The sequence below is a fragment of the Cylindrospermopsis curvispora GIHE-G1 genome (assembly GCF_014489415.1).
Classification (GTDB): Bacteria; Cyanobacteriota; Cyanobacteriia; order Cyanobacteriales; family Nostocaceae; genus Raphidiopsis; species Raphidiopsis curvispora_A.
Genome location: NZ_CP060822.1, coordinates 3,232,940 through 3,290,610 on the forward strand (window position 1 = coordinate 3,232,940; position 57,671 = coordinate 3,290,610).

Below are 57,671 nucleotides of genomic sequence, written 5' to 3' on the forward strand. Positions count from 1 at the left end.
TGGGCGTGTTTTTCAATCACATGGAGAAAATCATCAGCGGTAAAATTTTCCATTTTACCGTGGACACTTTCCAGAGCTTGATAGACTGGCACAGTGCCAATGGGAACCGAAGAAGCATTAATAATAGCAGTGCGAATTTGATCCAAATTACCACCACCGGTGGATAAATCCATCACCGTGTCAGCACCATACTTAATAGATAATCTCAGCTTATCTAATTCTTCCTCCACATTAGAGGAGGTAGGAGAAGCTCCAATATTAGCATTAACCTTGCAACGGGAAGCGATACCAATGGCCATTGGCTCAAGATTAGTGTGGTTAATATTGGCAGGGATAATCATTCTTCCCCGCGCCACTTCCTCTTTAATTAGTTCCGGTGGTAGATTTTCCCGTTTGGCAACATGGTGCATTTCCTCAGTGATGACACCTTGGCGAGCGTAATACATTTGTGTAACATTAGGTTGTCCAAGTCGCTTAGCTACCCATTGACTTCGCATATTATTATCCTCAATATAATCAGCTTCCGCTCTATAGGATTTACCCAAAGCTACCCAGATCTGTAAAGATATGGACTTTAGAACCTACTTCCTGTTTCATCGTAGTCTCAAGATGATTCTTGAAAGGTTTGTCTACTCCACAAGCTATCTCGGTAGAGCTTACCTTCTGGTTTGAAACCTTTCCCAGGATAATTTTAATTCTTCTGGTGGTGGATTTTTACCATCATAAACCAAAATCACATTGGTCAGTTTTCTTGTTGGTGGGACCAAAATTACATTATCTGATGCTAAGGCTCTAGATGATCCACCGTCTAAATTCATTGCTTCATAGCAACCCATGGCTTTCATCGCCTCCGCTTCTTCATCTAAATATAACTTCTCATCAAAACTAGCCAAAAACAGTCTTTTGCCATCTTGAGAGAAACCAATTGCGGTTCTGAGACTAGCACCTAAAACAGTAGGGTCTTTAAAACCTTCAAGACGGGGATTAAGCGAAACTTCACCATTACGCAATAATCTTGGTCCAGAGGTAATAGAAAACCAGTGTTTATTCCATACTGGTCTACCGTCAACCCTTGCTGTTATCATTTCTGGTCGATTACCAACACCCAATCCCAAAGTGGTGCCAAAGTTTTCCCATGGACTATATTTTAAAAATCTTCCACCTGCGACCAGATTACCCATAACCGTTTTTTGGGGATTTGTGGAAGCAAAAGTACCATTTACCACTACCGCAGCGCCAGAGCGAGCAACCAATTGGTCAAAATTCTCATCGCCATTGGTTCTACTAATTGTATTGGCAAAATTGGCATCGTTCGGTAAACCAATGGTCACAAAAATATTAGGGTCTTTCAAATCAATGATTGTTTGATAAAATGGAATACCGTTAATTTGACTTCTATATGCTCGCACAGTCGGTATGATAGTTGGTGTCACACTCGGTTGACTAGGTGTAGTGGGTCTAACGGGCAAATCCAATCTCCAAATCTGGGTTAAAAAGGCACCTCCAAAAAGTAAAAAGGAGCGTCTAGGAACTTTAAATTTGGTCATAATAGAACCTTGTCAAGTGTTGAAAGCTAAGAAATGATGGCTCACAACTTCAAGTATATTATTTTTCATAAGCCCTATGGAGTTCTGAGCCAATTTACCCGGGAACTCCCCGAACATGTTACCCTCAAAGACTATATTGATGTCCCGGATGTTTATCCTGTGGGGCGTTTAGATTGGGATAGCGAGGGTTTATTGTTACTAACCAATGATGGTAAATTACAACACCATATTGCCAATCCCCGTTTTGGTCACCAACGTACCTATTGGGTACAGGTGGAACGCATTCCTGACCCAGCAGCTATTGCCAAATTGTGCCAGGGAGTGGAAATTCAAAATTATCGCACTCTTCCTGCTCAGGTTAAACTGTTATTGGAAGAGCCAACTGTTGGTGAGCGTTACCCTCCCATTAGGTCTAGGAAAAACGTTCCCACAGCTTGGTTGGAAATGACCCTCAAGGAGGGAAAAAACCGTCAAGTTAGACGTATGACCGCTGCTGTGGGTTTTCCTACCTTACGGTTAATTAGAGTCCGTATAGCTCAACTACAATTAGATGATTTACCGGTGGGTACCTGGCGCTATCTTAGCCCTGTTGAGGTCAAATTAATTGTTTAATGGAGAAATCGCTGGAATTTTTAGTATGCTGATTTGTCCCACTTGTCAATTTGAAAATCCCCATGACCATAAATTTTGTCAAAGCTGTGGTACTCCTCTGAATTTAGGGTCTGTTAATTCCCAGTCTAGTTTGGGCGAATCACCTACTTTGTTACAGGATGATGGAGAACAAAATCAGTTATTCTCACATGCTACACCAACATTTTTACTGTCTAAGCATTTAAAAACTGTGGAATATGTAGCGGGTACTAATGTTGGTCGTCAACGGCAAAAAAATGAGGATTACTTTGGTATTACTAGTGAGCAACAAAAGGTAGAATTACCTCATGGTCAGTACTTGCAGGTAAGAGGTCTATACATTGTCTGTGATGGCATGGGTGGACATGCTGGAGGGGAAGTGGCCAGCGAGTTGGCTGTTAATACTATTAAACAATACTTTGATCAGCATTGGGTTGAGGGAGAATTACCAACCCTGGAAATGATTCGCCAATCTGTACTAGTGACTAATCAAGCTATTTATGATATTAACCAGGAAGCTTCGCGTTCTGGTGTTGGTCGCATGGGTACTACCCTGGTTATGTTAATTATGTCCAATAATAAATTGGCAGTTAGCCATGTGGGAGATAGTCGAATTTACTCTGTGACCATAACTAAAGGATTGGAGCAAATCACTGTAGACCATGAAGTTGCCCAGCGAGAGATTTCTAAGGGTGTAGATGCTAAAATAGCTTATTCTCGCCCTGATGCTTATCAATTAACTCAAGCATTAGGTCCTAGAGATGGGGTCTATCCCGATATCAGTTTCTTGGAGGTATGTGAAGATACGCTATTTTTGCTGGTTTCCGATGGTCTATCAGATAATGACTTGTTAGAAAATCATTGGCAAACCCACCTCTTACCTCTACTCGCTTCTAATGGCAATTTGGAATCAGGTCTTAGTAATTTAATTGATTTAGCCAATGAGTATAATGGTCATGATAATATTACGGTTATTCTAATTAGAGTGAGAGTATTTCCTAGGTAAACTATTGCTGAACAGCATAAATAATGTATCCTGTAAACCGAAAAAATTTTTAAAAACTATTATGGTTAACCACAGTATTTCCTTTTAAAGGGAAATACTCGGGTTCATTAAAAAGGTGAAAGTGTTATGAAAACAGTAGAAGGAGTTGACACTACAAACAACTCCCCAATCACTCAGCCTCAAAACATCCAACAGGCAATTCTAGCTGCTCTTACCCAAGCACGACAAGTTTGCGATCAACAAGGGAATAATTCTCCTGAGTGCTCGGTAGCATGGGATAGGATTGAGGAATTGCAAGCACAAAATGCTCATCAACAACAACTAAAACACTATCTCACGTCTCTAGAAAGCTACTGTGAAAGGTATCCAGATGCTCTGGAATGCTTGATTTATGATCTGTAAGTTAGGCAGATTTTAACTCCCAAAAAAAACGGCTTTTGGAGTCCTTAAAAAGCGATCGCCCCAGACGATCGCTTTTTGTGTGTCTGTGGAAAGTTCCTAACCGACCAAATGCAAACTGTGGAGGATTGTACTCACCAAATAACGGGTAAAGGGTAAACTATCAATTACCATTCCTAAACATAATAGCATCATGTAAGAAATGGAGTACAAAAACAACTCTTTGGCCATAGTTTTATCTTCTGGATTTTGCAATAATCGCCAAGATTTGTGAAGAAATATTCCACCCAAGGTCATGGCTATCACCACATAAACAATCCCACTAGCATGTAAGGGATAAAACAACAATACCGTAGAAGTCACGGTAATTACCGTATAAAACCAAATCTGTCGGACGGTGGCTTGATTACCAGCCACCACGGGTAACATAGGAATCCCAACTTTTGCGTAGTCGTCCCGAATCATCATGGCCAAAGCCCAAAAGTGGGGTGGCGTCCATAAAAACACAATGGCAAAAATTAACCAAGCTGCCCAACTCAACGTATCCGTAACTGCTGCCCAACCCACTAAAGCGGGAATAGCACCAGCTGCACCCCCAATAACAATGTTTTGAGTGCTATGGCGTTTTAGCCAGTGGGTGTAGACTAAAACATAAAAAACAATACCAGAAAATGCTAAAAGTGCAGCCAGTAGATTGGCAAAAACAGTTAATAGGGTAAAGGAAGCTATAGCTAGGGCGATCGCAAAAATTAAAGCATCCCTAGATTGCACCTTACCAGAGGGCATAGGACGGTGACGCGTCCTTTCCATTTCATAATCTATATCCCGGTCATAGATACAGTTAATGGTTTGGGCGCTAGCTGCTGCCAGGGTTCCACCCAAAAGAGTCACTAATAATAGCCAAGGGTCAACTTGTCCTTTAGCAGCGATCCACATACTACCAGAAGTAGTAATCAAAAGCAGCGGAATAATCCGAGGCTTAGTTAACTGATAGTAACTTTGAATCACTTGCAAAAATGAATCATGGTGACGAGAGACATTAGTCTCAATCATGTTGGTTATACTTCCTTTATCAATTACTAATTATTTAGGTAACTAGGGTTACTAATATTTCTGTCTCGTAAAGCCAGAACCGTAAAAACTACTAGAGTTCCTAACAGAGTAGCTCCGACTGCTTGGTGAGTTACAGTGAGAGGTTCAACTTGTAAATGTAATCGGAAGGTAGCCAAACCTAACAGCAATTGCAAAATTAACAACCCACCTGCTAGATTAGCCAATTTTCGCAAAGCGGGATGTAATGCTGGGGTACGCCAGGAAATAAAGACTATGGCCAAAGTTGCTACTGTGGGAGGTAATAAACCAAAAATATGGCTATACATAACACCACACAACTCCTCTCCTGCTAGACATTGATGTAATGCCCAACGGGAACCTACCAAAGCACCTAAAAGACTTTGTAGATAGACCAAAACTGCAGCTGTTAAACCCACCCAAGGAAGTTTGCCCACAGTACCTGTTCCTTTATAAGGACTAAGGACTGTACCAATGACTAATAAAGTAGTGAAAAATAAGAGTGCGGTTGCTAAATGGGCAGTTACAATATCAAACCGCAACAATTCAGTCACAGTCAGTCCGCCCAAAACTCCTTGAAATACGATTAATAACAGAGCAAAAGTAGCAGCTCCTGGTAACCATGGAGGTAAAACACGACGATGCCACCAACATAAACCTGTCAAGGCGATCGCGCTTAACCCAATTAAAGCAGCATCTAATCTATGGAACCACTCCAAGAAGACTTGAAGATTCATTTGTTTAGTCGGCACTAATTCACCATAACACAAAGGCCAGTCTGGACAAGCCAAACCAGCATTCATTACGCGAGTAGCACTACCTATAGCCATCAAAATCAAAGTGGCTATACAAATTTTCCAAACCAGGCGCCGAATGAGTTCCTGGGGATGATTCGCCTCCTGATTTTGTTGTTCTAGGACAAATTCACTCATGAACGATACCCGATCCACTCTAGAGACTGAAAAAGACACATACCTACACCTTAACCTATCGGTCAAGATTGCCAGATGGGCTTTCCTTTATAATTTGAATCCTCCAGGGCTATCTTGACTGTAAGATTTAGTCATTTTTTAAGATACCAATAATTAGTTGTTGACAAATTTGCCAACTTTTGGCTCGATTTTTGCAGATTAGATACCAGGTGGGGATAAATTGGCCAATTTGCTGAAAAAATAGCACCTAATGTTGCCATAATGCTCCTAGAAGCAATATGAGAAAAACTTAACAAAAATTTTAGACATCATAACCCAATCTTCTCACAGCTGCACTACCTTGGTATATGGGTTACTAAATAAATTCAATCAAGTAAAACCTCAAATAAGCCGTGAAAATTCCAAATTCCATCTGGACATTACTCATTGGCATCGCTCTCACCTTAACTAGTCTTTGGTACGGTCACAATCATGGGCTGTTACCCATAGCAGCAGCAGATGAAGCTGTATTAATAGACGGTCTGTTTGATGCGATGTTAACTGTCTCTATAGGGATATTTCTCTTGGTCGAAGGTATTTTAATTTACTCAGTATTTAAATACCGTCGGCGTGCGGGTGATAACGAAGACGGTCCAGCTATTGAAGGTAACATTCCCCTGGAAATACTTTGGACAGCAATTCCAGCAGTGATAGTCCTGGGCATTTCTGTATACAGTTTTGATGTATACAATCAAATTGGGGGATTAGATCCTCATGGAGGGCATGATGCTCCCATCATAGAGGAAGCTAGGGTTATGCCGGGTACTGCTATTGCGGCTACTCTCAGTGACAAGCCAGTAAATACCCCGGACCATCACCAAGATTCCGCTGCTTCTATGGAAATTGCCCAGGCGGAAAACACATCTAATGAAGCGGAACCACTAGTGGTTGAAGTCTCAGCTCTGCAATACGCTTGGATATTCACCTATCCAGATGCGGGGATAAGCACAGGGGAAATTCACGTTCCTGTGGGTCAACAAGTACAGATGAAGATGACAGCTAATGATGTGATTCACGCCTTTTGGGTTCCAGAATTTCGTCTGAAACAAGATGTGATCCCCGGTAGAGAAACTCGAGTCCGCTTCACTCCCAGAAAAGAGGGAACCTATACTGTGGTTTGTGCAGAACTCTGTGGCCCCTACCATGGGGCTATGCAAACTCAAATCATAGTAGAGTCAAAACAAGCCTTTGATGCCTGGGTTCAGGAACAGTTACTGGCGGAAAAAGAAACTATTAATCAGGCGATCGCCCTGAATCCCTCCGCTATGTCAGCTGATGAATTTCTGGCCCCCTATATGCAAAAGATGCATATTCACCCAGAAACCTTAGGAATAGGAAAGGTACTTTTAGAATCTTTCTCAAAGTCATAGCTGGTAAAGATATGGCTTAAATATATCGGGAGAAAACACCTTTTGAACTTCCTAAATGGAAAGCTCCTATAACTATGACACAAGCACAATTACAAGACACTTCTCACCTGGCCATACCCCATGAGGAATTGGGGGGAAGAAAGTGGTGGGAATTTTTTACTTTTAATACCGACCACAAGGTAATCGGGATTCAATATCTAGTGACATCGTTTATTTTTTACTGTATTGGCGGTGTCATGGCAGATTTAGTACGGACAGAATTACGGACTCCAGAAGTAGATTTTGTCACACCAGAAGTTTATAACAGTCTGTTTACCCTCCATGCCACGATCATGATTTTCCTCTGGATAGTTCCAGCGGGAGCGGGTTTTGCCAATTATCTGATTCCTCTGATGATTGGAGCTAGGGATATGGCTTTTCCCCGGTTGAATGCGGTAGCTTTTTGGATGATTCCCCCTTCTGGTATACTATTAGTTGCCAGCTTGGTGGTGGGTGATGCTCCAGATGCTGGTTGGACTTCCTATCCTCCCCTGAGTTTAATGACCGGTGAGGTGGGTGAGGCTATTTGGATTATGAGCATTCTGTTACTAGGTACATCCTCAATTTTAGGAGCAATTAATTTTTTGGTTACCATACTGAAAATGCGTGTTCCTAGCATGGGGATTCATAAAATGCCCCTGTTTTGCTGGGCTATGTTGGCAACTTCCGCCCTGGTTTTATTATCCACACCTGTTTTGGCAGGAGCATTGATTCTACTGGCTTTTGATTTGTTAGCAGGAACCACATTTTTTAATCCCACTGGTGGTGGTGACCCGGTAGTTTACCAACACATGTTTTGGTTCTACTCCCACCCAGCGGTGTATATTATGATTTTGCCCTTCTTTGGTGCAATTTCAGAAATTATACCAGTTCATGCTCGCAAACCCATCTTTGGTTATAAGGCGATCGCCTATTCTTCCCTAGCGATTAGTTTTTTGGGTTTAATTGTTTGGGCCCACCACATGTTTACTAGCGGTATTCCCGGTTGGTTACGGATGTTTTTTATGATCACGACTATGATCATTGCCGTACCTACGGGGATCAAAATCTTTAGTTGGTTAGCAACCATCTGGGGGGGCAAAGTGGAATTAAATACTCCCATGTTATTTGCTATTGGTTTTGTGGGTACTTTCGTCATTGGTGGTGTCAGTGGTGTAATGCTAGCCTCTGTACCTTTTGACATTCACGTTCATGACACCTACTTTGTAGTTGCCCATTTGCACTATGTACTATTTGGTGGTAGTGTGCTGGGGATTTTTGCCGCTATCTATCATTGGTTTCCCAAAATGACAGGGAGAATGATGAATGAATTTTGGGGTAAGGTTCACTTTGCCTTGACTATTGTTGGTTTAAATATGTCCTTTTTGCCCATGCACAAACTAGGACTAATGGGTATGAACCGTCGTATTGCCCAATATGACCCAAAATTCACCACCTTAAATGAAATATGTACATACGGGGCTTATATTCTAGCTATTTCCACTTTACCGTTTATTATCAATGCTGTATGGAGTTGGTTATACGGGCCCAAAGCTAGTAATAACCCTTGGCGTGGTCTAACTTTAGAGTGGATGACCACCTCCCCACCAGAAGTTGAAAACTTTGAAAAACTGCCCGTTTTGACCACAGGTCCCTATGACTACGGCGTGAAATACAACGAAACCTAAATTTTGCAGCAATTGCAGGGGAAAGGGGGAACTAACTAGCAATTACCAATTTAGTACCGTCAAAATTTATGCAAAGTCAAATTGTGGACACTGCTCAACTTACACCAAATCATCAGCTTCATGTGGATGGTCATCATGAAGCACACCCGGATTATCGTTTGTTTGGTCTGGTTGTCTTTCTCATTGCTGAGGGGATGATTTTTATGGGTATGTTTGGAGCTTATCTAGCTTTCCGCTCTACCTTATCTGTATGGCCACCAGAAGGTACACCTGAATTAGAACTATTATTACCGGGTGTAAACACCATAAATTTGATTGCTAGCAGTTTTGTTATGCACAATGCTGATACAGCAATTAAAAAAAATGACGAAAAAGGGATGCGTATATGGTTAGCTATTACTGCTGCCATGGGAATAGTTTTTCTGTTTGGTCAAGTTTATGAGTATACCCATCTGGAATTTGGTTTAACCACCAATCTTTTTGCCAGTGCATTCTACGTCTTGACTGGTTTCCACGGTTTGCATGTTACCTTGGGAGTTTTGCTAATTTTGTCCGTTTTGTGGCGATCTCGTCATTCTGGACACTATAATAGTCAAAGCCATTTTGGTATAGAAGCTGCGGAATTGTATTGGCACTTTGTAGACGTGATCTGGATTGTTTTATTTGGATTACTTTATTTACTGTAAGTTACATTTTATAGCCCTAGTCACCGCTGTAGCGCTTTGGCTAGGGTTATAGACTAGTAACAGTAGCTAATAAACTTAAACCAATTTAGCATGTCCAAGTTTTCACAAGGAGTGGCTTTATACTCCCAATTACAATCTTCTGTGTTCCCAGAGTGAGTCAATTTCCTCCAGTAAGACCTAATTTGACAATTACCGGAAAATGATCCGATGGCCATATACCCTCCCATTGCTGATCGTCAATAATGACCTGATTAACTTGCCAACGGCGATCGCAATATATTGTATCTCTAGGATCCCAAGCTTGACCCGTAAAGTCGTGGAAGGTTTTTTGTGATTCTAAAGGAAGATTGCCCAGAGCATCTTTAATTCTATAATTATCAGCGAGAATAATTCTTTCCAAACTCCTAGGACCAGCGTTAAAATCCCCCGTTAACAATAAATAGTCTTCCCTGGGAAAATTCATTAAGCGCAAACTCACTAAACCCGCACCCAACTCCCTAGCTCTACTAACCTCATGATCTAAATGAGTATTCATGATGGTCAAAGAAAAACCCAAATCCTCCACAATAAAATTGGCCCAAGTGACCATTCTGGGTAAACGAGTTCCCCAAGTAATACTACCGGGAATTTCTGGGGTGTCACTCAGGTAAAAATCCTGGGTTTCCCTCAGCTGCAACTTTCCCCTCTTATAGAAGATCGCGCAATGTTCACCTTTTCCCGTTCCAGTGCGATCGCCTCCCACAAATTCATAGTCTGGTAAAAGTACCTGTAAATCCCTAAGTTGATGAGGTTGACCCTCCTGGGTCCCCCATAACTCAGGTTGATAATGTTGGATCATACGGGCGATCGCTCCTATACGCTTTTGCCAACACCTCTCGCCCGGATCTGGTTTGTCGCAGCGGAGGTTGAAAGTCATAACTGTGATTTGCATTACATTATTTAGGTAAATCCTTGAGGAATAATATTTAAATATTATTCCTCAAGTTCAAACCCTATTATGTTCAGGAGATTCAAACTTATAGCCATAACCGCGCACAGTTTTAATAAATTCTGGAGTGCTAGAGTCAACCTCCATTTTTTTACGCAGTTGACCAATATGAACATCAACAACCCTTCCATCACCCACATAGTCACACCCCCAAATTTTTTGAATTAGTTGGGGACGACTCCACGCTTGTCCGGGATGACAAGCCAAAAAATGTAAAATATTAAACTCCAAAGCTGTTAAAGCCAAAGGTTTATCATTCAGGGTCACCTCTCGACCTTCTGGGTTGATTGCTAACTGTTTAAAAACAAGACGTTGTGATTGAGTGGGTTGAATATAACGTATGCGTCTCAAAAGAGCTTCCACTCTAACTTCCACCTCCGCTAGACTAAATGGTTTGGTCATAAAATCATCCGCACCACCAGCTAAAACCTTAATTTTATCAGTTTCATCATTACGACTGGTGAGCATGAGAACTAAAACATTGGTTCGAGTTTGCATATCCTGACAAAGTTTGTAACCATTTACATCTGGTAAGTTCCAGTCTAAAATCACCAGGGAAGGGTTAAACTGCTCAAACAGTGTCATGGCACTTTTACCATCAGCAGCAGCTTCTGTTTTATATTTTCGACTTAAAAAGCGATGAACAAGATTTCTGACACTGAAATCGTCATCTACAACCATAATCTTGGGAATATTTGTAGCGAGGTTATCCATAGTCTAATGCAGTTTATTGATTGGGTGTTTTTGTAGTGACAGATGGTTTTCCTGTTTTTTATACCCAAAAATACTAGCTTCCCTCTGATGCGGTGGGAACAATATTTTATTATTGGTATAATTGGTATGACTGGTTTGCCGTAAAATTAACGTCTTCCCTGAACTTTAACCAGCCACCATTATAATCGCCAAAAACTGTATCGTGAATGTATGATTTTGGGATTTTTTTGGTTTTTTTTTGTATAAAATATTATTACCGGTCACATTGCTGGGGGGTTGATAATTTTGGTAACTTCCCGTGCAAACGTTATTTATCTCGGCAGTTTTGATAACGAATGGGGTGCATCCGTACTCAGTTTCCCATAGTGCGATCGCTCTTCTTTAACAAATCACCCCCGAATCACCGTAATCATTCTGCCATCTGGACTCTGGGCAATTTCTGTAAAGGTGCGATCGCTTATTGGTGGCAAATCCGGACGGCGATCAAAAATTACCAACCAGCCCGTATCCAGATTTAATCCTGATAGGTACTTATCCAATTGCTTCAAACCTTCTACTAATAGATCAGGTCTTCCCTCGCGCCATACCTTTAACTCCATTCCCAATGTAATTTCACCATAGCGCAAACAAATATCCATTCTTCCCGAACCGATCGCATATTCTCTTTCCAATGTACCGCCACCATTGACCACACGGTGCAAAAATGCCATTAGTACAATATGGGGCGCAATCTCTGGATAGGGTGTACTTTTAAACAATGGTTCCCCGTGTTGCCGCCAAAAATCCAAGAAAGAATCTAATAAAGCCTGTGGGCTTAAATTACCATTGGAGTCTAGCCATGTGGGATAAACAGAGGTTAAAGAAGCGATCGTGATGGAGGCTAGTACCTTAGGAATTACTTCCCGATAGATTGGATTAGCAATTTGAATTCCGCCCCTAGCATCGCGGTTGCATAAGCCTAAGTCTAGAACATAACGTAGGTCATCTTCCACAATATTAGGTAATGCTTGTCCTGATAGAATGGGCTGTATAATTGCCCTGACGCGATCCTCTCTTAATCTTTCAGCAAGACTATCTAAATGGGTATCTTGTCTCTGAATTAGGATTTCTTTGGCTTGATTAATTAATTCAATGGTAATCGGAATTTCAGGATCGGGGGCCATATATTCGGTGATTTCCTTGGCGATCGCATTGACTAGCCAAGGCTGACCCTGTGTTAGATGGAAGGCTAAATTAACTGCTTCTTCGGTAAATATTTGTCCTGTGGCTTCGGTATGTTGATGATAGAGTCTTCTCACTTCATCTTGATTGAAATTCCGTAAGGTAAAGGATTGCACTTTGATATTAAAGGGACTGGATGTATTAAGTCTGTCACTGCCACCTGAAGCATATTTGTAATCTCTGACATCACGCATTCCCACTAAACCGACCGATTGCGGAAAGCCTTGGGGACGGCGGGGAAAACCATCCCGTAATTGCCTTAGTACACTAATCAGGGTTTGATTTTGCAGCGAATCGATTTCATCAATAAACAAGACTACGGGGCGAGGAGAATGCTCTACCCAAGTTTTTAGAAATGAACCAATTCTTTGAATTGACGCAACGTGAGCAGGTAGTTTCAGTTCGTCAGGCAACCAAAAATCAGCAGCATCTAACCATGCTCCCAAGATTGCTTTTTCAGCAATTTCGGGTTGATCGGGGAAGGCGGAACCCACTTCGGCGGAGACCATAAGAGCGGTGTATTCGCCACTGTTGGTTAGATCTTGGGCGAGGGTAAGCATGGCGGTGGTTTTCCCCACTTGTCGGGGGGCATGGATCACAAAGTAGTTTTCCTGAGCGATGAGGTTTTTGATCTGGGGGATGCGCTCTACAGACGAGAGCATATAGTGAAGGTTGGGCTTACAGGGACCTGCGGTGTTAAAGTGTTTTCTCATTTCCAGTTTTAGCAATTTCTAACAGTCTATGACTAGTGTTCAAATAGTTCTTTAAACTGCAAAAGATCCAAAGAAACTAAAGTAGGTAAAAAACTAAAACACTCCTGTGCCAATTGCCAACGTTCTTCTCTTTGCAACATGTGAGAAAGTTTTTGTTGCAAACTGATCAGATAGCGCACATCATTAGCAGCATAGCTTAGTTGAGCATCAGATAAACCCAGCGGATTCCCCCAGTCCGAACTCTGAGAACTTTTATCCAATTCTACTTGCTCTAGCTCTTGTACAAGCTCTTTCAATCCATGACGGTTTGTGTAAGTACGAGCCAGCTTACTGGCAATTTTCGTACAAAAAACAGGTTGGACATGAATTTTCAGGTTGTGACGCAAAGTGGCCAGATCAAACCTGGCAAAGTGAAAAACCTTGACAACATCGGTTGATTCTAGAAGTTGTTGTAGGTTAGGAGCGTGGGTTTGTCCCTTAGCAATGCGGACAGCAGTCACCTTACCTTCAGGGTTACATAGTTGAACCAGACAGAGACGATCTCGCTGTGGTAGCAAACCCATAGTTTCTGTATCCACAGCTAAAGCATCTGACCTTAAATATTCCGAGAGGGTAGGGTAGTCTAGATCCCCATCAACTACCTGAAAATCATCTAGTTTCATGATTTTTCACCAAAACATTTACAAAACAATTACCTTATGTAATAATCTTATCAGAAAATTGCTTAAAAAGCTGGGGATCTGGAGGAAATTTTTCGGGAGTACCTGTGGGGTGTATTGATAAATATTTGAGTCAGATAAACTTCACCTTTATCATTTTTAGCTACTCCCACCCCTGTCAGTTCAAACTTCCCTCGAATATTTCGCAAATGTCCCGGACTATTAAGCCAACCAATTATTGCTTGTTTTGCTGGTTCATTATACCCTATGTTAAATGCCACATTTTCCGCAGCATTATTATATTGCAAATGGATGGATTTAACCCGTTGCTCAAAACCATGATGGCTAAATTTTACCGTACCATTAGCCATATTTTGACTATGAATTCTTGCCTGTTTAGTGATGTTTAAATTCAAGGTTAATTTTGATAATCCTTGAGCAACACGATACTGATTAATTTCTTCAAAAACCAATTTTTCCAACTTGTTATTCTGGTGGGAAGCAACAGCTCGGGTAGAACCATTAAATGAGGGAGCAGATGAGATTTTTTTAGTAACATTACTAGCGGAAATAGCATCAGTTACCAATCCACTGGTAAGGACAAGTGTAGTTAAACCAATTCCGAAAGCAGTTTGTCGGAACATAGAGAAATCCCCAGATAGTGTATGAGTTTGTTGGACATATACTCTATCTTTCAATGCTCAAAAGAACTACCAGGAAGGATACTTCCAGTATATGTCTATGGTGGATGGTACTTTTGGTGCTATCCTCAATACATTCTCAACTACAAAATATATAAAAAACAGTATCTTGTGACAGATACCTGAATAGTTTATGGGGAAAATTAGGTTAGAAATTGATTAACAGATTAAGGTCTCATGATGATAACATAGGTACTTCCATCACCAACAGCTCGGATTGTTGAAAGACTTGAATGTGCAGATCTTCCTCCAGTCCCAGTCCATCCCGAGGAAATAGCTCTTTGCCATTGACGTTTGCAAATCCTGATATTACGAACACATACACACCTTGACCTTTTCCGTGCAACTTATATTCCACACTAGTTTCTTCTAGATCTGCCAAAGAAAACCAAGCATCTTGATTGATCCCTAGTCCTTCACCATCAGAAGAAACCACTGTTTGCAACTTTTGCCTGCGATCGATAGGATTGAAGGCTTTTTGTTCATATCTAGGCTGAACACCTATCTTCTTGGGTAAGACCCAGATTTGAAGGAGTTTGAGATCCTCATCACCATGGTTGAATTCTGAATGGAGGACACCTGTTCCTGCACTCATGGACTGAATCTCCCCCTTTTGCAGCACTTGAGAGTTTCCCATACTATCTTCGTGTCTAAGAGAACCTTGAAGAGGTATGGTCACAATTTCCATATTCCTGTGGGGGTGGGTAGCAAATCCCCCACGAGCAGCTATATGGTCATCGTTGATGACGCGAAGAGCCCCAAATCCCATACGAGAAGGATCATGATAGTTGGCGAAGCTAAATGTGTGTTTCGCTTTAAGCCACCCGTGGTCTGCCATACCCCTGGTGTTTGCTCCATGGTAAATCATTGGAAACCTGGCCAAAATTTATCTTGATTGTAAGAAAATCTGGGTGAAAAAAATTTCCCCCTTATTATTGACCGCAACACCAATACCAGTTAGGTTATAATCACCTCGAATGTTTTTTAAATGTCCCGGACTTTTTAACCAACCTCGAACCGCAGTAGTAGCAGAATCTTGGACTCCTTGATTATAAGCCACATTTTCCGCTACACCACGGTAGCTAATGTTAACTGCTTTAACTCGTTTATCAAAGTCTTGATGACTAAAGGGAACTTTGCCACTAGCCATGTTTTGACTGTGAATCCTAGCTTGTTTATCAATGCTAGGGTTACGGGTTAGGGTAAGTAACTTCTGATTAACACGATACTGATTGATTTGTTGGAAAACTTGAGTTTCTAAGTTGGCACTATTCAAATTGTTCTGAGCTAATTTATAGCTGTTATTAGGTAGAAAGGATGGAATTAAGTTAGTTACTCCACCATTAGTAGATGCAATTAAAAGCCCTGCACCAATAGCCGAAATACTTATTTTTAACATAATCCTTTAAATCAACTTTAGTTGTGTGCTACTATAATAGGGTGAATCCTAACCATATTACCAATTTTGACAACTTATGGCTAGAACTATTCTCTCTTTACACCTATCCTTATTTGCTTTATTGATTGGTAACTCAATCGCTTTTGGACAAACTGGCGTAGTTGTTCCCACCGTACCCTCAGACTCAACCACTCCATCTAATCCCCCATCCAGCACACCCACCCAAATACCCACTCCCAACAACCCTAGCACCAATAGGTTCAGTTGTCAGTATTATGATGGTAAATATACTGTTATGTATCAACCCCAAAGTCAACCAGGGCGATTTTTTACCTGGGCTATACCCCAGTCCTTGGGTGGTGGTTGGAACCCGCAAAACCGCTGTCAGGCGATCGCCAGTCGTCTAGAATTATATCGTCCTGATGGTTTGCAAGAGTTGCAAATTGCCAGACAAAATAATGAGAATATTATCTGTGTTACCACTGAAGCTGTTTCTACCTGTCGCATAGTTTTAACAGTACCACGAAGCAAGGATCCCTATGCTGTCCGCAGCAGCATTTTTAGTAACCTAACTGCTGCAGACCAGGGACAGCAGACTATTGGTGTGAACACTTATACCAACTCTCCTAGAAGATCGGGTAATAATCCCCATTTCCGGGGGGGAATTAACTTAAAACCCTTTTTGTCCATGGAAGATGGTGGAACAGGTACTAATCTCAATAATGGATTATTAATTCCCAGTCGGACTCCAGGAAAAACCATTTTAAATCCACGCCTATTTCGATAACCACTAGATTGTGATTAACTGTCCCACACCAAAATTTCCCGCACTTGTTTCCAAATGATTATGGGATTAAAGGGTTTACTGATTACCCCCGCCACACCCATATTGCTAAAACGTTTCTTGTCCAAAGATGATGTTTTAGCAGTTAGTAAAATTACTGGTATGGATTTAGTCAATGGGTCAGACTGTAACTGATCCCACACTTGAAAACCATCCGTATCAGGCATTGTTATGTCCAATAATATAGCATCTGGCAATTGGGATCTAGCCTTTTCTAAGGCCTCCTGCGCGGTAGCAGCTAAACTAGTCCGCCAACCGGCAAATTTTTCTAAAGAAATACGGACAACTGCACGAATGTCTTGCTCATCATCCACAATCAAAATATGTTTAGCCATGATCCGACTAGTTGCTACACAAAAGGTTCTCTTATGTCTTGGGTTTATCCATGGTAGCCTAAAAAAACTACTATAGTGGCAGTGTGAAATAAAAAGTGCTACCACTACCCAATATGCTCTCAACCCAAATTCTCCCCTGGTGTTTTTGCACAATATTTTTACAAATAGCTAATCCTAAACCTGTACCACCCTTTTGACGAGAATCAGAAACATCCACCTGTTCAAATCGCTCAAAAATAGTCTCTAACTTATCTGGAGGAATACCTTTACCGTAATCTTTTACCGCAACAATAATCTCTTTATCACCCATTGTGGCATATATCTCTACTTTAGTACCAGCATGGGAAAACTTTACGCTATTGCTCAATAGGTTAGTCAGGACTTGAATAATTGTTTCCTCGTCAGCTAGAATTTCTGTGTTGGGTACATCGAGTGCGCTGTAGGATATTTTTATGCTTTTTTGTTGCGCTATTAGTCGCACTGTTTCCATTGCTTGTTTTACCATGATATTAATATCACAAAGCTCCAGGTTTAGTCTCATTTTCCCCGAATCCAACATTTCTAAATTCAAAATATTATTGACAAGACATAACAGTCTTTCACTATTACTAACAGCGATTTTTAGCATCTGTTCTGCTTCCTGTGGTTCATCAACTAAAATTCCTGTTGCCAAAATCTCCAAAGCACCTTTAATAGCTGTTAAAGGCGTGCGTACTTCATGGCTAACTACAGAGACAAATTCATTTTTTAATTGCTCAACTTCGTGTCGTTCACTAATATCCTGAATTTGCCAAATAAAATGCAGGGGGTTTCTGTTAATATCAAATAATAATGAAACATTCAGCAACACCCAAATAATTTTTCCTGATTTATGTAAACAGGATTTTTCCACTTGATAGTTACTTATTTGACCAGAGAGAAATTGGTGTGCCAAATCAAAATCTTTTGGTAACTCCTCACCTGTAATAAGTTCTGTCACATTTTTAGTGAGTAAATCTCGAGAATCATAACCCAACATTTGACATAAGGCTCTATTCACACTGATGAAATATCCATTTAGTGAGACTAAAGCCATACCACTGCCAACATTTTCAAAAGCAGTGCGAAATCTTTCTTCACTTTGTCTTAAATTTTCCTCAGCTTTTTTGCGATCAGTAATATCTTTAATGATAGAAATCACACAGTTCTTGGTATCTATTACAATACTTTCACAAGATACTAAAGACGTTTTTACTTCCCCAGATTTTGTCAGCCAATCAAATTCTAAATTCCGGACATATCCTTGATTTTTCAGTTGCTCCTTGAGTAATAATCCCTGTTCAGGATTAGATATCAAGGATAAATTATCAAAACTGTAGCCAATCAATTCTACTTCCGAATAACCAGTGAAATTTAAGAAACTAGCATTCACATCTAACAATACACATCCCTGTATATTTTGGTTTATAATTTGATGAATTAAAATTGGGTCAGGAGAGCTATGAAATATCTTCTCAAACTTATCCTGGGATTCCTTTAAAGCAGTTTTAATTCGTGTAAATGATAGTGCCAAATCTTCAGCCATAGATTGAAAAGAGTCACCTAGCTGACCTATTTCATCACGCCGGTTGAGGATTGATTTTAACTTTAAATCCCAGTCTAAATCTAAACTATCAAACCTATGTTCACTTAGTTTTTTAGCCGCAGTATGCAAATCCCTAATCGGTTGTATTATCCAATGATCTAAAACCATACTCAATCCCACAAATATGAGTAGTGTAATTGCTGAAAAAATTAAGGTTATATTTAAATTAGTATGAATCTTATCCAGAAAATCAGATTCTGGCAAAACAGCTACAATTAACCAATCCAACCCATATTGATCCTGATAGGGGTAAATATGAGAAAAATACCTTTGGTTACTACTACCATTAAACTCAAAACTAGTCGCTTCCCGAATTTTATGCAAGTTTCCCCATCGCTGAAATAATACTTTTGCTGTTTTGGAAATTATTGGGTTACTACTTTTTGTGACAGATAACCGTATTAATTTTTTGTTTTTACCAGTTTTTTTATCTTTAACAATTTCTATAAAAGGTTTTTCATTGGTGGAAGTGGCGATTATATCTCCCGACCTCTCTATAATGAACAACTTTCCTGATGGTGAGAACTGCAATTTTTGCAAGTATAAACCAATATGGTCTAAAATTAAATCACAACCAACAACGCCAATAAATTTATTATGGCGATAAACAGGACTAACAGCAGAAATCTTTGCCGTAGGAATATAAAGATAGGTATCTACCGAAGTCCATGTTTGTCGTTTTTGATTTTGAGCGGTTTTAAACCACAAAAGGTTTATATATGACGAAGTTTTAGTTTGTTCAGGGATAATTTTGACATATTTTCCCTGTTGATCTAAAATGTAGAAGCGTCGTTGACCACCATAGGATGGGTGTAAACCACCCCCCAAGTAAGAATTGGCTGGTGAAATTATGCCCATTTTGTCTAATGATGCAAACATATATGTACCATTAACACCACCGAAGTAAATGGCAGTTGGCTCTTTATTTACTTTAAGTTGATTAAAAAAGTATAATCTCAATGCTTCCCAATTATCGGGGTTAAGATAGGAGTTTTTAATCCCATCACGATTTATTCCTACTATTATTTGTGGTGTTTCTAAATGTGTCCTGAGATGATCCTCAATCCGCTTTGTTGTGGACATCATTAATTTATTGGTCAAGTCATTTACTGATTTTTCCCCAGTATGATAGAATATATAAGTAACTATTCCCGCACAAGTGATAGTTGGTATTAAGTAAAGTATACTAAGTAATGTTTTGAGGGGGATTTTTCCGAAAATATGGTTTAATGTTGTTGTGTACTTATTCATATAATGAGTCCGACAAATTACCTGCAAAATAAACAGTTCTGTTATATCTTGAGTTCCTCCATGGTAGTCCAAAAAACTATTACAGTGGTAGTGTGAAATAAAAAGTGCTACCACTACCCAATATGCTCTCAACCCAAATTTTCCCCTGGTGTTTTTGCACAATATTTTTACAAATAGCTAATCCTAAACCTGTACCACCCTTTTGACGAGAATCAGAAACATCCACCTGTTCAAATCGCTCAAAAATAGTCTCTAACTTATCTGGAGGAATACCTTTACCGTAATCTTTTACCGCAACAATAATCTCTTTATCGCCCATTGTGGCGTATATCTCTACTTTAGTACCAGCATGGGAAAACTTTACGCTATTGCCCAATAGGTTGGTCAGGACTTGAATAATTGTTTCCTCGTCAGCTAGAATTTCTGTATTGAGTACATCGAGTGCGCTGTAGGAAATTTCCATGCTTTTTTGTTGCGCTATTGGTCGCACTGTTTCCATTGCTTGTTTTACCATGATATTAATATCACAAACCTTCAGGTTTAGTCTCATTTTCCCTGAATCCAGCATTTCTAAATTCAAAATATTATTGACAAGACGTAACAGTCTTTCACTATTACTAACAGCGATTTTTAACATCTGTTCTGCTTCCTGCGGTTCATCAACTAAAATTCCTGCTGCCAAAATCTCCAAAGCACCTTTAATAGCTGTTAAAGGTGTGCGTACTTCATGGCTAACTACAGAGACAAATTCATTTTTTAATTGCTCAACTTCGTGTCGTTCACTAATATCCTGAATCTGCCAAATAAAATGCAGGGGGTTCCCATCGACATCACATAATAATGAAACATTGAGCAATACCCAAATAATTTTTCCTGATTTATGTAAACAGGATTTTTCCACTTGATAACTTATTTGACCAGAGAGAAACTGGTGTGCCAAATCAAAATCTTTTGGTAAATCCTCACCTGTAATAATGTCTGTCAACTTTTTAGTGAGTAAATCTTGAGAATCATAACCCAACATTTGACATAAGGCTCTATTCACCCTGATGAAATATCCATTTAGTGAGACTAAAGCCATACCACTGCCAGCATTTTCAAAAGCAGTGCGAAATCTTTCTTCACTTTGTCTTAAATTTTCCTCAGCTTTTTTGCGATCAGTAATATCTTTACAAACGGAAATCACGCAATCTCTACCACTGATTAAAATCCTTTCGGAAGATACCAAAGAGGTTTTTACTTTCCCAGATTTTGTCACCCAATCAAATTCTAAATTGTGGATGTATCCTTGATTTTCTAGTTTTTGTCTGACCAACGACACCTTCTCTGAATCACATGGTAGACATAGACCTTCAACAGGATGATTAATTACTTCCATTTCTGAATAACCCGTTAAATGTAAGAAGCTCGGATTGACATCCAAGAATATATTCTGCACCCTATCGGTAATAACAATTGGGTCAGGGGAGCTGCGAAATATTTTAGTGAACTTATCTTCGGATTCCTGTAAAGCATTTTGAATTCGTGTGAATGATAGTGCCAACTCCCCAGCCATAGCTTGGAAATATTCACCTAGCTGACCTACTTCATCACGACGGTTTAGGATTGATTTTAACTTTAAATCCAAGTCTAAATCTAAACTATGAAATCTATCTCTACTTAGTTTTTTAGCAGCAGTATTCAAATCTTTAATCGGTTGTATTATCCAATGGGCTAAAACTATACTCAATCCTGCAAATATAAATAGTGTAATTGCTGAAAAAATAGAGGTTCTATGGAAATTAGTATGAATCTTATCCAGAAAATCAGATTCTGGCAAAACAGCTACAATTAACCAATCCAACCCATATTCATCCTGATAGGGGTAAATATAAGAAAAATACCTTTGGTTATTACTATCATTAAACTCAAAACTAGTCGCTTCCCGAATTTTATGCAGGTCTCCCCAACGCTGAAATAATACTTTTGCTGTTTTAGAGATTATTGGGTTACTACTTTTTATAGCAGATAAACGTATTAATTTTATGTTTTTACCAGTTTTGTTATCTTTAAAAATTCCTACAAAAGGTTTTTCATTGGTGGAAGTAGCGATTATATCTCCTGATCTCTCTATAATAAACAACTTTCCTGATGGTGAGAACTGGAATTTTTGCAAGTATAAACCAATATGGTCTAAAATTAAATCACAACCAATAACCCCAATAAATTTTTTATTAAGATAAACAGGACTAACAGCGGAAATGCTAGCTGTGGGAATATAGAGATAGGGGTATACTGATGTCCATGTTTGTTTATTTTGATCTTGAGCAGTTTTGAACCATGGGAGGTTAATAGGTGTATAGGGTTTACTTTGCTCAGGGATAATTTTGACATATTTTCCCTGTTCATCCACAATATAAAGCCGTCGTTGACCAGGATGGGATGGGTGCGTACCACCGCTCACGTAAGAGTTTTTGGGTGAAATTATTCCCATTTTGTCTTGTGCTACAACTATATATGTACCATTAATACCACCAAAATCAATGGTTACTGGAGTCTTATATATTTTAAGTTGACTGAAAAAGTATAATCTCAATGATTCCCAGTTTTCCGGGTCAAGATAGGAGTTTTCTATTCCCTGACGATTTATAGCTACTATTCTTTGTGGTATCCGTAAATATGTATTGAGATGATCTTTAACCCCTTCTGTTGTGGACATCATTAATTTATTGGTCAACTCATTTATTGATTTTTCTCCAGTATGATAGGATATATAACTAATTATTCCCACACAAGTGATAATTGGTATTAAGTAAAGTATACTAAGTAATGTTTTGAGGGGGATTTTTCCGAAAATATGGTTTAATGTTGTTGTGTACTTATTCATATAATGAGTCCGACAAGTTACCTGCAAACAGTTCCGTTATATCTTTAGTTCCTCCATGGTAGTCCAAAAAACTATTACAGTGGTAGTGTGAAATAAAAAGTGCTACCACTACCCAATATGCTCTCAACCCAAATTTTTCCCTGGTGTTTTTGCACAATATTTTTACAAATAGCTAATCCTAAACCTGTACCACCCTTTTGACGGGAATCAGAAACATCCACCTGTTCAAATCGCTCAAAAATAGTCTCTAACTTATCTGGAGGAATACCTTTACCGTAATCTTTTACCGCAACAATAATCTCTTTATCGCCCATTGTGGCATATATCTCTACTTTAGTACCAGCATGGGAAAACTTTACGCTATTGCTCAATAGGTTAGTCAGGACTTGAATAATTGTTTCCTCGTCAGCTAGAATTTCTGTGTTGGGTACATCGAGTGCGCTGTAGGATATTTCTATGCTTTTTTGTTGCGCTATTGGTCGCACTGTTTCCATTGCTTGTTTTACCATGACATTAATGTCACAAACCTTCAGGTTTAGTCTCATTTTCCCCGAATCCAACATTTCTAAATTCAAAATATTATTGACAAGACATAACAGTCTTTCACTATTACTAACAGCGATTTTTAGCATCTGTTCTGCTTCCTGTGGTTCATCAACTAAAATTCCTGTTGCCAAAATCTCCAAAGCACCTTTAATAGCTGTTAAAGGCGTGCGTACTTCATGGCTAACTACAGAGACAAATTCATTTTTTAATTGTTCAACTTCGTGTCGTTCACTAATATCCTGAATCTGCCAAATAAAATGCAGGGGGTTCCCATCGACATCACATAATAATGAAACATTGAGCAATACCCAAATAATTTTTCCTGATTTATGTAAACAGGATTTTTCCACTTGATAGTTACTTATTTGACCAGAGAGAAATTGGTGTGCCAAATCAAAATCTTTTGGTAACTCCTCACCTGTAATAAGTTCTGTCACATTTTTAGTGAGTAAATCTTGAGAATCATAACCCAACATTTGACATAAGGCTCTATTCACCCTGATGAAATATCCATTTAGTGAGACTAAAGCCATACCACTGCCAGCATTTTCAAAAGCAGTGCGAAATCTTTCTTCACTTTGTCTTAAATTTTCCTCAGCTTTTTTGCGATCAGTAATATCTTTAATGATAGAAATCACACAGTTCTTGGTATCTATTACAATACTTTCACAAGATACTAAAGACGTTTTTACTTCCCCAGATTTTGTCAGCCAATCAAATTCTAAATTCCGGACATATCCTTGATTTTTCAGTTGCTCCTTGAGTAATAATCCCTGTTCAGGATTAGATACCAAGGATAAATTATCAAAACTGTAGCCAATCAATTCTACTTCCGAATAACCAGTGAAATTTAAGAAACTAGCATTCACATCTAACAATACATATTCCTGTATATTTTGGTTTATAATTTGATGAATTAAAATTGGGTCAGGAGAGCTATGAAATATCTTCGCAAACTTATCCTGGGATTCCTTTAAAGCAGTTTTAATTCGTGCAAATGATAGTGCCAAATCTTCAGACATAGATTGAAAAGACTCACCTAGCTGACCTATTTCATCACGCCGGTTGAGGATTGATTTTAACTTTAAATCCCAGTCTAAATCTAAACTATCAAACCTATCTTTACTTAGTTTTTTAGCAGCAGTATTCAAATCTTTAATCGGTTGTATTATCCAATGGGCTAAAACTATACTCAATCCCGCAAATATAAATAGTGTAATTGCTAAAAAAATAGAGGTTCTATGGAAATTAGCATGAATCTTATCCAGAAAATCAGATTCTGGCAAAACAGCTACGATTAACCAATCCAACCCATATTCATCCTTATAGGGGTAAATATAAGAAAAATATCTTTGGTTATTACTATCATTAAACTCAAAACTAGTCGCTTCCCGAATTTTATGCAAGTCTCCCCAACGCTGAAATAATACTTTTGCTGTTTTGGAGATTATTGGGTTACTACTTTTTGTAGCAGCTAACCGTGTTAATTGTATATTTCTGGCTGTTTTGTTATTCTTAATAATTCTTGTAAAAGGTTTTTCATTAGTAGAAGTAGCGATTATATCTCCCGATCTTTCTATAATGAATAGCTTTCCTGATGGTGAAAACTGCAATTTTTGCAAGTGTAAACTAATGTGAGTGAGAGCTAAATCACAACCTACAACGCCAATAAATTTATTATTACGATAAACAGGACTAACAGCGGAAATGCTAGCTGTGGGAATATAAAGATAGGGGTATACTGATGTCCATGTTTGTTTATTTTGATTTTGAGCAGTTTTAAACCACGGAAGATTAATGGGTGTATAGGGTTTAGTTTGTTCAGGGATAATTTTGACATATTTTCCCTGTTCATCCACAATATAAAGCCGTCGTTGACCAATATGGGATGGGTGCGTACCACCACCCAAGTAGGAATATTTGGGTGAAATTATTCCCATTTGGTCTTTACCTGTAACTATATATGTACCATTAATCCCACCGAAATAAATAGCTGCTGGAGTTTTATATACTTTAAGTTGACTGAAAAAGTATAATCTCAATGCTTCCCAGTTTTCCGAGTCAAGATAGGAGTTTTCTATTCCCTGACGATTTATAGCTACTATTCTTTGTGGTATTTGTAGATACTTATTGAGATGATCTTTAACCCGTTCTGTTGTCGATATCATTAACTGATTAGTCAACTCGTTTACTGATTCTTCCCCAGCACGATAGGATACATAGCTAACCACTCCCACATTAGTGATAATTGGTATTAAGTAAAATATACTCAGTAATATTTTTAGAGGAATTTTTCCGAAAATCTTGCTTATTGTTATTGTATCTTGGTATCTTGCATTCATAGAGATAATCCGAAAAATTAGTCACGGAATGAACCAGCTTTTTTGTGTCTTGGATTCCTCTATGGTAGCCTGAAAGACTACTATAGGATTAGTGTTTAATCAAACCTACTGCAAAAGCGGGCGAAATTGCAACACTTCCAGTGACCCGATCTAAAATAATATCTGCATTAAATTGATGCAAATTTAGGATACTTTGGGGATCAACTGGTGACCTTGACTAACCATTACTAAAAACGGGAGCCCTCCTGTAAAGTAAAATCACCATAGGGAATTAAAACCCAATAACAAACAGGTGACTCTATTCCGCAATATTACATAATCTTGATTATGAAAATCCTGGTCGTAGATGATGATACATCCTTATGTCAACTTGTTAAAACCTCACTGGTTTCCCATCGCTATGTGGTGGATGTGGCTACTGATGGTGAAATGGGTCTAGAAATGGGATATCAGTTCAATTATGACCTGATTCTAATGGATATACTTATGCCTAAATTAGATGGGCTAAATTTGTGTCACACACTGCGTAATAAGGGTTATCAAGGTCAAATTATTATGGTAACCGCAAAAACTACACAAGAAGATATTATTATCGGACTAGATGCTGGAGCGGATGACTATTTGATTAAACCATACTGTATCCATGAATTGCTGGCACGAATTAGGGCTTGCTCCAGAAGAATAGGTATTCAATTAAATTTCGGTACATTGGTATATGATAAGCTTTCACTTAATCCTGAATTAATAGAAGTAAGGTATGATAGAGCAAATATTAACCTTAGTCGTAGAGAATTTCAGCTTTTAGAATTATTTTTGCGCCACCCACAAAAAATCTTTACCCGGAGTCAGATCATAGACAAATTATGGTCAATAGATGATTCTCCTACGGATGGTGCAGTGACTAATTTAGTTAAGGATCTGCGAGGGAAACTTAGAAAAGCTGGGATGCAAGAGGAAGTGATTGAAACTGTTCATGGACTGGGCTATCGTCTTACAAGCAAAAGGCAATTAGAACGGGAAGTGATAGAAACTATACCAACCCAAGCAAGTTCACCAATAACAGATTCTAGTATAGGTGAAGGACTAGACTTAATTGAACAAATTAAAGCAGAATTTGAAATATCCTTACCCAAGAAAATTGCGGACATAAGAGCGGAACTTGTTAAATTGGAAACAGAAATAACTAATGGTCAACAACAGCAATATCTGATGAGAATGACCCACAGTTTATCGGGTAGCTTAGGTACTTTCGGCTATCCCCAATGTTCCCAATTAGCGGCCGAAATGGAGAATATTCTGGTGAAGGAATATTTGACTAATGTAGACATTCAGGCAATTGATTCCCTCATCCATGCTTTAGAGTGGGAAGTTACCCAAGAAAGAGAAAAAACAGATCACAATTTCAGCATTTTTTCTGATATTCCCTATATGCTTCAACCCCAGGATTTCCTTGCTGCTCTTAATTGGGAATGGCAAATGCTAAGTTCTGATGGTCTGCCATTAAGTTTGATTTTTTGTGCTATTGATAACTTTGATGCAAATCAATGGACAACAAAAAATACCTCTAACCTCCGTCAAATTGCTCTAGTTATACGCAAATACCTTTACCCGCCTAGTTGCTTTACTTACTATCAACAGGGTGGTTTTGGTGTTCTATTGCCGAATGTGTCTTTGGATGCTACCGTGCGTCTTGCCCATGATCTTCATCAAACTGTGGTTAGCACGGTAGAAATCTCACTTAGCCTTGGTATTACCGGTACATTGCCCAGGTCTAGCTCTACGGTTCAAAAACTATTAAATACTGCTAATCAGGCACTTATGGGGGCTAAAAGATCTGGTGGTAATACCTTTTGTCTTTATCCCGGTTAAACCAACAACGAAGTTATTTTAAGATTAGCCCCAGCATTTTCTGCCAAAATGCCAAATCCAGCTGACAATTTCCCTAAGTTGTGATAGGTTGATGAAGTGATTTATAAACACTAGTGTGTCTGTTACTTAAAATTGACAGACTATATGGTCTGGTCCGTTAAACGTACCTGGCTGCACATAATTTGGAGAGTAAAATCATGCAATAAACTGACAATAAACTTAACACTTAGATAAATTTGCGGTAAGAAGTTTGGGCTGATTTTTGAGACCATAAGTAAATCTGCTGATATTAATGATATGAATCCAGTTCTGCAATTTGGCAACGTCTCTGGACAGGAAAGTTATCATACACTAACCGCCCCAGAAGTACTAAAATTATTGAATAAGTACCAATTAATACCACCACTGCTTAAAGAGGTGATTATAGAACAGGCGATCGCCCAGATTTCTTCTACACCGGAGGAGGAGCAATTGGCCTATGAAAAGTTAAATCAACAATATCAGGGACAAAAAGAACAGGGAATAAGTCAAGAACAGTTACAAAGTATGGCGACTCGTCAACTAAAACTCGAAAAGTTTAAGGAGGTGACTTGGGCAAAAGAGATAGACTCGTACTTTTACCAACGTAAACCCCAATTAGATAGGGTTATATACTCCCTAATTACCACTGCTGATATTGGTATTGCCCAAGAAATATATTTTCGTATTCAAGAAGGGGAGCAGTCGTTTAACCAACTTGCCCAGGAATACTCTCAAGGACCGGAAGCTCAAACTGGCGGATTAGTAGGTCCAGTGGAATTACAGTCTCTTCATCCACTATTGGTGAGAATTTTATCCACAAGTCAACCCCAGCAGCTATCACTACCAACCCCCATAGGAGACTGGATAGTTATAGTGCGGCTAGAAAAATTATTGCCCGCCCAGTTAGATAATGGGATGCGCCAAAGGTTGCTCAATGAGCGGTTTCAGTCCTGGTTGCAAGCACAAGTTTCACCCCAAAACTGGCAAGTTAAAGAGTCAGAAAATTAAATGACTAACCCTGCACTTAATTACACTTAATCAATATGAACTACAGCAGTCAGGAGTTTTCGGAATTTCTGCAAAAAATTCCGGGGTTTGAAAAATTATCCCCAACGGAAATTAATTATTTATTGTCAAAACAACAGGCCCTGCGTTATCGGTTGGGTCAGAAAATTATCGGTAAGGAACAACTACCAGAACGGATAGTAATTGTTTACCAAGGTAAGGTGAGACTCTTAGGATATCATCCCCAAAGCCAATTGCCAATTACCCTCAAAATGTTGGAACTAGGAGCAGTAATTGGCGAAATTAGTTACCTGCGACAGATAGCATGTGAAACGGCGATCGCCTCAACGGAGGTAATATGTTTAACCTGGAACCCCATAGATTATCTGTCGGTATTTTCTCAAAACTCTGATTTTGCCAAGGAGCGTCAAGAAGAAAATCACATCATAGAGGTTTTTGATGTGATTAGCCATCATGTAGCTCAAAAAGCCTATGGAAATCTGAATTTGAAGGATATAACCCGAGACATTTTACCAGAGTCTAAAATCCAATATCTACCACCAGGAAAAACTCCATTAGAGCAACTAGAAAGTGATAGAACCTGGTTTGTGAGTAGTGGTCAGATTACAAATTTCCCTGTGAATTCTCAGATACTATCAAGCAACAATAGGGAGGTTTTACAAGTTACAGGAAAAAGTCCAGCCCGGTTATTAGGTATTAATCCTCAAGTGTTATTGTTGTTAGAACAACAAGAGAATAGGGAACTAGAGAAGATAGAAGATCCATGGGAAACCAAAGATGTTATAGATATTCCCTTTGCCACAACTGCAGAATTTTCCCCCCAGGAAAATAAAAAAGCAAAATCCAGAAAAAAACAGCCGAAATATCCTTTTTTTGGGGGGCGGGATGAACTAGATTCTACCTTGGCTTGCTTTCAGATGCTGGCGAAACATTTCCAGGTTCCCCTGCGTAAGGAGGTGGTTCGTAGGATTTTAAGTGATAACCTCAAACGCCAAGGTAATGTATCTTTTCAACTTTGCGCCTATGTGGGAGAAGTAATTGGGTTAAAATCCCAGTTAGTAGATATTTATGCCACTAAAATTACGGAGATTCAGACACCAGCTATTATCCAACACCAGGATGGTTACGCTGTGGTTTATGAAGCGGATGAAAGTAGAATAGTTGTAGCTATTCCATCCCAGGGAATAATCAACTATAAACCCAGCAAACTCCTACAGCAAATACCAACGGATGATACTAATCTACAACCTCAAATCAAAGTCCTCCAGATTAGTCCCACCTCCGAAACCCCCCAAGAACGCTTTGGACTACGTTGGTTTCTTCCCTACTTATCACGTTACCGCCGGGTTTTAATAGAAGTCTTTATTGCTTCATTTTTTGTACAACTGGCCGCATTGGCAAATCCATTGGTTATTCAGTTAATTATTGATAAAGTCATAGTACAAAATAGTATTAGTACCCTGAATGTTTTAGGGGTGTTACTATTAGCAGTTGGTGTATTTGAAGCCATATTAACTACCTTACGAACCTATTTATTTGTGGATACCACTAACCGAATTGATATGGGTTTGGGTTCACAAATTATTGACCATTTACTCAGACTACCACTGCGTTATTTTGAACGCAGACCCGTGGGAGAATTAGCTACTCGAGTGAATGAGTTGGAAAATATTCGCCAGTTCCTCACAGGAACAGCTTTGACAGTGGGACTAGATGCAGTATTTTCGGTGGTTTATATCGTCGTTATGCTGTTCTATAGTTGGGAACTAACTCTGGTGGGACTGGGAACTATTCCCCTATTTGTCGTGATTACATTAATTGCTGCTCCTACCGTTAGCAGACAATTGCGCACCAAAGCAGAACGCAATGCCACTACCCAGTCCTATTTAGTGGAGGTAATGTCTGGTATTCAAACGGTAAAGGCCCAAAATATTGAACTGCGATCGCGCTTTTCTTGGCAAGAGCGTTATGCCAAGTTTGTTTCCGCAGGTTTTAAAACAGTTATTACATCAACATTAGCCAATTCCACCAGTCAGTTTCTCAATAAACTAAGTAGCTTGTTAGTGCTGTGGGTAGGAGCTTATTTAGTTTTAAAAGGGGAATTAACCCTAGGGGAATTAATTGCCTTTAGAATTATTTCTAGTTATGTTACCAGTCCCATACTAAGACTAGCGCAAATCTGGCAAAACTTCCAAGAAACCGGTTTGTCCCTAGAGAGATTGAGCGATATTGTGGACACACCTCAGGAAGCAGAAGTAGACAAAGATAATATTCCCCTACCTAGTGTTGTTGGTGCGGTCAAATATGAAAATGTTTGCTTCCGCTTTGCGACTAACGGACCCCTGCAACTAAATAACGTCAGTTTAGATTTTCCAGCGGGCACATTTGTGGGGATTGTGGGACAAAGTGGCTCAGGAAAAAGCACCATGATGAAATTACTCCTCAGACTTTATAACATTGAGTCTGGGAGAATTTTTATTGATGGTTACGATGTCAACAAGGTTGAGCTTTATTCCGTCAGAAGACAAATCGGCGTGGTTCCCCAAGATCCCCTGTTATTTGATGGAACAGTATTCGATAATATAGCCCTAACCAATCCTGACGCTACCACAGAGGAAGTGGTAGAAGCAGCTCAAATAGCAGTTGCTCATGAATTTATCATGGGTCTGTCCAATGGTTATAACACCAAAGTTGGGGAAAAAGGGTCGAACCTGTCTGGAGGACAAAGACAAAGAATTGCCATTGCTCGTTCCATACTGCAAAAACCTAAAATATTAGTTTTAGACGAAGCCACAAGTGCCCTAGACTATCCCACAGAAAGGCAAATATGTTTAAATTTAGCCAAGGCATTTCGTGGCAAGACAGTTTTCTTCATTACCCATCGTCTCAATACCGTCAGTAATTCAGATACGATTGTAGTTATGGATGGGGGTAGAGTGGTGGAGCAGGGTAGTCATCAGGAACTAATGACTGCTAAAGGACACTATTCCTACCTTTACCAGCAACAGGAAGTCAACCTCTAATTATCACTCAACCAACCCAAGGAACCTTATGAGTCAATTTAATGATCATCCAACTAATGGCAATGGTAATGGCAAACCAGCTAGTATAGGAGTGCTTCAAACCCCATCAAAAGCCAAAGCAGGGAATTTAAGTCATGCTTATCAAGACAGCTTTGAACAATCCATAGTTTTACGACAATCACCCATCTGGTCACGCACAATCATGATTACTTTGATGCTTGTGGCCTGTTTTGGAGTGGGTTGGGCTTATTATGCAAAAATTGAACAAGTAGTTCCCGCTACAGGACAATTAAAACCAGAGGGTACGGTAAAAGATGTACAAGCACCCATTAGTGGGGTGGTGAAGTCTGTTCATGTCAAAGATGGACAAGAGGTGAAACCAGGGGATCTATTATTAACATTTGAATCCGTTGCTACCCTAGCTGAGCTAGGCGCCCTCAATAAAGTTCGTGCTGCTCTAATCAAGGAAAATGACATCTATCGTCGTTTGATGAATGCAAGCGGTGCTATTAGCTCAGAACTGAATTTTCTTGGTGGTAGTCTACCAGCAGAGTCGGCATTTTTGTTAAAAAGTCGCATTTCTCTGGTAGAAGAAAACCAACTGTTACGTTCACAATTGGGAAATTCAAGACCAGAAACAGGAACTGGAATTGATGAACAAAAAAGACTAACTGTAGCTAGAAAAGAGCTGGAATCTCGCTCTAATGCAGCTAAATTTGAGGTAGAAAAAATTAGAAAGCAACTGTCTCAAACAATAGTTAAGAGAAAGGACACACAAAACAGTCTGTCCATTCAACAAGGAATCTTAGATAGGGTAGAAGTCCTGGCCAAAGAGGGGGGAATTTCTCAACTGCAATATCTCAATCAGCAACAACAAGTACAAAATTTAAAAGCGGAAATAGCCCAGTTAGAAGAAGAAGAAAAACGCCTGGGCTTCGATATTCAAAGAGCAGAACAACAGGTGACCAATACCATAGCAGTGACTGACAAAAATGTCTTGGAAGAAATTGCTACTAACAAGAAGCGCATTGCCGAAATAGACAGCCAGTTTATGAGAATAATTTTAGACAATGAGCAGAAGTTGGCAGATATTAGTAGCAAAATTTCCCAAACCAAATTAAACGTTAAATATCAAGAACTGCGTGCGCCCGTATCAGGGATAATATTTGACATGCAAGCAAAAAACCCCGGTTTTGTCGCCAATCCTACCCAAAAGCTATTACAGATTGTCCCCAATGATAAATATATAGCGGAGGTATTTATCACCAATAAGGATATTGGATTTGTGAAGGAGGGAATGAAGGTGGATGTGAGAATTGATTCGTTCCCCTTTAGTGAGTTTGGTGATATCAAAGGTAAAGTAACTAATATCGGTTCAGATGCTTTACCTCCTGACCAGACCCATCAGTTTTATCGCTTTCCAGCGCGAGTTAGTTTAGATAAACAAGCTATGGAATCTCAAGGTAGAAGTATTCCTTTACAGTCTGGTATGGCCATTACTGCTAATATCAAAGTGCGTGAGGAACGGAGCGTTATGAGTTTGTTTACGGAAATGTTTACTAAGCAAGTTGAGAGCTTGCAGGAAGTGAGGTAGGGATTAGTGTTGGACATATTGCAGGAGGTTGAATTAAACTGTTTAACCTCCTACAACTGACATAAGACTAAGAAGCCGCGTCTTGTTGTATAGTTAATTGGTCTAGCTTCAACCAAATATTTGGCGTGGGCACTTTACCAAACTTCACTAAAGCGTAATCTCCCTTAATATCCACCACTTCCCCGGAAGTTTCAAATAAATAGGAAGGAAAGCGCCCATCACTAGCTTTAGCTTCCAGACTATTTTCTAACTTTTCGCGCAGGGCACGAACCATATTTCCTTTTTTAATTGCCATAACTTTCTAATTTATATTGCAGGTTGTATTCCAGGAGCAGAGCTGAGCCAAGAAGAATCAAGTTAAGTCATAGATTTCTTCCCCAGCTCAGTTCTTGCTGTTTTTTGCCCAGGTATAGGTCAGCGCAGATTAATATGCTAGACCCATGCTGCGAGTTGTTTCAGCCCCAAGGTAAACCCGAATGCTCAAAAAGTCAGTTGGGCAAGCTGTTTCACAGCGCTTGCAACCTACGCAGTCTTGAATACGGGGTGAAGAAGCAACTTGAGCGGCTTTACATCCGTCCCAAGGAACCATTTCTAGAACGTCAGTGGGGCAAGCGCGTACACATTGAGTGCAACCGATGCAGGTATCGTAGATTTTTACGGTATGAGACATTGAAAAAACTACTCCTTTGGTGGTGTTCTTCTCTGGAGAAGGAATAATATCAAGGCATAGTTTACCCCAGTCCAGGCTAAGCTGTAAGTAAAAGGCTACATAACTTTAAACAATTTAATAAGCTCCCCCAACAAAATGATTTCCCAAGAACCCGTCCATGGAGGTTTAATCAACAAAAGGACTGACTGGTATGGAATTTGCCGCCCCCCCACAACTTGAAGAAATTTTAAAGAATTGTAAAGCCTCCCATCAATTACTTAGCGCTCAATCTATATTATAGCTTTAGCCATAAGTGGGTGGGTGGAATTAAATATAAAATCAACGCCCGCATGGGTTTCGTTCCTCAACCCATCCTACAAATAATTGTGCCTCCCTACTTAGCGCCATATATAAATTATGCATCCAGACTCTTTAGCAACTGAGATAATTTTGACCAGTCCACAGCGGTATCTTGGTAAGTTACAACTTGATTGGGCTCCTCAACCGGGAAATTATTTAGATTTTGAGGGGAAAACCTATGCCGTTTTAGAACGCCATCACAGGTATCAGTTCCGAACTGGACGCTACAGGTTACATAGGATTGCGATCTACGTTCAAACAGCTAAAAGACCATCGGAAAAAAGTTTTATAAATGGACGTTGGGTAGTGGGGGATGCCAGTTGTAAGTATAATGCCCACTCAGAAATTATTCGTTGTGCTGTCAACCCAGATGGTCCGTGTGATTCCTGTGATTCTTATGTTGCTAACGAATAGTTTCTCCCACTGTCAAACGACTACCATTGACAAAATCCCATCCCGACTGAAGTTTTTTGCCTGTTGGTTGTACCTCTCTCAACCACAAGCAACCTTCCCCAGTTTGGATCACAGCACCCAATCCTTTAATAATACTGAGGACAGATCCTGGCGGTGCTAATTGGGCGGATGAATCAGGTACTTTCTCAAGTTTGGACTGGATTTCCTTTGGCAACTCTTGAATGTAAGCGGACTCCAGGGGAACAGTGGCGACAATTTTTAAAGGTTGATGACGAAAGGTGGTAATGCAGTTGGGGTAAAATCCTCGGATCTGATTGTGTAGTTCTATAGCTGTTCTTGACCAGTCTAAATAATAGTCTTCTTTATTAATCAATGAGGCATAGGTAGCCAAAGAGTCATTTTGAGGAATTGGTGTGATCTCTCCATTCTTAAATTTGGTTACGGTTTCTATTAACAGGTCTCCACCTATTTCAGCTAGTTGATCGGCAATAATTTGAGCATTGTCTAATAATCCAATTGGTAAGCTGGCCTTTAGGAGCATATCTCCTGTATCCATGCCTGCATCCATTAACATAGTTGTCACACCAGTTTGTCTTTCTCCTTTGTGTATAGACCACTGAATGGGGGCAGCACCTCTATATTCCGGTAAAATTGAACCATGTACATTAATACAACCTAATTTTGGCATGTTGAGGATTTTTGTAGATAGAATTTGCCCATAAGCAACTACTATAAAGAAATCCGCATTAAGTTCCCTTAGTTTAGTCAAGGTCCCAGAATCCTTCTTAATTCTTTCTGGTTGCCATACAATCAGATTATGAGCCTTAGCCAAGGTTTTAACTGGAGAGGGCGTAAGTTGATTCCCCCTTTCTCTGCGTTTATCCGGTTGGGTGACAACTGCTAAAACCTCAAATCTAGAATCATTCAACAATTTTTTTAAGGTGGGAATAGCAAAATTAGGAGTGCCAAAAAACACTATTTTCATCGGAGGTTGGTTAGTTTTGTTGATTAGTTATGACCTGGGAATTACTCAAATAGCAAGAAGGTTAACACCTCCTCAGTTAACTCTACCACCAAGGTACATGCTACCATAAGTTTGCCAGGTAGGATATTCAGGTAAATACTCTCCTGAATTATCGTTTCTTGCTATGTATAACATTTGTACTCTTCCTTGCACACCAAAGCTCCTTGCCCAGCACCTTATATCTCATCAAGAGTAAAAGCCATGCTTAAATCCCTCCCCCAGTCAGGATGGTTCCACCCCCACCCACGTTTTAATCGAGTTGTAGTTATTATATTAATAGTAGCACCCATCTTGAGTACATCAGCTTATTTTAACCTAGCAAGACAATCACAATTAAAAATAGAGAAAAGTAACTCAGAATCAAACAGGTCTAAAGATTTCTCTGGATTTAATTCCCCATCGGTCAAATTGGGTGCTACTTTACCAGTAACCCAGACAACTAATAGAAGTGGTTCTGTGTTTCCCCAATCTAAAATCTCTAACAAAAAACAAAATACAATTAAGCTGGAAACAGAAAATATGTTAGGTGTGAAGGAGATGGAAGAAAGCACCAGTACTGGAGTAAATAAATCCGCCATATATGATAAGGGAACTAATCATCCAAAAAGTAAAAATTATCCAAATCAAAGTATTGCTACGGGTGTAATCCCTTATGATGCAGGAAGTTCACAAATTGTACCTACAGAAGAGCAGGTAAGCATACCCAATGGAGTGCCAGCAGATCCCATTAATAGTCCCCATCCCATACCCTGGAAGTGGATAGTAATGACCCAGGAAGCAATTGGTGGTCAGGGACGTTCAGGAGTGCGGCAATATCGCAGCACACCTGTGGTATCTCCTGATGGTAGATATGCAGTTTATAGTCGGGTACAACTGGAAGTAGAACCGGAAATGCACAATAGCCAGGTTAGTAGTCTGTTGTTTATTGAAGATAGACAGACTAAAAGATTGAATATCCTGGCTAAAACATCAGACGCTGTTGATATGTTATCAAAGAATGGAAAATTTACCCCAGAGACCAACAATCAAGGTAAGATAGGGATTTTAGTCCCGGTTAGTTGGTCAGAAAAAGGGGATCAGTTTTTGGCTAGAAAATTTGTGGGCACTTTCAACACAGCAGATGTAACAGATAATGCAGTCATTTGGAATCGCCAACAAAATACCACCACCACAGTAGTTCCCCCTCAAGGAGAAGGGGAGCATGAGAAAATTGCCATTTTATTGGGTTGGAGCAAAAAACAACCCAATTATGTGCTATTCCGCTCAGGTGAGTTAGGAGAAGAAAACTGGCCATTAGTGCAAGTTAGTGGTGATGGTAAGAATATTAACATGAACGTTAGTGATGATCAACCCATAACTTTTGGTAATAAAGGACAAAATATTTGGTTAGATCCTGAAGTTGCTGCTAGATAATATAGCGTGTGCCCCTAGGGAATAAGTGAAAATAAATAAGGGCGAATGTTAACATTCGCCCTTATTTATCTTGTTGGGTAAAACCATTAAAAAAAACTCACAATTCAACAGTTGATAACAAAATAACTTCATAATTGAACACTTGACAATTGATAGCACCGTATCTACGATATGATTATTACAGGTGTTTGATAGAAAGTCAATGTACAAACCCACTGCTTATAGCTTAAAACCTTGACATTTTCTAGCGATAAACATTAGGCATCTGGCATGGAAAATTTTTTGAAATTGGGTTTTTGTTTCCCTAATTCAAGCAATGAATATGGGTCTTTTGCCATGGAGATTGAGAGATACATCTATCAACAAAACCACAATTAATAGCAAACAGCAAGCAACTAAAAATACCACAGAAATTATGACTAAAAAATTTGTTGACCTCTCCACACTTGATGGAAAAAATGGATTGACCATCATCAACGGTAATGATAAAGATGACAATTTAGGGTACTCAATTAGCAATGCTGGAGATATTAATGGTGACGGAATTAATGATATTATTATTGGGGCGCCTTTAAGTGATCCCAATGACCAAAGTAATGCGGGAAACAGTTATATAGTATTTGGTAGCAACAACGGTTTTGCCAACATTATAGACATCTCGACCTTAGATGGAATCAATGGGTTTACGGTTAATGGTGGTGGAATAGGCGATCAATCAGGTCGTTCTGTAAGTGCAGCAGGAGATATTAATGGTGATGGTATTGACGACCTGATCATTGGCGCTCCTTTTGCGGACAGTAATGGAGATGACTCTGGAGCAGCATACCTAATATTTGGCCGCAGGAGTTTTAGTTCTCTTCCCGCTATTAACCCCTCCAATCTGAGTGATAACGGTTTTATTATTAACGGTCTAAATTCTCAAGACCAATTAGGTTATAGGGTCAGTGGTGCAGGTGATATCAACCAAGATGGTTTTGATGATGTAATTATTGCTGCACCTCCCAATGCTTACGTCTATCCCCCAGTGACGGGTGATCAAGCTGGTAAGGTTTACGTAATATTTGGTAGCGAGAAATTTAATCCCAGTAATTCCAATTTTGATCTCAATAGTCTTGATGGCAATAATGGCTTTGTTATCAATGGTTCTAGAGCAGATGACTACTTAGGTGTTGGTCTCAATAGAGGTGGAGACTTTAACGGTGATGGAATTGATGACTTGATTATTGGTTCACCATTTAATGATTTCAACGGTTTCCGTTCCGGACAAGCTTATGTAATATTTGGTAGGAAGGAATCATTCTCATCTTCCTTAAACGTCTCCCAACTTGATGGTGTCAATGGCTTTATTATCAATGGAGAGGAGGGCGATCAATTAGGATTCTCCGTTAGTAGTGCGGGGGATATTAATCATGATGGTATTGGGGATATAATTGTTAGCGCCCATGATGCAGATCCCAATGGGGTAGATGCAGCTGGTGTAGCTTATGTTGTATTTGGTGCCCGTACCCAGTTTAATTCTCAACTAGACTTGTCCAGTCTTAATGGTAATAATGGGTTTGTAATTAACGGTATTGGCGAACTAGATAAGACAAGCTGGGCTGTAACCGGTCTAGGAGATGTGAATGGTGATGGAATTGACGATCTTCTGGTTAGTGCTAGTCATGCAGATGCTAATGGTGATAATTCTGGACAAGGTTATGTAATTTTTGGCGGAAATAAATTTAGTTCTACCATTAATCTTGCAGAAATTGATGATACCAAAGGTTTTGTCATCAATGGTAAGTCGGAAAACCATAATTTAGGTTATTCAGCTAGTGGTGTGGGAGATATCAATGGTGATGGTGTCAGTGATATACTAATCAGCGCTCCTTTTGCTGGTGCTGGAGAAGTCTATGTAGTTTTTGGCAATAATGGTTCCACAGATACAGGAGAAATTACTGATGAAGTTACGGAAGGAAATGGCAGTGAATCCGACATAATCAATCAAGCTCCTAGGGGTTTATTTTTAAAAACTAACAATATTGATGGAAATGGTCTGGAATCAAATGTAATTGGCACTTTTACAACCGTGGATCCGAATGCGGATGATTCTTTTAGCTATAGCTTATCCGATGATGAGAACTATCCTGACAATGCTTTATTTAGTATTCAGGATAGTGAATTAATCAGCAAGGAGCCCCTCGATTTTGAAAATCAGCCCAGTTACACCATCAGTGTGAGTACCACAGATAGGGGAGGACTATCCTTAACCGCACAATTCACCATTGATGGAACTGAGGATGAAATAACCGGTGGAGTTATTGAAGATAGTAACAGCGAGTCTGACATAACTAATGTTGATGGAACTCCCGATGAAATTCCTGATGGAGTTATGGGAGAAGGTGATAGCGACAATAACTCAACGGAAGGATCTGGTTCTGATATTACGGATTCTCCTGACATTGAATCCATACCAACGGGAACCAGTGATAATATCTTGAGCAATAATAATAATGTCCTGAGTAGTAGCACTACTAGGGTTGAATTTCAGCTTATGGATAAGATTCCTGCTTCCATCCGTGAATTAGGAGTATTTACCGTTGATGATGCTAGTGGTAAGATTAACGGTATTGCACCTGGTCAGGTTGGTTATTCAGAAGCTGCTTTAGCGAGAAGTAAGGTAGTTTTTTCCGTTCTTTCCAAAACACCTAATGAGTTTAACAACGGAAATGTCACGAGAATCCTAGGATTTCAGGAAGCAAACCCCAATTTGAGATTTTATGTTATAGATAATGGCACTACTGATTCTGTTAAAAATGGCCTGTTGCCAATTAATCAGGTAACTTTTTTAGACTCTTCAAATCTTCAGGTAACACAATTGCCTGATAATAGTTTTTCCTTGCAGTCCAACGATCTAGTTTTCAAAGCTAGACCTACTACTCAACCCTTACCTATGGGGACAAATTTACAAGAGAAGTCCCAGGGAGAAAGTATAGATTTACGCGGGGTAACGGGTCCCCTAAATGCCCAATTCACAGTTTATAGGGAGGCGAGCTTTGATAATTATGTGGGCTTTTATAAGGTAACTGATGAAAAGGGTGGCATTGATACCAATAATGATGGAACTGCGGATTTACTTCCGGGAGACGCTGGTTATATTCAAGCTGCTGTTAATCAACATCTAAGTGGTTTAGGGTTAAATGTTGCCAATGGAAATAAGTCTACTTTTAATAGTACTTTGTCAGGAGGAGAGCTGTATGTGCCATTTATAATTGTCAATGGCAGACCCGACACTGTTCTTAATAGCGATATTTCCGCCAACTCCAATCCCGACATATATTTCACATATTTAGGTGCTAATTCTGATCGGGTTGACCATGTTCGACTTTTAGGAGACAACACCTTTGGTTTTGAAGATCTCAGAGGTGGTGGGGATATGGATTATAATGACTTGGTTGTTCAAGTTAATATGTCTGCTAATGTTTAATTTTCTAGGTCTCTTTTGTTAACCCATCTATGCGATTAGAAACTATAGGTTTCTAATCGCTCGTCGTAAAAACCCTAACTTGTTCTTGGGAATTTTGCAAAATTTTTTTCAAGGAGTTTTCCTTAACTATGATAGCAGCATGATTAATATCTAGCCATATTCGCTCTCTTTGACTAGCTTCTGGCCAATCCTCTAAGATTTTTTCTACTGGTAACCAAAATAGATGAACTTGATAAATATTGCCCCGTTTACGATATTTATAAGCACCAAGCTTTTGGGTATTAACTTGACCAATTACACCTGCTTCTTCCCATGCTTCCTTTGCAGCTGAATCCGGTGGTGTCATCCCCTTACAAATTCCTCCCTTGGGAATTACGAGGCTTTGCCGTTTACGGCTGGTGATTAATAATACTTCTACTTTCCCGTCACAGAGGCGATAGGGAATTACTCCTGACTGTTTACAAATTTTGTTGTTTTTCTTCCTCATGTTATTGATATAGATTTCTGTTGAGCTGATCTTTCAATTCTAATTAGCCTAATAGCTTTAAGATGATTATTATGGTAAAATATGGGATTTGTAGTATATGTCTTTAGTTACATCTTTCTGTTGCGCTATTCCCATCTTGTAGGTTGGGTTGAGGAGTGAAACCCGACCCACATTAGACCAATTTTACAGGAGGTGAGGTTACTTGTCAAAAGTCAAGAAATTAACGGTAGTTCAGTCTAATCTAATCCGAACAGACCAACACTTAAAAGCTGTCCTTGAGTACATTTGCTCAGAAGCAGCAGCAAACATTTTAAGAAAAGTAGCGGTGTTGACATGTCCTGCAAGGCTCAAAGTCTTCCTAAAACCGACAGATCTTCAACATCCAGGTCTACAGGTATACCACTTCTAATCAGTTCGGAAAAATCCTCATTAGGAATCATAACAGTGAGTATATAAAGACGAGTTTTACCTGTATTTCTAATCAGATGGATGCCCATAGGTGGTACTAATAAACTATCTCCAGCCTTGATATTTACTTTTTTACCATCACAAATTGCTATACCTTCTCCCTTGAGAATGAAAAACATTTCTACGGCCCATTGATGGCGATTAGGTGGAGTTTGTCCACCAATATCAAAAATTTCCACACAGCAAGTTAAAGAAGTATTAGCTGTGTTGGAATCGAAGATAATTGCTAACCGATTGGTATCGTGAGGGCTAATACGGTATGCTTGATAATCTCGAGGAGATTTTATCACGGGAATAATACAATGATGACTAATCATAGAATTAAGAATTTTTACTTAGTTTTGTTATGATGGTAACTAGCTTGATTTTACAAATCACAACCCCGTCTAGACTTAACTTTACCTGTCAATCTTTTACTAATCCTTAGTTCACCCCCAGCATTTCCATAATGATTGGTTCAGCATTCAAAATGATTGCTAAATTTTTAACTACAAACAATAACAAACAACAAATAATAATAATTCGGGAGTTAGGGAATTAACTTTAAAAAAAGGTAAAATTTACAAAAAGGCAAAAATGATGAATTTCACTATTAAGAATGCCCTAAGTCCGGTGAAAGAAGGTTATACAACCCTAGATATTCAAGTGATGGAGGGTATAATTACTCAGGTGGGGCAAAATTTAAATGTCATTGGTACTCTAATTGATGGCCAAGATAAACTGGTGCTACCAGGTTTTTTTAACGCTCACACCCATTCCGTAGAAAAGTGGCAACGGGGAATTATCCCTCCCTTACCTTTGGAGTTATGGTTAGCGCACTTATGTGATTTTGCTCCCTTAGATATGGAAAGAGTCTATCTTAGTGCTTTAGGTACCGGGGTGGAAACTCTATTGTCTGGAGGTACAAGTGTTGTAGATCATTTGGTGTTAATTCCAGGTCAAGAATTAGAAACCATTGCTACAGTAGTTCGAGCTTATCAAACATTGGGAATTAGAGCTTTTATTGCACCTTTAATTCAAGATGAACCTTTAACTGCAGGAATGCCAGAGGGGAAATTATTGGCTAGTCATGAATATTATTGTCGCTCAACCGATGAAACTTTAGCTATTGTGGAACAAGCTGTAATTAACTTTCACAAGAAAATCGCCGAAAGGCACGGAAGCCACTTGGCTTTAGACAGGAAGTGCCAACGGCGAATTTATTCGCCTTGATATTTAACCGTGATGCGGATCTTCAATATACCTTTTAATAACATCTGCTGAAACCTGTCCAGCAGTGGAATAAAAATAACTATTAGTCCATAGGCTAGGAAGTTTAAGTAATTCAGGAAATTTTCGTCTTAACAAGCAAGATAACCGTCCTTTAAAAGCTTTAACCACTTGATTTATAGCAGAAGTGTTGAATGTTAAGATTTTGAGGATTGTGTCCAAGTTGTGCATTGGTATTGGTGATACCAAATTTGATCAATTAATGACTCTATTCTCAATAGACAATGGATTTTACCTGGGTAAAACGCAAAGATTGTAAAGTTTTATTGCAGGATTCAACACTTGTGGGTCTGGAGCAACCTCAAGAGCGAGGATATCCCAGTCTTTTTCTTTGGCTAGTTCGTAAATTATCTGTCGAAGGCGTTTAGGTATCCATACAAGATGCACTACTACATTACCTTTTGAGTGATTTCCTATTCTGTATTCCAGTGTTGTCTTCATATTGTTTCGTGGCTGCTATTGACAAGTAAATCATATCTCAACTATACTTTTGAAATCAACAAACATTGAAGGTCGAACAATGTACGGATGCCAACAAGTTCTTATCAAGTCCGATAAATCAATAACAGCCATATTGGAGTACGTCTGCACAGAAGCTAAAAAGCTGACAAATTGTGGCGTTTACTATTCTAGGCAGATGTACTTTAAAACTGGTTATATTCCTAGTAGAGCAGATTTGCATAAACAACTAGGAACTTATCAGAAAAACGTTCATTATCAGGCATTGTATTCTGATACTTCTCAACAAATACTAACCAGTGTAGCTGAATCCTTTAAATCGTACATTGAGCTAGTAAAAGCTGCAAAAAAGGGCGAAGTTTCCCAAAAACCCAAATTACCTAATTACTGTAAAAGTGTTATGACTGTAGCTACTTTTACGGGCAGGTCATTAAAGTTAATTGATGGGATGATTAGGTTTCCTTTGGGAACAAAAGTTAAGGCATGGTTTGGGATAGATTCTTTTTGTCTACCAATGCCATCTAACCTTGACTTCAAATCAATTAGAGAAGTACGTATTTTACCTAGAAATAGACAATTTTATGCAGAATTTGTCTATCAGGTAGATGAAATAAAATCTGATGTTGATAGAAATAATGTTTTAGGGATTGACCACGGGTTAAATAACTGGTTAACTTGTGTTTCTAATCTGGGAACATCATTTATTGTTGATGGACTTCATTTAAAAAGTTTAAATCAGTGGTACAACAAATCAGTAGCTAAACTTAAAAGTGATAAACCGCAAGGTTTTTGGTCTAACAGATTAGCTGCTATTACCGAAAAAAGAAACCGACAAATGCGTGATGCAGTTAACAAAGCTGCAAGAATAGTCGTTAACCACTGTATTGAAAATAAGATTGGTGCTATTGTTTTTGGATGGAATAAAGGACAAAAAGATAGTATTGATTTGGGGTCTAAAAACAATCAGAAGTTTGTCCAAATTCCCACAGCAAGATTAAAAGACCGTATTGCTCAATTATGTAAACAATACGGAATAGATTTTATTGAAACAGAAGAATCATACACTTCTCAATCATCGTTTTTTGATTGCGACAATATACCTAAATTCGGTGAAAAACCCGAAGGGTGGGAAGCAAGCGGGAAACGAGTTAGTCGTGGAGTATATGAAACTTCTGATGGGTTCAAAATTAATGCGGACTGTAATGGTGCTGCTAATATTTTGAAAAAAGTAGCGGTGATGCTAGGAATTGATCTTAGCGGAATCAGTAGAGGCTCTTTAAGCCAGCCTCAGAAAGTTCGTTTATGGACTCTTCAGAAATCTCCGTGTCTTTAGACCGGAGAAGCTTAACAACCGGAGAAAGGGACAAGTATTTTAGTTGGACCCACGGGCATTCAATTATGTACAGATGCTTTATTTACAGGTTGTGTAGCATTAAGCGATCGCTATCAACTTAGTCGTCATAGTCATTTATTAGAAACCAAGGCTCAGGAAAAGTTAGCAGCTGAAAAGTATGAATGTAGTGCGGTTAAACATTTACAAGAAATAGGTTTTTTAGATGAAAAGACTAGTTTAGCTCATGGTGTTTGGTTAAATGATACTGACATAGAAATTTTAGCCTTAACTAAATCTACTATTGTTCATAATCCTTTAAGTAATTTGCGTTTGGGTAGTGGTATTGCCCCGATTTTAAAATGTCTCAGAGCAGGGGTAAATATCTCTTTTGGTTGTGATGGTGCTTCTAGTAATGATTCTCAGGATTTGTTAGAAGCAATTAAAATCGGCTCAATTTTACATAACATTACGGATCCAGACTATAGGTCTTGGATTACACCTAAGCAATCTGTGGAAATGGCATGTTTGGGTGGAGCTAAGGGATTAGGCGTACATAATCATTTAGGTTCTATAACTGTAGGTAAAAAAGCGGATTTAGTTCTTTATGATTTAACAGCTTTATCGTTATTACCCCGTACAGACCCCATTGGTTTATTAGTTTTAGGTCGTCCTGTAAATGTTATTGATAGTGTTTGGGTTGATGGTAGACCAATTGTTGTTAATGGTAAATTGACAACTATTGATATTGACGAATTACGCCAGGAGTTATTTGACCGCAGTGGGTGGGAAGCTGGGAGAGAATCACCCACTCTAGGCAAAATTGAGTCCCATTATCGACGAATCATGAGTTTATCAACCTAGCTCGGGTATGAGAATTTTCTATATAATTTAGGTCAATTTTTTGCTAAAATCAATAGGTAGAAAAATAACTCAGTCAACATGGCCGCAAAAATACCCGTAACAGTAATCACAGGATTTTTAGGGAGTGGTAAAACTAGCTTGATTCGTCACTTACTACAAAACAACCAAGGACGACGCATAGCAGTACTGGTAAACGAATTTGGTGAATTAGGAATAGATGGAGAAATATTAAAATCTTGCCAAGTTTGTCCAGAAGATGAAAATTCAACCAATCCCCAAAATCAGGAAAATACCCAAGAAAATACTAATATATTTGAATTGACAAATGGTTGTTTATGTTGCACCGTACAAGAAGAGTTTTACCCTACTATGCAGGAGCTAATTAAACGCCGTCATACTATTGATTGTATTGTCATTGAAACATCCGGTTTAGCACTACCTAAACCTTTAGTGAAGGCTTTTCGTTGGCAAGAAATTCGTAGCGCTGCTACGGTGGATGCTGTGATTACAGTGGTAGATTGTGCAGCAGTTGCAGCGGGCACCTTCGCTAGCGATCTACAGGCGATCGCCCGTCAAAGAGAAAAAGACGACAGTCTAGAACATGAAACGCCATTACAAGAACTGTTCTCAGATCAACTAGCTTGTGCTGATTTAGTGATTTTGAATAAAACAGATTTGGTCGACGAACAACAAAGGTCTCAGGTTTTAGAATTGGTTACCCAGGAATTACCTAGGGAAGTGAAAATTGTTGCCAGCGATTATGGTAAACTTGACCCATCCATATTGTTGGGATACCAAGCAGCAGTTGAAGACAATTTAGATCAGCGTCCTAGCCATCATGACGTGGAGGAGGACCATGACCATGATGATGAAATTAACTCGACCCATCTAATTTTTAATCGTAGTTTTGACCCAGAAAAATTGCAGGACACACTACAAAAACTGGCAAAAAAACAGGAAATTTATAGAATTAAAGGATTTGTTGCTGTTCCTAATAAACCTATGCGATTGGTCATGCAGGGAGTAGGCACACGATTTGACAAATTTTATGATCGCCCCTGGAAACCCAAGGAAGAAAAACAAACCCGACTAGTTTTCATTGGTCGAGATTTACAATCATCAAGAATAGAATCTGAATTAGCTGCTTTGTAGGTCACAATTTCAACCGGACTCCGTGGTGCCTTAACACACCACGAAACAGGTAGATGTTTTTAAAAACGGTGAACCGTCCAGCACTATCTGGATCTCAAACTCCGATAATTAGGATCCCACCAACATCTGGGCAATTCTTCCCCTGACGGAAAAACCAAATCCTGTTTTTCATAGATATCCATGTCCTGCTCTTCCTCTCCCTCTTGGTCTTTTCCATGGACTATGCTACTATTGGGATCCAGTAGTTCCTGAAAATCAACAATTTTAACTAGGTCTACTTTACCTTTGACTTGTAAAAACATATTCAACTCTCCCTATAGAAAAGTTATATTTGTTGTTTATCCTAGTTTAGTTGTTGAAACACGATCACTCCCAGTAAATTGCATCAATGTTGATTAGAAGTTCTCTAAAATTCTTGTTGATATTTTTCTAATATATCAACCAAATGAACTTGACATTGGACAGGTAACAGGTCAATTAAAGGAACTTCCTTTCGACCACCACCGATTTGGATCTTGATAGTTGATAACAATCCTAAAACTCGTTCTTCTGTGACGTTGTGCTCAATAAGCAGGGAATAGCATCTTTCCGCTAAAACATGATGGAGCTTAGCATCAGTCAGATACAAATGCCACTTGGCTATATCTATGTAAACATTATCACCTATTTCCGAGGCCAGAGATTCTAGCAACTCAGTACTATTAATTTTAACCATTTACCTAATCCTTGATTTGCTGTCCTTCCTCATAATTAGCAATCAATGTAATATAGAGCAAGTGCAAGAAGATAACCCCCACCCACAGGAGGGTTAGTGGGGTTAACCATTCCCAAGATGTGGATTTGAGAAAGTGGAAAAACCACAGGCCAGAATTAATGGTCGCAGCAACAGCTATGTGAAAAGCAAAATTCATCCGATCATCTAACTTACGGAATTCTGGGTCTTTACGGTCGGGTTTACGTGGCCAACGAGGAGGCATAAATAACAGGGTGATGCGGTGTTTAGGTTTACCATCTAATCCCATACTAAAAATAAACGCTCACCATGTCAACTCCCACCAAAAGACTTTTTACACCTCACATTATTTACTGACTTTAGCTCGATAAAGTAGTTTTTCTTCTTGCCTATACCCAATATAAACTACTTTTACAGCTTCACCTATTCCAGCAGTACCCTGCAACAATTCGTGATATTGGGGATCGTAGGGTACTTCTGCTCCTACAGATGCGATCGCCTGTATTCCCCAGGTAGATAAGAGTTTTTCCAATGGTTTTTCCACTAAGGGTAATATTTTTATTGCTTCTAGTTGGGGGTTTGCCCTCACCTTCTGTGCAGCAGTAGGAAAAAACAATAATAAAGACTCTATAATTTGTAATGTGTTTTGCTGAAACTCTTTTTCCAAAACTTCTCGCTGCTGTTCTAGCTTAACTAGGGATCGCTCGTATTCTTGTTGTATTTGAACTAGTTGTTGCCGTATTAAGTCAGAATCTAGCTGTTTAGTATCCATCTGATTAAGAGGATCGGAAAAAATCTCCACCAGTTGATTGAAGGAAACTCCTAAGGTAGCAGACAAATTCTGCAACACGTTGAGTTTCATCCCTGATACGCACCCACGCCGTAGGCGTAATATTTGCCTTTCTGAGATAGCAGCGGTGCGACCAAGATCTTTAAAACTGGAAATGCCAGCTTTGCCCATTAAAATCCGCAATTGGGGTGTAAAATCCGTGGAAGACATAAAAAAACCTGCCAAGTCTAGAGTTGTATGGTTGGCCTTCATCCTTCCAGCAGGAGATTGTGCCACACTCAATTACATAACTAAAACTTATCATTTGCGGGGAACTGAACTTCATTACTAATCGTAGTAGATTTTTCGTTACAAGATTTAACTTTTCCCCTAGTATCAGAAATTGAGGTAAATAAAAACCGATGGCTGTTCTCAAAAGACAACCTATCCATTGGTTTTATTGGCCTGTACTTCACACTCCCGATCACAAAAGAGGAATAACACATGGCTACTTACAAAGTCACACTCATCAACGAAGCTGAAAACGCTACAAATACAATAGATGTTCCTGATGACACCTACATTCTAGATGCAGCTGAGGAAGCAGGTTTAGATCTTCCCTATTCTTGTCGCGCTGGTGCTTGCTCCACATGTGCTGGTAAACTAAAGAGTGGTTCAGTTGACCAATCTGACCAATCCTTCTTAGATGATGATCAAATTGAAGCTGGTTATGTTTTGACTTGTGTTGCATATCCTACCTCAGATGTAGAAATATATACCCACAAGGAAGAAGAACTTTACTAAAAGTTACCCGTTATCCCAATCAAATGCCGCCCTACGATTATGAGACTATAAGAGTATGGCGGTATTATTATGTTGGTCTATCCTTATCTACGGAAAATTTCAATTTTTGTACCCGGGTAATAAAAGGTAAGAATTTTGTCACTTGACCAACCTAATTGGGCTAAATTTTGAGACCCTGTTTGACTTAAACCTACTCCATGTCCTAACCCCCCACCAATAAAAGCATATCCCCATACCTGAGACTTTCCCTTATTTATTGGTTGTAAGTAAAACAGTGTACTTACAGGAGCTGCAAAAGCACTACGAACCTCATCTTTGTGTAAATCGAAGATTCCAATATCCGTTTTGACAGCCAATGCTAAAATTCTGCCACTGGGACTTCTTTTAGTAATGGACATCGCTTCAATATTCTTAAAATTGGCATACTGACTATTTTTCGCTTTTAGAAACTTTTGTAAATCTTTAGTAATATCCTCTAAACTTGTTTCTCTACGCCAACGAAATACATCCCATTTACTTTCGTTAAATCCTTGTTCCAAACTAATAAACTGACGAAAATTCTCTTCATCAGCCAAACTTTTCTGGGACAGGTTCCAAATGTCTTTAGGCCCATCTACCACGGGACGTAAATAAGGACGATCTTCCCCATTCCAAACATCACTAAAATAAGCTGTTACACCTCCCGTAGTGGAAGAATATAGAGCATCCACTAGCTCGTTCTTATAGGTTAACACTTTACCTCTAGTGCTGGCGATCGCCTGATCGGTTTTTTTACTTGCGCCATTCAATCCATCATATACCTGACAGTGGGTATCCGCACATAGCTGATAGTTATCCACAGCAAATCTATGTATATTGCGTAGGGCATAAGTACGAGCGATAATTGCTTGAGCTTCAAGAGCTGCTTCGGGTGCTTTTGTGCCAATTTCATAGGGTATAACTCCTCGTAAATAAGTTTCTAGACCTACGAGATTTACCAAAGAGTAGCTACCATAGGCATTAGGTTGTAAATACAAATTACCAGGAAAAAGTTTTTTACCACCGGGTTTTCGGTTATTATTAACCCATATCTTTCCCTTGCGACTAGTAATTTCCAGATAACTACTAGTGTATTGACGACCATTAACTTCCCAGGTTACCCTAGCTACTTGTTTAATAACCTGCGTATTTAAATAAGGTAGTTTATCACCGGATGTATGAATGCTATTCAATAATAAACGTCTAAGTAAAGGAGTACTATAAACATCTCGCTTTGCCCAAACTTGCCAACGTTCTGGCTGGGCTATTTCCACTTCCAGACCCTGAGAACGCCACTTTTTGGCACTGTCTTCTGCTGTTTCAAAAGTCCGATAATCTCCCAGCACCAATACTTCCCACACTTGGGGTTGTCTGAGAGTTTCCATAATTGGAATCAGCTCAACAGTGTTAGCAGTAGAAATCACAGTTTTTTGTCCATCATTTGTCTGCCATTTTAGCGTTAAATCGTCACCAGAAGTAGCTTTGAGGTTTAATTTGTCCGTCTTAACCGAAGCAAATCGTTGTACAATGCCAATTTTCAGTTCCCTATCTTGACTGCTGATAGGATCAGAAGCTCCCGTTAGTCCCAATAGGGAAAGGGTGACTAGTATATTGCATGCTGAACGCCAGAAAAATATTCTCATGAAAACTTCAATGAAAGCTGAGTAATAGACCACGGGCACCCATAAACCCGTAACATAATAATCCTTGATTTTTGCTCAAATCCCGACAATTACTACTAAATATTAGACTTTCTCCAGGAAACCCACCTAATAAACTCTACCTTTCCAGCTACCACCTTTACCTTGCCAATGACGATAAGCTGAATCTACGGTCATAAAGGTATAAAAGAGGGCAATTAGGGGTAAAAACCCGGCAAACCAGAGAGGACATTGGTAAAAGATAATGATGGGTAAATAAGCAAAACTCATTAATAGCCAAGTTATTAAACCCAGGGGAGAAATCAGCACATTATTTATACCTAAACCAATAATGATTCCCACCACAGGTAAGATATAAACTATCACCATACCCAACACACTACCCATTAATAGTAAGGGAGAGTAACTTAGCTGAGTATAGGCGCTGCGAGCTACCATGTTCCAAATAGTTTCTAAGGAATTATAGGTACGTAAACTGACAGTTAGGGAACTTAGTCCTAACCAAATTCTTCCTCCCTGGGATTTCACAGCTTTAGCTAAAGAACAATCATCAATCAAAGCGTGACTAATTGTTTTTAGTCCACCAATCTTTTCTAGGGTTTGCCTACGAATTAAAATGCATCCACCAGCTGCTGCAGCCATAGATTTTTTGGGATTATTGACCCAAGCAAAAGGATAGAGTTTTTGAAAGAAGAAGACAAAAGCAGGTATTAATAGTTTTTCCCAAAAACTTTCACACCGGAGCTTGACCATTATAGATACTAGATCTAAACCTTCTGTTTCCGCTTTGTGGACTAATTGACCTAAATTGCTGATATGATGTTCTATATCCGCATCGGTAAACAAAAAATAATTTGGGTTTAATTCCAGAGCTTTTTGCACACCCTGTTCCATTGCCCAAATTTTGCCAGTCCAACCTATGGGTAAATCCCTACCAGTCAAAATTTCTAGTTGGCTAACCCGACCAACTGCATGAGCTGCTTCCTTGGCAAAATCGGCCGTACCATCCCTACTTTGGTCATCCACTACAAATATATTCACCTCCCCTGGATAGTCTTGTAACAAAAGTGATTTTATGGTTGTGGCTATAAAATCTGCTTCGTTACGTGCTGGAATGATTACACAAATTCTAGGTAAAAATGTGAAGTTATTTGTTGTAGGGGTTATGGGCTTTAATAGTTGATCTACCCGCCAAAACTGCCCCCAAAATAAAAGCAAAAACAACCAAGTCCCTAAGGATAAAACCATCAAACCTAATAGAATTTGTTCCATCTCCGCTTCTCTAAGGTATTAGTTTCATCAGAAATATACTCGAATATAGATAAATATGATAATATAATAGGTATCACCAAGGCTAGGTGGCAAAACTCCACGGAGGGGGATCTGTTAAAATCAACGTTTTATGCAAACACAACCTAGGATAAATATCAAGGAAATTACCCAGGCGATCGCAGCTAGTCAAGAGCATCTATTGTCAATCCAGAGACCAGAGGGCTATTGGTGGGGTGAACTAGAGTCAAATGTGACTATTACTGTAGAAGTTTTACTGTTACATAAAATTTGGGGAACCTGTGAAAACAGGGCTTTATATAAAATTGAAAATTATTTGCGATGCCAACAAAGAGAACATGGTGGTTGGGAACTATACTATGGAGATGGGGGAGATCTCAGTACCAGTGTGGAAGCTTATATGGGTTTAAGGTTATTGGGAGTACCTGCAACAGATACAGCACTGGTAAAAGCTAAATCCTGGATTTTAAAAAAAGGTGGCATTAGTAAAACCCGGATTTTCACCAAATTACATCTAGCACTAATAGGTTGTTATAACTGGCGCGGGTTACCTTCATTACCACCCTGGGTCATGTTATTACCAGATTATTTCCCCTTTAATATTTATGAGCTTTCCAGTTGGGCCCGTTCTAGCACAGTACCATTATTAATAGTCTTTAATCGAAAACCAGTCTTTGATATAGATTCTCCCATTAGTTTAGATGAGCTATATGCTGAAGGAATAGATAATGCGCAGTGGGAACTGCCAAAAAACAATGATTGGTCAGACATCTTCACCCTATTAGATGATGGGTTCAAATTGGCAGAAACTTTAAATTTAGTCCCATTGCGAGACCAGGGGATAAAAGCAGCAGAGAAATGGATTTTAGAGCGCCAAGAGTCTACAGGAGACTGGGGGGGAATTATTCCTGCCATGTTAAATTCCCTATTAGCTTTAAAATGTCTAAACTATAAAGCAGACGACCCAATTATTTATGGAGGTTTAAAGGCGGTTGATAATTTTGTCATCGAAACAGATAACAGCTACTGCGTGCAGCCTTGTGTCTCTCCCGTATGGGACACAGCCTGGGCAATTCGGGCCCTAATTGATTCGGGTATGGCTCCGGATGACCCAGTAATTGTTAAAGCTGGGGAATGGTTAATAGATAAGCAAATAATAGATTATGGAGACTGGGCTGTCAAAAATAAACAAGGCCAACCTGGTGCTTGGGCATTTGAATTCCACAATCGCTTTTATCCTGATGTGGATGATTCCGCTGTGGTGGTGATGGCCTTACATCAAGCCAAATTACCGAATGAAAATCTAAAAAAACAAGCTATTAAACGAGCTGTGAATTGGATTATATCCATGCAATGCAAATCCGGGGGTTGGGCCGCTTTTGATATTGATAATGACCAAGAATGGCTAAATTATATCCCATACGGTGATTTAAAAGCTATGATTGACCCTAATACTGCGGATGTTACCGCTAGGGTAATTGAAATGTTGGGTGTTTGTAAACTATCCATCCCATCCCAGAAGCTAGATCAAGCTATGAATTATCTGCTGGGGGAGCAAGAAACAGAAGGTTGTTGGTTTGGACGTTGGGGAGTTAATTATATCTATGGAACTAGTGGTGTACTATCAGCTTTGGCCTTGATTAATCCCCAGAAATATCTTAGTAATATAGAAAAAGGTGCCAACTGGTTGAAACAAGTACAAAACCCTGACGGTGGTTGGGGTGAAACCTGTTTGAGTTATGGTGACCCCAACTTTAAGGGAAAAGGTGATAGCACACCATCTCAAACCGCATGGGGATTAATGGGACTCATTGCTGCTGGTGAAGCAAGGCAAAACTTTGATTTGACCACTATGGAAAAAGCTGTTAATTACTTATTAACAACCCAAAGATTAGACGGTACTTGGGATGAGTCATACTTTACCGGAACTGGTTTCCCCGGTCATTTTTATCTCAAATATCATCTCTATCAACAGTATTTTCCCTTACTAGCTTTGGGGAGATATAGGAGAATTGTGAACTCTACTTGGCCTTAATCGGAGTTAAAGCTACACCCTTGTAGTAGTATCCTAGGATTTGTAAGTAGTTGAATCCATTTTTGGCTAGAATATAAGCTCCCCATTGACTCATTCCTAAACCATGGCCAAAACCTAATCCTTGTAGAACAAAGTTACCATTTACATCTTTATTCACCGTGAAACGGGTGCTTCTAAGCTTGAGGATGGTACGAACTTCTTCACCTTTGAGAACCTTGCTTCCTTGATCACCAACAATTCTTAAAGTTTTAACACTGCGAAAAGGAGATAGGGACTCAATAATTATTTCTCTCACACTACCTACACCGGGGACACGGTCACTAATTTGTTCAGAACTGAAAGTGCTGTTCCAGTTACATTCCCTGATGTTTTGGTCAAAATCTTGAACTGCTCGCAAGTAAGGAAGAGGGTTTCCCCATACATCCTCCACATTTTCCGTGTGTCCACCAGAACAAGCGTGAAATGCTGAAAGAATAATTTGGTTCTCATAAGTGAGAACCTGACCCTTAGTTACATCAACCGCACTATAGGTTTTAGGAGATTCACTACTTACACCGTGATAAACTTGCCAACTATCAGGACTATCCCCTAGGTCATAGAGAGGATTGTTCCGTTGTTCCTTTCTCTTGTACAAAGCATAGGTACGAGCTGCGATCGCCTGGGCTTTGAGAGCTTCTTCATGCCAACTAGAGCTCATTTCTCCACCAACTACACTGTAGAGATACTCTTCTAGGTCTACCCAGTTGACAGCGGTTATACCCTTCCCTGTAGATACAATAAGAGTTCTACCACGAAACCAGCGATCGCCTATGTAGACATATCCTTTAGCAGTGGGTTCAATCCAAAATAAACCAGACTGCCATCTATCTAAAGCTACTCCTCCTGGGATTGCCTGTGCTGCATAGGAATTACTACCTGTTAGTTCTCCTAAATTGCGTCCAGAACCATCCTTAACTATAGCTGTAGTGGATGCACCAACCTTAATTTGCTCAACTTCCTTTTCGATAGCTATACGCAAAATAACGGATGCTTGAGCAGGAGCGGTAAAAGCGAACCATACAATAATAGCTATCCACCAATTTTTGCTCCAACGGTGAGGAGATAAAGTGTTTAGTAAATTATTCAAGTGTAATTGGTTTTTCATGCTAGTAATACTAATAATTGAAGTTAAAAGCTTTTACCAGTTTACACGAAATTTCTGTGCTAGGCAATTTTCTGCTGGTTATTTCCCAGGTTCAACAGGGTTAAAAATTAAAGTTGGTATCAGAATGGTGGAATTGATTAGAGACAATACCAATTAAATTGAAATCGCTCAATATTTCCCTAGCTTGTATGAGTTGATCTGGAGTTAATTGTCCAATTCTTCCCACCATGACAATACTATTAGAAACCGATGCCATAATTCTAGCTTCTACACCATCCAATAGGGAACAAGCATCAATAATTACCAGATCATAAATACCTTCCAACACTTCCAGTAACTCCTGGAATTTTCCCGATGTCAATAAACTAACTACATTATCTGGTTGTGGTCCTGCGGTGAGAACATCAATCAGGGGATGAATGGGTTGAACATAATTGGCAAATTGTGTCTTGATATCGTCCAGCAATAACAGAGATAAACCCCAATCATTATGAATTGACAGAACTTTGTGCAATTCGGGAGAGCGTAAATTTCCATCAATAACTAATACTCTTTGGTGCATATTTGCCGCACTAGCACCTAAGCCTATAGCTAAAGTTGTTTTACCTTCTCCTGGTAATGCAGAAGTCAACATTAAAGATTTAAATGGCAGGGAATTATGGTGGACTTGCAGATTATGATAAATCATATCCAGGTTCTGATTACCAGATAAGCTAATTACATTGCTTGTAGTTTCCGCAATTGCTGCTGTTTGTCGTTTTTGTTGAATTGTTTCTTTTAATCTAGTTTTGAGTCTGCTTTTCCAACTATTTTTAAAAATAGACGTGCCTAATTGAGGAAGACAACCAATTAAAGGAATGTTGGCAATGTTTTGTAAGTCTAGGGGTGAAATAATTGCCCGGTTGAACATTTCCCGTACCAACACTACAATAATACCCAAAATTGGTCCGGTTACTATTCCTCCCAGAATCAATAGCCATTTTCTGTTTCCAATATAAATCCCTATATTTGGTGTCTCTAAAACTTGCAACTGAAAACTGCTTTGAGCAATTTTCATTCCTAAAGATTGTTGAAATTGTAGCATTTGTCCAAGATTCTGTCTCTGGATTTTTGTTGCTGACAATAGCTGATTATACTCTGTAATAATACCTGGAAATTTACTCAAAAGCTCGCGAATTTCAAGTTCAGATTTAGCCAATTTATTATCCTGCTCAACCAGCTGAATTTGTTGTTTTTGGAACTGGGATAAATCTTCGGATAATGTCTTTTCTATTCCTGCAATATATTCGGGGTTTAATTTATCCTTTGTTGAGTTATTGACCTGGGAAAGTTGTAGTTCTTTTTTCAGAACCTCCAGTTGCATTTTGTGTTTTTCTTTGAGCCTAATTACCACCGGATAGCTTTCAGTATAACGAGAAAGTTGTTGAGCTAAGTTAGCTTCTGTCTTTCTAATTTCTGCAACCAAGTTTTGATAATTTTTACCATCATTTAAACTGGCGAAACTTTGTTGGTTTTGGAAAGATAAGAGTTTTCTTTCTATATCTTTGATTCTTGCATCTAAATCTTTAATTTGAGAACGATAATTTTCTCGTTGCTTTTGAATATCAGTCAAAGATTGGAAGAAGACTTTCGTTTGTATTTGTGGATCAATAAGACTATGTTTTTTTTGAAAAATAGCCAATTTTTTCTCTGCAGCTAAAGCATTAGTTTGCAATTTTGGCAATTGACTATTTACGAAATTTATTCCTTGACTAAGACGCTGATTTTTTACTTCCAGATTATAATCTTGATAAGCCTTTTCTAGAGCTTGTAGCACTCTTTGTGTTTTGACTGGATTGGAATCTTTAAATGAAATAACAAATATGGGATTATTAACTTTAGATGTTGATGAAATATTATCAGCAAGTCTAATTTGTAATTGCCCATCTGCACCAAAATCAACTTTGTCTCTAATATCTTTTAATTGAATATCTGGATAATCTTTATGCAGTATATCCACCGCTTTTTGTAAGAGTTTGCCACTGAGTAAAAACCTCATTTGGTGACCATAAGAGTCAGTTTTATTAGAAGTCTGATTAGATCTTAACTCTGGTTCCAAATCATCACTAATCATGACCTGCATGGAGCTTTGATACATGGGTTTCGTGATAACAGCAATCAGACTTGTAACTGAAATTACTCCACAGGAAATACCCATGATCAAAAAGCGCCGATATGAGAGAATTTTTGATATTTTTTCTATATCAAATCTTTTTTTTGTCTGGGTATTAACCATCGATTTATCATTGAGAATAGTTGTGGTCACTAGACAAGTCCTCTAATATTCAAACTATATATAGAGAGATTCTTCCAATGTCTATTTTTGGCAGACATTATGTAGTTATTGTGTAATCAACTAACAGATTCACTCTGATATATATTATGTCAGGACTATAATAGTAACTTTATCTCCAGAAATTTTAAAGCTTTGATAAACTTTTTGCTAAGGTTTTTATAGCCTTCCTATCCTGATATTATCTTGAGTGGAAACTTTTCTTTCTTGTCTAGAAATAATTCCTAGGGTAATTTGTTTCATCAATGAGTATAATGCCCAGAGAATTATGAAGCTGATAAGGATAATTACTAGCGGTTGTTTTCCTAGTAATTCTTCTATACCTTTAGTTAATATTGTATCTGGTTGAGTAACTAGATCCCAGCTGTTAAAGCGCAAGAAACGCCCCCAATAAATGCCAATGGCATT

47 protein-coding genes and 3 pseudogenes (2 of these 50 running past the window's edge) are annotated in these 57,671 nt (G+C 39.0%); 20 read left to right on the forward strand and 30 right to left on the reverse strand.

Going from position 1 to position 57,671, the window contains the following annotated elements:
• Both thiC and IAR63_RS14420 read right to left on the reverse strand, forming a co-directional pair.
• Window positions 1-497: the start of a phosphomethylpyrimidine synthase gene (gene thiC, locus IAR63_RS14415; protein WP_057176904.1), read on the reverse strand. Its footprint begins 877 nt before the window's first position; only the first 497 of its 1,374 coding nucleotides appear in the window; the start codon lies at window positions 495-497; its stop codon lies off the left edge, out of view.
• Between the two features lie 159 nt (window positions 498-656).
• Entirely contained in the window at window positions 657-1,547 is an 891-nt protein-coding gene (locus IAR63_RS14420; protein ID WP_057176882.1) for a phosphodiester glycosidase family protein, read from the reverse strand.
• A 36-nt stretch (window positions 1,548-1,583) separates the two neighbouring features.
• On the opposite strand from IAR63_RS14420, the gene IAR63_RS14425 reads away from it, so the two are divergent.
• From IAR63_RS14425 to IAR63_RS14435, 3 genes are all read left to right on the forward strand, one after another.
• The gene (locus tag IAR63_RS14425; RefSeq protein ID WP_187707482.1) at window positions 1,584-2,159 is read left to right on the forward strand and encodes an rRNA large subunit pseudouridine synthase E; all 576 of its coding nucleotides are present in this window, start codon (window positions 1,584-1,586) and stop codon (window positions 2,157-2,159) included.
• A 25-nt stretch (window positions 2,160-2,184) separates the two neighbouring features.
• Window positions 2,185-3,183 (forward strand): serine/threonine phosphatase, encoded by a 999-nt coding sequence (locus IAR63_RS14430; RefSeq protein ID WP_407927140.1) that lies wholly within the window; start codon window positions 2,185-2,187, stop codon window positions 3,181-3,183.
• A 126-nt stretch (window positions 3,184-3,309) separates the two neighbouring features.
• Entirely contained in the window at window positions 3,310-3,585 is a 276-nt protein-coding gene (locus IAR63_RS14435; RefSeq protein WP_187705747.1) for a Calvin cycle protein CP12, read from the forward strand.
• A 96-nt stretch (window positions 3,586-3,681) separates the two neighbouring features.
• Here IAR63_RS14435 and IAR63_RS14440 read toward each other — a convergent pair whose 3' ends face one another.
• Both IAR63_RS14440 and IAR63_RS14445 read right to left on the reverse strand, forming a co-directional pair.
• Window positions 3,682-4,635: a heme o synthase gene (locus IAR63_RS14440; RefSeq protein ID WP_187705748.1), complete on the reverse strand. Its 954-nt coding sequence runs from the start codon at window positions 4,633-4,635 to the stop codon at window positions 3,682-3,684.
• A 26-nt stretch (window positions 4,636-4,661) separates the two neighbouring features.
• The gene (locus IAR63_RS14445) at window positions 4,662-5,585 is read right to left on the reverse strand and encodes a COX15/CtaA family protein (RefSeq protein ID WP_187705749.1); all 924 of its coding nucleotides are present in this window, start codon (window positions 5,583-5,585) and stop codon (window positions 4,662-4,664) included.
• Between the two features lie 392 nt (window positions 5,586-5,977).
• On the opposite strand from IAR63_RS14445, the gene IAR63_RS14450 reads away from it, so the two are divergent.
• From IAR63_RS14450 to IAR63_RS14460, 3 genes are all read left to right on the forward strand, one after another.
• Window positions 5,978-6,994 carry a cytochrome c oxidase subunit II gene (locus IAR63_RS14450; RefSeq protein ID WP_187705750.1) on the forward strand — a complete coding sequence of 339 codons (1,017 nt, stop codon included), beginning with the start codon at window positions 5,978-5,980 and terminating at the stop codon, window positions 6,992-6,994.
• A gap of 74 nt (window positions 6,995-7,068) precedes the next feature.
• The gene (gene ctaD, locus IAR63_RS14455; protein ID WP_187705751.1) at window positions 7,069-8,700 is read left to right on the forward strand and encodes a cytochrome c oxidase subunit I; all 1,632 of its coding nucleotides are present in this window, start codon (window positions 7,069-7,071) and stop codon (window positions 8,698-8,700) included.
• A 68-nt stretch (window positions 8,701-8,768) separates the two neighbouring features.
• Complete coding sequence (locus tag IAR63_RS14460; protein WP_187705752.1) at window positions 8,769-9,386, forward strand: cytochrome c oxidase subunit 3; 618 nt, start codon at window positions 8,769-8,771, stop codon at window positions 9,384-9,386.
• 157 nt (window positions 9,387-9,543) lie between these two features.
• On the opposite strand, the gene IAR63_RS14465 is transcribed toward IAR63_RS14460, so the two are convergent.
• From IAR63_RS14465 to IAR63_RS14495, 7 genes are all read right to left on the reverse strand, one after another.
• Entirely contained in the window at window positions 9,544-10,317 is a 774-nt protein-coding gene (locus IAR63_RS14465; RefSeq protein WP_187705753.1) for an endonuclease/exonuclease/phosphatase family protein, read from the reverse strand.
• Between the two features lie 54 nt (window positions 10,318-10,371).
• On the reverse strand, window positions 10,372-11,088 hold the full coding sequence (locus tag IAR63_RS14470; RefSeq protein WP_187705754.1) for a response regulator transcription factor: 717 nt from the start codon (window positions 11,086-11,088) through the stop codon (window positions 10,372-10,374).
• A 389-nt stretch (window positions 11,089-11,477) separates the two neighbouring features.
• Window positions 11,478-13,022 (reverse strand): AAA family ATPase, encoded by a 1,545-nt coding sequence (locus IAR63_RS14475; protein WP_187705755.1) that lies wholly within the window; start codon window positions 13,020-13,022, stop codon window positions 11,478-11,480.
• A 32-nt stretch (window positions 13,023-13,054) separates the two neighbouring features.
• Window positions 13,055-13,684, reverse strand: coding sequence for a ribonuclease H-like domain-containing protein (locus tag IAR63_RS14480; protein WP_057176878.1), 630 nt, complete (start codon window positions 13,682-13,684; stop codon window positions 13,055-13,057).
• A gap of 62 nt (window positions 13,685-13,746) precedes the next feature.
• A complete protein-coding gene (locus IAR63_RS14485) occupies window positions 13,747-14,325 on the reverse strand; it encodes a CAP domain-containing protein (protein WP_187705756.1) in 579 nt (192 codons plus the stop codon).
• A gap of 232 nt (window positions 14,326-14,557) precedes the next feature.
• The gene (locus IAR63_RS14490) at window positions 14,558-15,250 is read right to left on the reverse strand and encodes a pirin family protein (RefSeq protein ID WP_187705757.1); all 693 of its coding nucleotides are present in this window, start codon (window positions 15,248-15,250) and stop codon (window positions 14,558-14,560) included.
• A gap of 18 nt (window positions 15,251-15,268) precedes the next feature.
• A complete protein-coding gene (locus tag IAR63_RS14495) occupies window positions 15,269-15,781 on the reverse strand; it encodes a CAP domain-containing protein (protein ID WP_187705758.1) in 513 nt (170 codons plus the stop codon).
• Window positions 15,782-15,857: 76 nt separating this feature from the next.
• Here IAR63_RS14495 and IAR63_RS14500 point away from each other — a divergent pair, with 76 nt between their 5' ends.
• Window positions 15,858-16,568 (forward strand): COP23 domain-containing protein, encoded by a 711-nt coding sequence (locus tag IAR63_RS14500; protein ID WP_187705759.1) that lies wholly within the window; start codon window positions 15,858-15,860, stop codon window positions 16,566-16,568.
• Between the two features lie 14 nt (window positions 16,569-16,582).
• Here IAR63_RS14500 and IAR63_RS14505 read toward each other — a convergent pair whose 3' ends face one another.
• From IAR63_RS14505 to IAR63_RS14520, 4 genes are all read right to left on the reverse strand, one after another.
• Complete coding sequence (locus IAR63_RS14505; RefSeq protein ID WP_096546477.1) at window positions 16,583-16,960, reverse strand: response regulator; 378 nt, start codon at window positions 16,958-16,960, stop codon at window positions 16,583-16,585.
• Window positions 16,961-17,030: 70 nt separating this feature from the next.
• Complete coding sequence (locus tag IAR63_RS14510; protein ID WP_187705760.1) at window positions 17,031-19,670, reverse strand: PAS domain S-box protein; 2,640 nt, start codon at window positions 19,668-19,670, stop codon at window positions 17,031-17,033.
• 244 nt (window positions 19,671-19,914) lie between these two features.
• Window positions 19,915-22,536 carry a PAS domain S-box protein gene (locus tag IAR63_RS14515; protein WP_187705761.1) on the reverse strand — a complete coding sequence of 874 codons (2,622 nt, stop codon included), beginning with the start codon at window positions 22,534-22,536 and terminating at the stop codon, window positions 19,915-19,917.
• Window positions 22,537-22,775: 239 nt separating this feature from the next.
• The gene (locus IAR63_RS14520) at window positions 22,776-25,589 is read right to left on the reverse strand and encodes a PAS domain S-box protein (protein ID WP_187705762.1); all 2,814 of its coding nucleotides are present in this window, start codon (window positions 25,587-25,589) and stop codon (window positions 22,776-22,778) included.
• A 327-nt stretch (window positions 25,590-25,916) separates the two neighbouring features.
• On the opposite strand from IAR63_RS14520, the gene IAR63_RS14525 reads away from it, so the two are divergent.
• The 4 genes from IAR63_RS14525 (at window position 25,917) to IAR63_RS14540 (ending at window position 33,122) form a co-directional block, all read left to right on the forward strand.
• Entirely contained in the window at window positions 25,917-27,458 is a 1,542-nt protein-coding gene (locus tag IAR63_RS14525; protein WP_187705763.1) for a response regulator, read from the forward strand.
• Between the two features lie 297 nt (window positions 27,459-27,755).
• Entirely contained in the window at window positions 27,756-28,487 is a 732-nt protein-coding gene (locus IAR63_RS14530; protein WP_187705764.1) for a foldase protein PrsA, read from the forward strand.
• A 35-nt stretch (window positions 28,488-28,522) separates the two neighbouring features.
• On the forward strand, window positions 28,523-31,528 hold the full coding sequence (locus IAR63_RS14535; protein ID WP_187705765.1) for a peptidase domain-containing ABC transporter: 3,006 nt from the start codon (window positions 28,523-28,525) through the stop codon (window positions 31,526-31,528).
• 28 nt (window positions 31,529-31,556) lie between these two features.
• A complete protein-coding gene (locus IAR63_RS14540) occupies window positions 31,557-33,122 on the forward strand; it encodes a beta-barrel domain-containing protein (RefSeq protein ID WP_187705766.1) in 1,566 nt (521 codons plus the stop codon).
• 67 nt (window positions 33,123-33,189) lie between these two features.
• Here the strand turns inward: IAR63_RS14540 and ndhO are convergent, their stop codons facing one another.
• Both ndhO and psaC read right to left on the reverse strand, forming a co-directional pair.
• Window positions 33,190-33,417 (reverse strand): NAD(P)H-quinone oxidoreductase subunit O, encoded by a 228-nt coding sequence (gene ndhO / locus IAR63_RS14545; RefSeq protein WP_187705767.1) that lies wholly within the window; start codon window positions 33,415-33,417, stop codon window positions 33,190-33,192.
• A gap of 129 nt (window positions 33,418-33,546) precedes the next feature.
• On the reverse strand, window positions 33,547-33,792 hold the full coding sequence (gene psaC, locus IAR63_RS14550) for a photosystem I iron-sulfur center protein PsaC (protein WP_071985099.1): 246 nt from the start codon (window positions 33,790-33,792) through the stop codon (window positions 33,547-33,549).
• Window positions 33,793-34,188: 396 nt separating this feature from the next.
• Between psaC and IAR63_RS14555 the strand changes: the two genes are divergently transcribed.
• Window positions 34,189-34,545, forward strand: coding sequence for a DUF6464 family protein (locus IAR63_RS14555; protein WP_187705768.1), 357 nt, complete (start codon window positions 34,189-34,191; stop codon window positions 34,543-34,545).
• Here the strand turns inward: IAR63_RS14555 and fmt are convergent.
• Window positions 34,535-35,530, reverse strand: coding sequence for a methionyl-tRNA formyltransferase (fmt, locus tag IAR63_RS14560; RefSeq protein ID WP_187705769.1), 996 nt, complete (start codon window positions 35,528-35,530; stop codon window positions 34,535-34,537). The two genes, IAR63_RS14555 and fmt, sit on opposite strands and share 11 nt — an antisense overlap.
• A 240-nt stretch (window positions 35,531-35,770) precedes the next feature.
• Between fmt and IAR63_RS14565 the strand changes: the two genes are divergently transcribed.
• Both IAR63_RS14565 and IAR63_RS14570 read left to right on the forward strand, forming a co-directional pair.
• Complete coding sequence (locus IAR63_RS14565) at window positions 35,771-36,982, forward strand: hypothetical protein (RefSeq protein ID WP_187705770.1); 1,212 nt, start codon at window positions 35,771-35,773, stop codon at window positions 36,980-36,982.
• A 322-nt stretch (window positions 36,983-37,304) separates the two neighbouring features.
• Complete coding sequence (locus tag IAR63_RS14570; RefSeq protein ID WP_187705771.1) at window positions 37,305-40,448, forward strand: DUF4114 domain-containing protein; 3,144 nt, start codon at window positions 37,305-37,307, stop codon at window positions 40,446-40,448.
• Between the two features lie 52 nt (window positions 40,449-40,500).
• Here IAR63_RS14570 and IAR63_RS14575 read toward each other — a convergent pair whose 3' ends face one another.
• Together IAR63_RS14575 and IAR63_RS14580 are read right to left on the reverse strand one after the other, a co-directional pair.
• Window positions 40,501-40,935 carry an NUDIX hydrolase gene (locus IAR63_RS14575; RefSeq protein ID WP_187705772.1) on the reverse strand — a complete coding sequence of 145 codons (435 nt, stop codon included), beginning with the start codon at window positions 40,933-40,935 and terminating at the stop codon, window positions 40,501-40,503.
• Window positions 40,936-41,282: 347 nt separating this feature from the next.
• Complete coding sequence (locus IAR63_RS14580; protein ID WP_141302822.1) at window positions 41,283-41,720, reverse strand: cupin domain-containing protein; 438 nt, start codon at window positions 41,718-41,720, stop codon at window positions 41,283-41,285.
• Between the two features lie 262 nt (window positions 41,721-41,982).
• Between IAR63_RS14580 and IAR63_RS14585 the strand changes: the two are divergent.
• Window positions 41,983-42,543: pseudogene (locus tag IAR63_RS14585) on the forward strand (amidohydrolase family protein); the annotation flags it as partial.
• A gap of 75 nt (window positions 42,544-42,618) precedes the next feature.
• Here IAR63_RS14585 and IAR63_RS18820 read toward each other — a convergent pair.
• Window positions 42,619-43,113 (reverse strand): annotated as a pseudogene (locus IAR63_RS18820) (transposase).
• 79 nt (window positions 43,114-43,192) lie between these two features.
• Between IAR63_RS18820 and IAR63_RS14600 the strand changes: the two are divergent.
• The 3 genes and pseudogenes from IAR63_RS14600 to cobW all read left to right on the forward strand — a co-directional run bounded on the left by IAR63_RS14600 (window position 43,193) and on the right by cobW (window position 46,477).
• Complete coding sequence (locus IAR63_RS14600; protein ID WP_187707483.1) at window positions 43,193-44,464, forward strand: RNA-guided endonuclease InsQ/TnpB family protein; 1,272 nt, start codon at window positions 43,193-43,195, stop codon at window positions 44,462-44,464.
• Between the two features lie 15 nt (window positions 44,465-44,479).
• Window positions 44,480-45,325, forward strand: a pseudogene (locus tag IAR63_RS14605) (amidohydrolase family protein); the annotation flags it as partial.
• A 78-nt stretch (window positions 45,326-45,403) separates the two neighbouring features.
• Window positions 45,404-46,477 (forward strand): cobalamin biosynthesis protein CobW, encoded by a 1,074-nt coding sequence (gene cobW, locus IAR63_RS14610; protein WP_187705773.1) that lies wholly within the window; start codon window positions 45,404-45,406, stop codon window positions 46,475-46,477.
• An 83-nt stretch (window positions 46,478-46,560) separates the two neighbouring features.
• Here the strand turns inward: cobW and IAR63_RS14615 are convergent, their stop codons facing one another.
• The 4 genes from IAR63_RS14615 to grpE all read right to left on the reverse strand — a co-directional run bounded on the left by IAR63_RS14615 (window position 46,561) and on the right by grpE (window position 48,276).
• Complete coding sequence (locus tag IAR63_RS14615; protein ID WP_006279076.1) at window positions 46,561-46,779, reverse strand: hypothetical protein; 219 nt, start codon at window positions 46,777-46,779, stop codon at window positions 46,561-46,563.
• Between the two features lie 104 nt (window positions 46,780-46,883).
• On the reverse strand, window positions 46,884-47,192 hold the full coding sequence (locus IAR63_RS14620) for a DUF3181 family protein (RefSeq protein WP_187705774.1): 309 nt from the start codon (window positions 47,190-47,192) through the stop codon (window positions 46,884-46,886).
• A 4-nt stretch (window positions 47,193-47,196) separates the two neighbouring features.
• Window positions 47,197-47,454, reverse strand: a complete 258-nt coding sequence (locus IAR63_RS14625; RefSeq protein WP_096547626.1) for a hypothetical protein — start codon at window positions 47,452-47,454, stop codon at window positions 47,197-47,199.
• Window positions 47,455-47,556: 102 nt separating this feature from the next.
• On the reverse strand, window positions 47,557-48,276 hold the full coding sequence (gene grpE / locus IAR63_RS14630; protein ID WP_328701189.1) for a nucleotide exchange factor GrpE: 720 nt from the start codon (window positions 48,274-48,276) through the stop codon (window positions 47,557-47,559).
• Window positions 48,277-48,483: 207 nt separating this feature from the next.
• Here grpE and IAR63_RS14635 point away from each other — a divergent pair, with 207 nt between their 5' ends.
• Window positions 48,484-48,783 (forward strand): ferredoxin, encoded by a 300-nt coding sequence (locus IAR63_RS14635; protein WP_187705775.1) that lies wholly within the window; start codon window positions 48,484-48,486, stop codon window positions 48,781-48,783.
• Window positions 48,784-48,866: 83 nt separating this feature from the next.
• Here IAR63_RS14635 and IAR63_RS14640 read toward each other — a convergent pair whose 3' ends face one another.
• Window positions 48,867-50,444, reverse strand: coding sequence for a SpoIID/LytB domain-containing protein (locus IAR63_RS14640; protein WP_187705776.1), 1,578 nt, complete (start codon window positions 50,442-50,444; stop codon window positions 48,867-48,869).
• 126 nt (window positions 50,445-50,570) lie between these two features.
• Window positions 50,571-51,734, reverse strand: a complete 1,164-nt coding sequence (locus tag IAR63_RS14645; RefSeq protein WP_187705777.1) for a glycosyltransferase — start codon at window positions 51,732-51,734, stop codon at window positions 50,571-50,573.
• A gap of 130 nt (window positions 51,735-51,864) precedes the next feature.
• Between IAR63_RS14645 and shc the strand changes: the two genes are divergently transcribed.
• A complete protein-coding gene (shc, locus tag IAR63_RS14650) occupies window positions 51,865-53,787 on the forward strand; it encodes a squalene--hopene cyclase (protein WP_187705778.1) in 1,923 nt (640 codons plus the stop codon).
• On the opposite strand, the gene IAR63_RS14655 is transcribed toward shc, so the two are convergent.
• From IAR63_RS14655 to IAR63_RS14665, 3 genes are all read right to left on the reverse strand, one after another.
• Complete coding sequence (locus IAR63_RS14655) at window positions 53,774-54,931, reverse strand: SpoIID/LytB domain-containing protein (protein ID WP_187705779.1); 1,158 nt, start codon at window positions 54,929-54,931, stop codon at window positions 53,774-53,776. The genes shc and IAR63_RS14655 overlap by 14 nt on opposite strands.
• 100 nt (window positions 54,932-55,031) lie before the next feature.
• Window positions 55,032-57,236 carry a GumC family protein gene (locus IAR63_RS14660; RefSeq protein ID WP_235678285.1) on the reverse strand — a complete coding sequence of 735 codons (2,205 nt, stop codon included), beginning with the start codon at window positions 57,234-57,236 and terminating at the stop codon, window positions 55,032-55,034.
• A 186-nt stretch (window positions 57,237-57,422) separates the two neighbouring features.
• Window positions 57,423-57,671: the end of a DUF1361 domain-containing protein gene (locus tag IAR63_RS14665; protein WP_187705780.1), read on the reverse strand. The gene runs 411 nt beyond the window's last position; only the last 249 of its 660 coding nucleotides appear in the window; its start codon lies beyond the right edge, outside the window — the gene reads right to left on this strand; the stop codon is at window positions 57,423-57,425.

Coding starts and splice junctions, on each gene's coding strand:
- IAR63_RS14420 (WP_057176882.1), bottom strand. CDS start 1,547: ATGACCAAATTTAAAGTTCCTAGACGCTCCTTTTTACTTTTTGGAGGT.
- IAR63_RS14425 (WP_187707482.1), top strand. CDS start 1,584: ATGGCTCACAACTTCAAGTATATTATTTTTCATAAGCCCTATGGAGTT.
- IAR63_RS14430 (WP_407927140.1), top strand. CDS start 2,185: ATGCTGATTTGTCCCACTTGTCAATTTGAAAATCCCCATGACCATAAA.
- IAR63_RS14435 (WP_187705747.1), top strand. CDS start 3,310: ATGAAAACAGTAGAAGGAGTTGACACTACAAACAACTCCCCAATCACT.
- IAR63_RS14440 (WP_187705748.1), bottom strand. CDS start 4,635: ATGATTGAGACTAATGTCTCTCGTCACCATGATTCATTTTTGCAAGTG.
- IAR63_RS14445 (WP_187705749.1), bottom strand. CDS start 5,585: ATGAGTGAATTTGTCCTAGAACAACAAAATCAGGAGGCGAATCATCCC.
- ctaD (WP_187705751.1), top strand. CDS start 7,069: ATGACACAAGCACAATTACAAGACACTTCTCACCTGGCCATACCCCAT.
- IAR63_RS14460 (WP_187705752.1), top strand. CDS start 8,769: ATGCAAAGTCAAATTGTGGACACTGCTCAACTTACACCAAATCATCAG.
- IAR63_RS14465 (WP_187705753.1), bottom strand. CDS start 10,317: ATGCAAATCACAGTTATGACTTTCAACCTCCGCTGCGACAAACCAGAT.
- IAR63_RS14470 (WP_187705754.1), bottom strand. CDS start 11,088: ATGGATAACCTCGCTACAAATATTCCCAAGATTATGGTTGTAGATGAC.
- IAR63_RS14475 (WP_187705755.1), bottom strand. CDS start 13,022: ATGAGAAAACACTTTAACACCGCAGGTCCCTGTAAGCCCAACCTTCAC.
- IAR63_RS14480 (WP_057176878.1), bottom strand. CDS start 13,684: ATGAAACTAGATGATTTTCAGGTAGTTGATGGGGATCTAGACTACCCT.
- IAR63_RS14485 (WP_187705756.1), bottom strand. CDS start 14,325: ATGTTCCGACAAACTGCTTTCGGAATTGGTTTAACTACACTTGTCCTT.
- IAR63_RS14490 (WP_187705757.1), bottom strand. CDS start 15,250: ATGATTTACCATGGAGCAAACACCAGGGGTATGGCAGACCACGGGTGG.
- IAR63_RS14495 (WP_187705758.1), bottom strand. CDS start 15,781: ATGTTAAAAATAAGTATTTCGGCTATTGGTGCAGGGCTTTTAATTGCA.
- IAR63_RS14500 (WP_187705759.1), top strand. CDS start 15,858: ATGGCTAGAACTATTCTCTCTTTACACCTATCCTTATTTGCTTTATTG.
- IAR63_RS14505 (WP_096546477.1), bottom strand. CDS start 16,960: ATGGCTAAACATATTTTGATTGTGGATGATGAGCAAGACATTCGTGCA.
- IAR63_RS14510 (WP_187705760.1), bottom strand. CDS start 19,670: ATGATGTCCACAACAAAGCGGATTGAGGATCATCTCAGGACACATTTA.
- IAR63_RS14515 (WP_187705761.1), bottom strand. CDS start 22,536: ATGATGTCCACAACAGAAGGGGTTAAAGATCATCTCAATACATATTTA.
- IAR63_RS14520 (WP_187705762.1), bottom strand. CDS start 25,589: ATGAATGCAAGATACCAAGATACAATAACAATAAGCAAGATTTTCGGA.
- IAR63_RS14525 (WP_187705763.1), top strand. CDS start 25,917: ATGAAAATCCTGGTCGTAGATGATGATACATCCTTATGTCAACTTGTT.
- IAR63_RS14530 (WP_187705764.1), top strand. CDS start 27,756: ATGAATCCAGTTCTGCAATTTGGCAACGTCTCTGGACAGGAAAGTTAT.
- IAR63_RS14535 (WP_187705765.1), top strand. CDS start 28,523: ATGAACTACAGCAGTCAGGAGTTTTCGGAATTTCTGCAAAAAATTCCG.
- IAR63_RS14540 (WP_187705766.1), top strand. CDS start 31,557: ATGAGTCAATTTAATGATCATCCAACTAATGGCAATGGTAATGGCAAA.
- ndhO (WP_187705767.1), bottom strand. CDS start 33,417: ATGGCAATTAAAAAAGGAAATATGGTTCGTGCCCTGCGCGAAAAGTTA.
- psaC (WP_071985099.1), bottom strand. CDS start 33,792: ATGTCTCATACCGTAAAAATCTACGATACCTGCATCGGTTGCACTCAA.
- IAR63_RS14555 (WP_187705768.1), top strand. CDS start 34,189: ATGCATCCAGACTCTTTAGCAACTGAGATAATTTTGACCAGTCCACAG.
- fmt (WP_187705769.1), bottom strand. CDS start 35,530: ATGAAAATAGTGTTTTTTGGCACTCCTAATTTTGCTATTCCCACCTTA.
- IAR63_RS14565 (WP_187705770.1), top strand. CDS start 35,771: ATGCTTAAATCCCTCCCCCAGTCAGGATGGTTCCACCCCCACCCACGT.
- IAR63_RS14570 (WP_187705771.1), top strand. CDS start 37,305: ATGGGTCTTTTGCCATGGAGATTGAGAGATACATCTATCAACAAAACC.
- IAR63_RS14575 (WP_187705772.1), bottom strand. CDS start 40,935: ATGAGGAAGAAAAACAACAAAATTTGTAAACAGTCAGGAGTAATTCCC.
- IAR63_RS14580 (WP_141302822.1), bottom strand. CDS start 41,720: ATGATTAGTCATCATTGTATTATTCCCGTGATAAAATCTCCTCGAGAT.
- IAR63_RS14600 (WP_187707483.1), top strand. CDS start 43,193: ATGTACGGATGCCAACAAGTTCTTATCAAGTCCGATAAATCAATAACA.
- cobW (WP_187705773.1), top strand. CDS start 45,404: ATGGCCGCAAAAATACCCGTAACAGTAATCACAGGATTTTTAGGGAGT.
- IAR63_RS14615 (WP_006279076.1), bottom strand. CDS start 46,779: ATGTTTTTACAAGTCAAAGGTAAAGTAGACCTAGTTAAAATTGTTGAT.
- IAR63_RS14620 (WP_187705774.1), bottom strand. CDS start 47,192: ATGGTTAAAATTAATAGTACTGAGTTGCTAGAATCTCTGGCCTCGGAA.
- IAR63_RS14625 (WP_096547626.1), bottom strand. CDS start 47,454: ATGCCTCCTCGTTGGCCACGTAAACCCGACCGTAAAGACCCAGAATTC.
- IAR63_RS14635 (WP_187705775.1), top strand. CDS start 48,484: ATGGCTACTTACAAAGTCACACTCATCAACGAAGCTGAAAACGCTACA.
- IAR63_RS14640 (WP_187705776.1), bottom strand. CDS start 50,444: ATGAGAATATTTTTCTGGCGTTCAGCATGCAATATACTAGTCACCCTT.
- IAR63_RS14645 (WP_187705777.1), bottom strand. CDS start 51,734: ATGGAACAAATTCTATTAGGTTTGATGGTTTTATCCTTAGGGACTTGG.
- shc (WP_187705778.1), top strand. CDS start 51,865: ATGCAAACACAACCTAGGATAAATATCAAGGAAATTACCCAGGCGATC.
- IAR63_RS14655 (WP_187705779.1), bottom strand. CDS start 54,931: ATGAAAAACCAATTACACTTGAATAATTTACTAAACACTTTATCTCCT.